53 protein-coding genes (2 of these 53 cut by a window edge) are annotated in these 55,894 nt (G+C 64.2%); 16 read left to right on the plus strand and 37 right to left on the minus strand.

Annotated elements, in window-relative coordinates:
• Together C2134_RS02345 and lptM are read right to left on the minus strand one after the other, a co-directional pair.
• On the minus strand, positions 1–293 hold the start of the coding sequence (locus C2134_RS02345; RefSeq protein WP_103317244.1) for a pyridoxal phosphate-dependent aminotransferase. Its footprint begins 802 nt before the window's first position; 293 of the gene's 1,095 nt are visible here — the first part of the coding sequence; its start codon is at positions 291–293; its stop codon lies off the left edge, out of view.
• Positions 294–386: 93 nt separating this feature from the next.
• Positions 387–557 (minus strand): LPS translocon maturation chaperone LptM, encoded by a 171-nt coding sequence (gene lptM, locus C2134_RS22140; RefSeq protein WP_369406773.1) that lies wholly within the window; start codon positions 555–557, stop codon positions 387–389.
• Between the two features lie 90 nt (positions 558–647).
• On the opposite strand from lptM, the gene cyaY reads away from it, so the two are divergent.
• Together cyaY and C2134_RS02355 are read left to right on the plus strand one after the other, a co-directional pair.
• On the plus strand, positions 648–965 hold the full coding sequence (gene cyaY / locus C2134_RS02350; protein ID WP_103317246.1) for an iron donor protein CyaY: 318 nt from the start codon (positions 648–650) through the stop codon (positions 963–965).
• 184 nt (positions 966–1,149) lie between these two features.
• Entirely contained in the window at positions 1,150–2,385 is a 1,236-nt protein-coding gene (locus tag C2134_RS02355) for an ammonium transporter (protein WP_199179856.1), read from the plus strand.
• A gap of 61 nt (positions 2,386–2,446) precedes the next feature.
• Here the strand turns inward: C2134_RS02355 and C2134_RS02360 are convergent, their stop codons facing one another.
• On the minus strand, positions 2,447–3,253 hold the full coding sequence (locus tag C2134_RS02360; RefSeq protein ID WP_103317248.1) for a sulfite exporter TauE/SafE family protein: 807 nt from the start codon (positions 3,251–3,253) through the stop codon (positions 2,447–2,449).
• A gap of 132 nt (positions 3,254–3,385) precedes the next feature.
• Here C2134_RS02360 and C2134_RS02365 point away from each other — a divergent pair, with 132 nt between their 5' ends.
• Complete coding sequence (locus C2134_RS02365; protein ID WP_103317250.1) at positions 3,386–4,246, plus strand: MBL fold metallo-hydrolase; 861 nt, start codon at positions 3,386–3,388, stop codon at positions 4,244–4,246.
• Here C2134_RS02365 and C2134_RS02370 read toward each other — a convergent pair.
• Entirely contained in the window at positions 4,216–4,878 is a 663-nt protein-coding gene (locus tag C2134_RS02370) for a tetratricopeptide repeat protein (RefSeq protein WP_103317252.1), read from the minus strand. The two genes, C2134_RS02365 and C2134_RS02370, sit on opposite strands and share 31 nt — an antisense overlap.
• A gap of 123 nt (positions 4,879–5,001) precedes the next feature.
• On the opposite strand from C2134_RS02370, the gene cysE reads away from it, so the two are divergent.
• The 3 genes from cysE (at position 5,002) to C2134_RS02385 (ending at position 8,870) form a co-directional block, all read left to right on the plus strand.
• Entirely contained in the window at positions 5,002–5,784 is a 783-nt protein-coding gene (gene cysE, locus C2134_RS02375; protein WP_043627664.1) for a serine O-acetyltransferase, read from the plus strand.
• Positions 5,785–6,061: 277 nt separating this feature from the next.
• Positions 6,062–6,904 carry an isopenicillin N synthase family dioxygenase gene (locus tag C2134_RS02380; RefSeq protein ID WP_103317254.1) on the plus strand — a complete coding sequence of 281 codons (843 nt, stop codon included), beginning with the start codon at positions 6,062–6,064 and terminating at the stop codon, positions 6,902–6,904.
• 469 nt (positions 6,905–7,373) lie between these two features.
• Positions 7,374–8,870: a sensor domain-containing diguanylate cyclase gene (locus C2134_RS02385; RefSeq protein ID WP_158248675.1), complete on the plus strand. Its 1,497-nt coding sequence runs from the start codon at positions 7,374–7,376 to the stop codon at positions 8,868–8,870.
• A 192-nt stretch (positions 8,871–9,062) separates the two neighbouring features.
• Here the strand turns inward: C2134_RS02385 and C2134_RS02390 are convergent, their stop codons facing one another.
• The 7 genes from C2134_RS02390 to hemC all read right to left on the minus strand — a co-directional run bounded on the left by C2134_RS02390 (position 9,063) and on the right by hemC (position 16,349).
• A complete protein-coding gene (locus C2134_RS02390; RefSeq protein ID WP_103317258.1) occupies positions 9,063–9,491 on the minus strand; it encodes a MarR family winged helix-turn-helix transcriptional regulator in 429 nt (142 codons plus the stop codon).
• A complete protein-coding gene (locus C2134_RS02395) occupies positions 9,484–11,073 on the minus strand; it encodes an MDR family MFS transporter (RefSeq protein WP_233196333.1) in 1,590 nt (529 codons plus the stop codon). Before C2134_RS02395 ends, C2134_RS02390 begins: the two co-directional genes overlap by 8 nt.
• Positions 11,074–11,162: 89 nt before the next feature.
• The gene (gcvA, locus tag C2134_RS02400; RefSeq protein ID WP_043627332.1) at positions 11,163–12,083 is read right to left on the minus strand and encodes a transcriptional regulator GcvA; all 921 of its coding nucleotides are present in this window, start codon (positions 12,081–12,083) and stop codon (positions 11,163–11,165) included.
• Positions 12,084–12,433: 350 nt separating this feature from the next.
• Positions 12,434–13,642 (minus strand): heme biosynthesis protein HemY, encoded by a 1,209-nt coding sequence (locus C2134_RS02405; RefSeq protein WP_103317260.1) that lies wholly within the window; start codon positions 13,640–13,642, stop codon positions 12,434–12,436.
• A 3-nt stretch (positions 13,643–13,645) separates the two neighbouring features.
• Positions 13,646–14,683, minus strand: a complete 1,038-nt coding sequence (locus C2134_RS02410) for a uroporphyrinogen-III C-methyltransferase (RefSeq protein WP_103317262.1) — start codon at positions 14,681–14,683, stop codon at positions 13,646–13,648.
• Positions 14,680–15,411 carry a uroporphyrinogen-III synthase gene (locus C2134_RS02415; protein ID WP_103317264.1) on the minus strand — a complete coding sequence of 244 codons (732 nt, stop codon included), beginning with the start codon at positions 15,409–15,411 and terminating at the stop codon, positions 14,680–14,682. Before C2134_RS02415 ends, C2134_RS02410 begins: the two co-directional genes overlap by 4 nt.
• Positions 15,412–15,419: 8 nt before the next feature.
• A complete protein-coding gene (gene hemC / locus C2134_RS02420; RefSeq protein WP_103317266.1) occupies positions 15,420–16,349 on the minus strand; it encodes a hydroxymethylbilane synthase in 930 nt (309 codons plus the stop codon).
• Positions 16,350–16,587: 238 nt separating this feature from the next.
• On the opposite strand from hemC, the gene ppc reads away from it, so the two are divergent.
• Positions 16,588–19,284 (plus strand): phosphoenolpyruvate carboxylase, encoded by a 2,697-nt coding sequence (ppc, locus tag C2134_RS02425; protein WP_103317268.1) that lies wholly within the window; start codon positions 16,588–16,590, stop codon positions 19,282–19,284.
• Between the two features lie 81 nt (positions 19,285–19,365).
• On the opposite strand, the gene C2134_RS02430 is transcribed toward ppc, so the two are convergent.
• The 12 genes from C2134_RS02430 to C2134_RS02480 all read right to left on the minus strand — a co-directional run bounded on the left by C2134_RS02430 (position 19,366) and on the right by C2134_RS02480 (position 30,838).
• On the minus strand, positions 19,366–20,610 hold the full coding sequence (locus tag C2134_RS02430; RefSeq protein ID WP_103317270.1) for a M28 family metallopeptidase: 1,245 nt from the start codon (positions 20,608–20,610) through the stop codon (positions 19,366–19,368).
• 94 nt (positions 20,611–20,704) lie between these two features.
• Positions 20,705–22,183, minus strand: a complete 1,479-nt coding sequence (locus C2134_RS02435; protein ID WP_103317272.1) for a M4 family metallopeptidase — start codon at positions 22,181–22,183, stop codon at positions 20,705–20,707.
• A gap of 636 nt (positions 22,184–22,819) precedes the next feature.
• Positions 22,820–23,461, minus strand: coding sequence for a pyridoxamine 5'-phosphate oxidase (gene pdxH / locus C2134_RS02440; RefSeq protein ID WP_103317273.1), 642 nt, complete (start codon positions 23,459–23,461; stop codon positions 22,820–22,822).
• A gap of 232 nt (positions 23,462–23,693) precedes the next feature.
• Positions 23,694–26,420: a DEAD/DEAH box helicase gene (locus tag C2134_RS02445; protein ID WP_103317275.1), complete on the minus strand. Its 2,727-nt coding sequence runs from the start codon at positions 26,418–26,420 to the stop codon at positions 23,694–23,696.
• A 60-nt stretch (positions 26,421–26,480) separates the two neighbouring features.
• Positions 26,481–27,758, minus strand: coding sequence for a glutamate-1-semialdehyde 2,1-aminomutase (gene hemL / locus C2134_RS02450; RefSeq protein WP_103317277.1), 1,278 nt, complete (start codon positions 27,756–27,758; stop codon positions 26,481–26,483).
• A 192-nt stretch (positions 27,759–27,950) separates the two neighbouring features.
• On the minus strand, positions 27,951–28,412 hold the full coding sequence (locus C2134_RS02455) for a CYTH domain-containing protein (protein ID WP_103317279.1): 462 nt from the start codon (positions 28,410–28,412) through the stop codon (positions 27,951–27,953).
• 18 nt (positions 28,413–28,430) lie between these two features.
• Positions 28,431–28,889, minus strand: coding sequence for a hypothetical protein (locus C2134_RS02460; protein ID WP_103317281.1), 459 nt, complete (start codon positions 28,887–28,889; stop codon positions 28,431–28,433).
• Between the two features lie 14 nt (positions 28,890–28,903).
• A complete protein-coding gene (locus C2134_RS02465; protein ID WP_103317283.1) occupies positions 28,904–29,320 on the minus strand; it encodes a CopD family protein in 417 nt (138 codons plus the stop codon).
• 7 nt (positions 29,321–29,327) lie between these two features.
• Positions 29,328–29,477: a VOC family protein gene (locus tag C2134_RS21440; protein WP_158248676.1), complete on the minus strand. Its 150-nt coding sequence runs from the start codon at positions 29,475–29,477 to the stop codon at positions 29,328–29,330.
• A complete protein-coding gene (locus C2134_RS02470; protein WP_233196334.1) occupies positions 29,474–29,875 on the minus strand; it encodes an MmcQ/YjbR family DNA-binding protein in 402 nt (133 codons plus the stop codon). Before C2134_RS02470 ends, C2134_RS21440 begins: the two co-directional genes overlap by 4 nt.
• Positions 29,839–30,663: a M48 family metallopeptidase gene (locus C2134_RS02475; protein ID WP_233196335.1), complete on the minus strand. Its 825-nt coding sequence runs from the start codon at positions 30,661–30,663 to the stop codon at positions 29,839–29,841. Before C2134_RS02475 ends, C2134_RS02470 begins: the two co-directional genes overlap by 37 nt.
• A gap of 10 nt (positions 30,664–30,673) precedes the next feature.
• Positions 30,674–30,838: a rubredoxin gene (locus C2134_RS02480; protein ID WP_103317287.1), complete on the minus strand. Its 165-nt coding sequence runs from the start codon at positions 30,836–30,838 to the stop codon at positions 30,674–30,676.
• A 74-nt stretch (positions 30,839–30,912) separates the two neighbouring features.
• On the opposite strand from C2134_RS02480, the gene thiD reads away from it, so the two are divergent.
• Both thiD and thiE read left to right on the plus strand, forming a co-directional pair.
• Positions 30,913–31,758 carry a bifunctional hydroxymethylpyrimidine kinase/phosphomethylpyrimidine kinase gene (gene thiD / locus C2134_RS02485; protein WP_103317289.1) on the plus strand — a complete coding sequence of 282 codons (846 nt, stop codon included), beginning with the start codon at positions 30,913–30,915 and terminating at the stop codon, positions 31,756–31,758.
• On the plus strand, positions 31,742–32,365 hold the full coding sequence (gene thiE / locus C2134_RS02490; protein WP_103317291.1) for a thiamine phosphate synthase: 624 nt from the start codon (positions 31,742–31,744) through the stop codon (positions 32,363–32,365). The genes thiD and thiE overlap by 17 nt, the downstream gene beginning before the upstream one ends.
• Here the strand turns inward: thiE and C2134_RS02495 are convergent.
• The 6 genes from C2134_RS02495 to zwf form a co-directional block, all read right to left on the minus strand.
• A complete protein-coding gene (locus C2134_RS02495) occupies positions 32,352–32,726 on the minus strand; it encodes a hypothetical protein (protein ID WP_103317293.1) in 375 nt (124 codons plus the stop codon). The genes thiE and C2134_RS02495 overlap by 14 nt on opposite strands.
• A 158-nt stretch (positions 32,727–32,884) precedes the next feature.
• Positions 32,885–34,528: a glucose-6-phosphate isomerase gene (gene pgi / locus C2134_RS02500; protein ID WP_103317295.1), complete on the minus strand. Its 1,644-nt coding sequence runs from the start codon at positions 34,526–34,528 to the stop codon at positions 32,885–32,887.
• Positions 34,529–34,539: 11 nt separating this feature from the next.
• Positions 34,540–35,388 (minus strand): transcriptional regulator HexR, encoded by an 849-nt coding sequence (gene hexR / locus C2134_RS02505; protein WP_043627289.1) that lies wholly within the window; start codon positions 35,386–35,388, stop codon positions 34,540–34,542.
• Complete coding sequence (locus C2134_RS02510; protein ID WP_103317297.1) at positions 35,381–36,427, minus strand: glucokinase; 1,047 nt, start codon at positions 36,425–36,427, stop codon at positions 35,381–35,383. Before C2134_RS02510 ends, hexR begins: the two co-directional genes overlap by 8 nt.
• Entirely contained in the window at positions 36,408–37,085 is a 678-nt protein-coding gene (gene pgl / locus C2134_RS02515) for a 6-phosphogluconolactonase (protein ID WP_103317299.1), read from the minus strand. Before pgl ends, C2134_RS02510 begins: the two co-directional genes overlap by 20 nt.
• Before the next feature lie 124 nt (positions 37,086–37,209).
• The gene (gene zwf / locus C2134_RS02520; protein ID WP_103317301.1) at positions 37,210–38,688 is read right to left on the minus strand and encodes a glucose-6-phosphate dehydrogenase; all 1,479 of its coding nucleotides are present in this window, start codon (positions 38,686–38,688) and stop codon (positions 37,210–37,212) included.
• A 255-nt stretch (positions 38,689–38,943) separates the two neighbouring features.
• Here zwf and edd point away from each other — a divergent pair, with 255 nt between their 5' ends.
• On the plus strand, positions 38,944–40,776 hold the full coding sequence (gene edd, locus C2134_RS02525) for a phosphogluconate dehydratase (RefSeq protein WP_103317302.1): 1,833 nt from the start codon (positions 38,944–38,946) through the stop codon (positions 40,774–40,776).
• 63 nt (positions 40,777–40,839) lie between these two features.
• On the plus strand, positions 40,840–41,466 hold the full coding sequence (locus C2134_RS02530; protein ID WP_103317304.1) for a bifunctional 4-hydroxy-2-oxoglutarate aldolase/2-dehydro-3-deoxy-phosphogluconate aldolase: 627 nt from the start codon (positions 40,840–40,842) through the stop codon (positions 41,464–41,466).
• A gap of 304 nt (positions 41,467–41,770) precedes the next feature.
• Here C2134_RS02530 and C2134_RS21085 read toward each other — a convergent pair whose 3' ends face one another.
• Positions 41,771–42,115, minus strand: a complete 345-nt coding sequence (locus tag C2134_RS21085) for a hypothetical protein (protein ID WP_146042063.1) — start codon at positions 42,113–42,115, stop codon at positions 41,771–41,773.
• 108 nt (positions 42,116–42,223) lie between these two features.
• Here C2134_RS21085 and C2134_RS02535 point away from each other — a divergent pair, with 108 nt between their 5' ends.
• Both C2134_RS02535 and C2134_RS02540 read left to right on the plus strand, forming a co-directional pair.
• A complete protein-coding gene (locus tag C2134_RS02535; RefSeq protein WP_146042064.1) occupies positions 42,224–43,645 on the plus strand; it encodes an RCC1 domain-containing protein in 1,422 nt (473 codons plus the stop codon).
• A gap of 38 nt (positions 43,646–43,683) precedes the next feature.
• Positions 43,684–45,120 carry a S8 family peptidase gene (locus tag C2134_RS02540; RefSeq protein ID WP_103317308.1) on the plus strand — a complete coding sequence of 479 codons (1,437 nt, stop codon included), beginning with the start codon at positions 43,684–43,686 and terminating at the stop codon, positions 45,118–45,120.
• Between the two features lie 60 nt (positions 45,121–45,180).
• On the opposite strand, the gene C2134_RS02545 is transcribed toward C2134_RS02540, so the two are convergent.
• Both C2134_RS02545 and C2134_RS02550 read right to left on the minus strand, forming a co-directional pair.
• Positions 45,181–45,624: an RES family NAD+ phosphorylase gene (locus C2134_RS02545; RefSeq protein WP_071108763.1), complete on the minus strand. Its 444-nt coding sequence runs from the start codon at positions 45,622–45,624 to the stop codon at positions 45,181–45,183.
• Positions 45,621–46,085, minus strand: a complete 465-nt coding sequence (locus tag C2134_RS02550; protein ID WP_158248677.1) for an Xre family toxin-antitoxin system antitoxin — start codon at positions 46,083–46,085, stop codon at positions 45,621–45,623. The genes C2134_RS02545 and C2134_RS02550 overlap by 4 nt, the downstream gene beginning before the upstream one ends.
• Positions 46,086–46,247: 162 nt before the next feature.
• Here C2134_RS02550 and C2134_RS02555 point away from each other — a divergent pair, with 162 nt between their 5' ends.
• The 3 genes from C2134_RS02555 to C2134_RS02565 all read left to right on the plus strand — a co-directional run bounded on the left by C2134_RS02555 (position 46,248) and on the right by C2134_RS02565 (position 48,156).
• On the plus strand, positions 46,248–46,748 hold the full coding sequence (locus C2134_RS02555) for a DUF2867 domain-containing protein (RefSeq protein WP_158248678.1): 501 nt from the start codon (positions 46,248–46,250) through the stop codon (positions 46,746–46,748).
• A gap of 427 nt (positions 46,749–47,175) precedes the next feature.
• A complete protein-coding gene (locus tag C2134_RS02560) occupies positions 47,176–47,634 on the plus strand; it encodes a ricin-type beta-trefoil lectin domain protein (RefSeq protein ID WP_103317314.1) in 459 nt (152 codons plus the stop codon).
• Positions 47,635–47,700: 66 nt separating this feature from the next.
• Positions 47,701–48,156 (plus strand): hypothetical protein, encoded by a 456-nt coding sequence (locus C2134_RS02565; protein WP_146042065.1) that lies wholly within the window; start codon positions 47,701–47,703, stop codon positions 48,154–48,156.
• 146 nt (positions 48,157–48,302) lie between these two features.
• On the opposite strand, the gene C2134_RS02570 is transcribed toward C2134_RS02565, so the two are convergent.
• The 5 genes from C2134_RS02570 to C2134_RS02590 all read right to left on the minus strand — a co-directional run.
• The gene (locus C2134_RS02570; protein WP_146042066.1) at positions 48,303–49,088 is read right to left on the minus strand and encodes a hypothetical protein; all 786 of its coding nucleotides are present in this window, start codon (positions 49,086–49,088) and stop codon (positions 48,303–48,305) included.
• Between the two features lie 548 nt (positions 49,089–49,636).
• On the minus strand, positions 49,637–52,489 hold the full coding sequence (locus C2134_RS02575; RefSeq protein WP_146042067.1) for a carbohydrate-binding protein: 2,853 nt from the start codon (positions 52,487–52,489) through the stop codon (positions 49,637–49,639).
• A 361-nt stretch (positions 52,490–52,850) separates the two neighbouring features.
• On the minus strand, positions 52,851–54,194 hold the full coding sequence (gene yjjJ / locus C2134_RS02580) for a type II toxin-antitoxin system HipA family toxin YjjJ (RefSeq protein WP_103317322.1): 1,344 nt from the start codon (positions 54,192–54,194) through the stop codon (positions 52,851–52,853).
• A 187-nt stretch (positions 54,195–54,381) separates the two neighbouring features.
• A complete protein-coding gene (locus C2134_RS02585; protein WP_158248679.1) occupies positions 54,382–55,590 on the minus strand; it encodes a M24 family metallopeptidase in 1,209 nt (402 codons plus the stop codon).
• A 193-nt stretch (positions 55,591–55,783) separates the two neighbouring features.
• Positions 55,784–55,894 carry the 3' end of a DUF1484 family protein gene (locus C2134_RS02590; RefSeq protein ID WP_103317326.1) on the minus strand. Its footprint extends 282 nt past the window's final position, so 111 of the gene's 393 nt are visible here — the last part of the coding sequence; the start codon falls outside the window, past its right edge; the stop codon is at positions 55,784–55,786.

Consider the following 55,894-nt stretch of genomic DNA (forward strand, 5'->3'; position numbering starts at 1 on the left):
AGCAGGATCAGGCTGTCCGCGCCGCTGTCGAATAGCACCTGGCTGGGTTCGACGCCGTGCAACTGCGCCGCGCGCTCGCGCAAGGCCAGCGCGTACGGGTCTGGATAGAGTCTGGCCAGTTCGGCCAGCGCCTCCCCCCATTGCGCCAACAGCGGGGAGTCGGGGCGTGCCAGGCTTTCGTTGGCGCCCAGCCGATTGACCACCTTGTGGCCCAGCGCCGCTTCCAGCTTGGCGATGCCGGGAAACGGATTGACGATGGTGTGGTGTTCCAGATGGCGCGCGTAATGTGGCATGACAATTCCCGGCATTCCAGTTGATTGGGCCATTCTAGGCCAAGAGTCTGTTCAGACAAGCCACCATCTGGAAATATCCTTATGCCAAAGGAATTATTGGGCGGCGGAGGCCGCGGGTTTGGCGGCGACGGGCGTTGACGCGGCCGGTTTGGGCGGAGCCGGCTCATGGCGAGCGGCCGGCGCCTTGGGCAGGACCAGCGGGCCCTTGTAGCCGCAAGCGACCAGGAATAGGGACAAACTTGCGCAAGCGAGCAGGGTACGCATACTGGCAATGATCCGTTATGGCAAAATCAGCATACTAGCAAAACCCCGCCGCGCCGTGTTGTCCCCGGGCGGCGCCATCAGGAAGCCATCATGACCGAAAGCGAATTTCTGCAATTGAGCGACGCCATTTTCGACCGCATCGAACAGGCGCTGGACGATCACGAGCTGGATGTCGATACCTTGCGCCAGGGCAATGTGCTGGAGATCGAGTTCGACAGCGGCGAAAAAGTCATCGTCAATCGCCACGCTTCCAATCAGGAGATGTGGATCGCCGCCAAGAGCGGCGGCTACCATTTCGCGCGCCAGGGCGAAGCCTGGATCGCCGGCCGCGACGGCTCGGAATTCTTTTCCACGCTGGCCGAGGCGATCCGCGCCGGCAGCGGCGAGGGCTTCAGTTTCGACGACTGACTCCGCGCGATGGAGGAGGCCAAGCAGCGGCAGGATGGATAAGCGGAAATCATGAATTTACAAATTGTTTACATTTGTTAATGTCCAGATAAGAACTTGATCTGACGCAGGTAAATCCGCCATCCCCAGTATCAATATTCGAGCAAAACGATTTTCTAATATTTGTTTGAATGAGGACTGGACCATGCTCTCCCCAACCGCGACTATCAATGTCGGCAACACCGGCTTCATGCTGCTGTGCGCCAGCCTGGTCATGCTGATGACCCCTGGCCTGGCTTTCTTCTACGGCGGCCTAGTGGGCCGCAAGAATGTGCTGACCATCATGGCCCAGAGCTTCATGTCTCTGGGCTGGACCACCGTGCTGTGGTTCGCCTTCGGCTATTCGATGTGCTTCGGCCCCAGCTGGCACGGCATCATCGGCGACCCCACCTACTACGCCTTCATGCGCGGCATTACTCTGCACAGCATGTACGCCGGCAACGACGCCGGCATTCCGTTGATCGTGCATGTGGCCTACCAGATGATGTTCGCCATCATCACGCCAGCGCTGATCACCGGCGCCTTCGCCAACCGGGTGACGGTGAAAGCCTATTTCCTGTTTCTGACCGGCTGGCTGGTGCTGGTCTACTTCCCCTTCGTCCACATGGTGTGGAGCCCGGACGGCCTACTGGCCAAGTGGGGTGTGCTGGACTTCGCCGGCGGCATCGTGGTGCACAACACCGCCGGTTTCGCCGCGCTGGCGTCCATCCTGTATGTCGGCCGCCGTTCCCTGGTGGAGAACAAGCCGCATAATGTGCCGCTGATCGCGCTGGGCACTGGCCTGTTGTGGTTTGGTTGGTATGGCTTCAACGCCGGTTCCGAGCTGAAAGTGGACGCGGTGACCGCCTCCGCCTTCCTCAATACCGACGTGGCGGCATCGTTCGCCGGCACCGCCTGGTTCCTGCTGGAATGGTCGCATGCCAAGCAACCCAAGTTCGTCGGCCTGTTGACCGGCGCCGTGGCCGGCCTGGCCACCATCACTCCGGCCGCCGGCTATGTGTCGCTGGGCAGCGCCGCTGTGATCGGCCTGATCGCCGCCGTGGTGTGCTACTACGCCGTGCAGTTGAAGAATCGCCTGAACTGGGACGACGCGCTGGATGTGTGGGGCGTGCACGGCGTGGGCGGCCTGCTCGGCACCATTCTGCTGGGCGTATTCGCCACCAAGGGCTGGAATGCCGCCGGCGCCGACGGCTTGTTGTACGGCGACGCCAGCTTCCTGTTCAAACAGGTGGTGGCGGCCGTGGCCTCCGGCGCCTGGGCGTTTGGCTTCACCTACGGCATGCTGTGGCTGATCGACCGCGTCACGCCGGTCAAGGTGGGCGCCGCTGTCGAGCAGGCCGGTCTGGACGTCAGCCTGCACGGCGAGGAAGCCTATATCTGAGCCGTAGATCGGCTGTCTGCTTGGCTCAAGCCGCGGCGCGTCCGCGGCTTTTTGCTGGGCGTCAGAGCAGGATGGCGACAGCGCGCCACAGCATGGCGACGCCTATGGCCGCCACCAGCAGCGCGAAGCCGCGCAGCAGTTGCTGCGGCGACAGCCGCGTGCTGAGCCGCCGGCCTAGCAGCATGCCGGCCATCGCCGCCAGCACGAAGCCGGCGCTGAGCAGCAAGGGCGGCCGCGCGCCGTGCCAGAGCGCGGAGACCACGCCGCCGCTGCCGACCAGCGCGATCACCAGCAGCGAGGTGGCGATGATGGCGTGCATGCCCAGATCGCTCAGCCGGCGCAGCGCCGGCACGATGACGAAGCCGCCGCCGACGCCCAGCAGGCCGGTCAGCAAGCCGGTGAAGGCGCCGACGCCGGCCAGCGCCGCGGCGCTGAGCACGTTCCAGCGCAGGCGGCCGGTGTCCGGGTTCAGCCGGCACAGCGTTTGCCTTGGCTGCTGGGACAGGATGGCCTCGGGGTGGGCGGCGCGCCAGGTGCGGGCGGCTACGGTCAGCATGGCCAGCGCGAATAGCCCGGTCAACCACGCACTCGGCAATTGCTGCGCCAGCCGGGTGCCCAGCGCGGTGAACGGCAAGCTGCTGATTGCCATCAGCCAAGCGGCGCGGTAACGCACCAAGCGGCGGCGCCAGCCCTCATAGGCGCCAAGCGCGGCGCCCGCGACCACGGCCAGCAGCGCCACCGGCGCCGCTTGCGGCAGGCTCCAGCCCTGGGTGGCCATCAGCGCCGGAATGGCCAGAATGCCGCCGCCGGCGCCGGTCAGTCCCAATATCGCGCCCAGCAGCATGCCCAGCGTCAGCATCAGCAGCATGCAAGGGCTCCGGGAACAGGCGCAATGCGGCGGGCGGGAAATGGGGGCATGAGGGGCAGGTCTTTATCGGCTATACTTCAATACATTATATGATTTAATATAATGAAGTAAAGCCCATACGCGGAGGAAAACATGCCGGTTCAGATCGAGAGCTTTTTCGATGCCGTTACCCATACCATCAGCCACATCGTCTACGACCGGCCTGGCGGCCACGCGGCCATCATCGATCCCGTGCTGGATTTCGATCCCAGCTCCGGCCGCAGCGCGCGCCATGGCGCGGACCGGCTGCTGGCTTTTCTGATGGAGCAGCGGCTGACGCTGCAGTGGATACTGGAAACCCATGCCCACGCAGACCACTTGTCCGCCGCCGGGTATTTGAAGGACAAGGCCGGCGGCCAAATCGGCATCGGCCGGCGCATAGACGAGGTGCAGTCCACATTCAGCCGGGTGTTCAATCTGGAGCCGGCGTTCCGCTGCGATGGCTCGCAGTTCGACCATCTGTTCGGCGACGGAGAAACCTTCCGCATCGGCGAGCTGGACGCCCGCGTGCTGGCGCTGCCCGGCCATACGCCGGCCGATGTCGGCTATCAGGTGGAAGACGCGGTGTTTGTCGGCGACACCTTGTTCATGCCGGACGTGGGCACCGCGCGCTGCGATTTTCCTGGCGGCGATGCCGCCACGCTGTACCGCTCCATCCGCAAGCTGCTGGCGCTGCCGGACGAAACCCGGCTGCTGCTGTGCCACGACTATCCGCCGCCGGGCCGCGAGCCGGCGTGGCGCGTGACGGTGGCCGAGCAACGCCGCGCCAATCTGCATGCGCGCGACGGGGTGGACGAGGCGGCCTTTGTGAAGATGCGCCAGGCGCGCGATGAGACGCTGGACATGCCGCGGCTGTTGCTGCCATCGATCCAGGTCAATATCCGCGCCGGCCGGCTGCCGCCGGCGGAAGACAACGGCGTGCGTTACCTGAAGCTGCCGCTGGACGCGTTCTGAGCGCGGCGCGCCATTTCGCTCTTGGCCAGATCCAGCGCCTTGGCGCGGGCGCCGGCGTCGCCCTGCGCTCCGGCGCGGGCATACCAGCGTATCGCCGCCGGAATGTTTTGCTTCACGCCGCGGCCGTGTTCATACATGCTGGCGGTCAGATATTGCGCGCCGACGTCGCCCTGCTTGGCCGCCTCCTCGTACCAGTAAGCGGCCAGCCTGTCGTCCTGCGGCGCGCCTCGGCCCAGGAAATACTGGGTGCCCAGGTCCAGCTGGGCCGCCAGATAGCCCTGCCGCGCGGCCAGCGTGAACCAGCGCGTCGCCTCGGTCAGCGACTTGGGCACGGCGTCGCCGCGCTCGGCCAGCAGGCCCAGCGCATGCTGTGCCTGCGCCAGGTTGAGATCGGCTGCCTTTTTCAGCCAGAAGACCGCCGCCGGCTTGTCCACCGGCCCGGCCTCGCCGCGCCAGTCCATCATCGCCAGGTCGAAGGCGGCTACCCGGTCGCCGTGCTCGGCCGCCTGCCAAAAAGCGACGCGGGCGGCGGCCAGCCGGCCGCCCTGATACTCATGCCAGCCAGGCACTTCCGGCGCGGCGGCCAGCGCGCCCAGGCTGAACAGCAACGGCCAGATCGCAAGACGTTTCATCGCGGTTCTCCTGCTTTGAGTTTAGTCGCGGCGGCCGGTGAATTCTGACGGCGCGGCGTTTTTGTCTGTTGGCGCGGACTGTGGCACGCTACACTATTTGACTAGATGTCACTGGAGTACCCGATGAGTGCCTCCCCGCTTGATCCGCTGTGGTCGGCCATCCGCGACGAAACGCTGACTGCGGTGGACAGCGAGCCGTTGCTGGCCAGTTTTCTGCACATGACCGTATTGCGCCACGCCACGCTGGAAGACGTGCTGGCCTTCCATCTTTCCAGCAAGCTCGCCAGTCCGGTGATGGACCCGCGCGCGCTGCTTGAACTGTTCCGCGAAGCCTTCCAGGCCGATCCGGCCATCAGTGCGGCGATGCGCGCCGACATCCGCGCCTGTTACGAGCGCGACCCGGCTTGCGACCGCTATTCCACGCCGCTGTTGTATTTCAAGGGCTTCCACGCCATTCAGAGCCAGCGTATCACGCATTGGCTATGGCAGCAGGGCCGCACCACGCTGGCGCTGTTTTTGCAGAACCGCATTTCCGAAGTGACCGGCGCCGACATCCATCCGGCGGCGCGCATCGGCGAAGGCGTGATGCTGGACCATGGCACCGGCCTGGTGGTCGGCGAAACCGCCGTCATTGGCAACAATGTGTCCATCCTGCACGGCGTGACGCTGGGCGGGTCCGGCAAGGAGCGCGGCGACCGCCATCCTAAGATAGGCGACGGCGTGATGCTGGGCGCCGGCTCGGCGGTGCTGGGCAATATCCGCGTCGGCGAGTGCGCCAAGGTGGGGGCCGGCAGCGTGGTGCTGGAGGACGTGCCGCCGCACGCCACGGTGGCCGGCGTGCCGGCGCGGGTGGTGGCGCAAGCCTGTCCCGGCACCCCGGCGCTGGACATGGATCAGCGGGTGTAGGCCTTTCCCCGGCGACGGCCCGGCCTGTAATGAAAGTACAGCTGGCTTTGCCGCCGTCGCCGCCGCGCTGCCCATTCCGTTGACCGCCCTGCCCCGATCCGTCCGCGTGGAATCGGCCCTGGCGGGCTTGTCCGGCAAGGTCGCCGGTTCTTGGTAGTTTTCCAACAGTCTCGATGCCAACGGCTTGGCGGCCTGTAGCTTAGCCGCTACAATGCGCGCGGCCGGCGACCGCCCCGATATTGCATGGCGGCGCCGGGTTCATCAGGAAAACCACCCCATGAACGTCAGAGTTGTCGATTACCGCGCCCCGGACGCCGCGGAGCAGTTCACCCGTTCCCTGCACGAAACCGGCTTCGGCGTGTTGACCAACCATCCCATCCCGCAAGACCTGGTGGAGAAGATCTACGCCGAATGGCTGGGCTTCTTCAACAGCGAAGAAAAGTTCGACTACGCCTTCTCGGTGGAGAAGCAGGACGGCTGGTTCTCGCCGGAGGTGTCGGAAACCGCCAAGGGCGCCACGCTCAAGGACATCAAGGAATATTTCCACATCTATCCGTGGGGCCGCGTGCCGCCGGCTCTCAAGGCCGACGCTGACCGTTACTACGGCATCGCCAACCAGCTGGCGCAGGAGCTGCTGTCCTGGGTGCAGCAATACACCCCGTCCGACATCGCCGCCAACTACCGCGAGCCGCTGTCGCACATGATTGAAGGCAGCCAGCAGACGCTGCTGCGCGTGCTGCGTTACCCGCCGCTGACCGGCAACGAGCCGGCCGGCTCGCTGCGCGCCGCCGCCCACGGCGACATCAATCTGCTGACCATCCTGCCGGCCGCCAACGAGCCGGGCCTGCAGGTGCAGGACAAGCACGGCGACTGGATCGACGTGCCCTGCGACTTCGGCACCCTGGTGGTGAACATCGGCGACATGCTGCAGGAGGCGTCCGCCGGCTACTACCCGTCCACCCAGCACCGCGTGGTCAACCCCAGCGGCGAGGGCGCGAAGAAAAGCCGCGTTTCGCTGCCGCTGTTCCTGCACCCGCGGCCGGAGGTGGTGCTGTCCGACCGCCACACCGCCGGCAGCTATCTGGACGAGCGCCTGCGCGAACTGGGCGTCAAGATGTAAGAACGTGTTCACGATCTTTGGCTTTTGGGCCTGGCTTGCGAGAAGCAAATATGTTTTCGATGTGCAGGGTGGCCTTTAGGGGTGGAGGGAATATTTGGCCAAGCAAATATCCCCTCCCTGCACGCCGGGCAGCCCCGGCTATGAAAACGGTAATCCGCGTAGCGGATTCAAAGCCCAAAAAATCGTGAACATGTCTTAAGCGGCAGACCCTGGCCTATCCAAAAACCGAAGCGTCGCTTCGGTTTTTTTTCGTCTATCGCTTGACCGCATGCTGCGAGGCGCGGATTCGCCAACTACGATGACATTAGACGCGGCATTTCTGGCTGTCGCGGCGGCGACACGCCTATGGGCAGAGATTGAACAATATCAATCAGCCGCCATCAGCGGGACCGTCTTGCGGTCGGTTCGTAAAGGGAGATTCATGCGCGGCATTGCTTCAAGCTCCCCGGCGTTGCCGGATTGGCTGGCCATGGCTTTGGTCGCAGCGGGATATTGGCTGGCATCCTGGTTGGGAGACCAGCTGTTGCTGCTGGAGCAGGGCATGGACAGCGTGGTCTGGCCGCAGCCAGGCTTGGCGTTGGCTGCGATGATCCTGCTGGGCTGGCGGGTGTGGCCAGGCGTGCTGCTCGGCGCGCTGGCCAGCGAGGCTTGGCGCTGGCGGACGACGCTGGACGGCATGAATTGGCTGCCGCCGGCGCTGGGCGTGGCTGTGGGGGTATTGGCGCAGACCTTGTTGGGCGCCTGGCTGATGCGGCGCTATTTCGGCCGGCGCAATCCGCTGGACAGCTTCAGCCAATGCATCGCCTTCAATGTGATCATCGTGGTGATGACGCTGCTGGGCAGCCTGATCGGCACCGCCGCCCTTTATTTTTCCCATCTGCTGCCGCAGAAGGAGCTGGTGTCGCGGCTGTGCCTGTGGTGGCTGTGCAATGGATGCGGCACTTTGCTGTTCGGCAGCCTGTGCCTGAACGTCTATCACCAGGGTCGGTCGCGGCAAAGCCGCGATGTGTGGTACGAAATGCTGGCCTATTTCGGCATGGTGACCTTGCTGACCGCCGGCTTGTTCGTCTGGTGGCACCCCACGGTGGACACCACCTATCCGCTGGACATGCTGGTGCTGCCCTTGGTGGCCTGGGCGGCGTTTCGCTTCACCACCCGCGAAGTGCTGATGGCCTTGCTGCTGATCATGTGGCTGGCGTTGTGGGGCACCCGCCATGGCGGCGGACCGTATCTGGGCTATTCCGCCTACAGCACGCTGGTGATTCTGCAAACCTATATCGGCATTCTGACGCTGGTGTCGCTGGGGGTGAGCGCCTTGATGTCGGAGCAGCGCAAGATCAAGGCGGAACTGAGCCAGCAGCAGGAGCGGCTGGAGCAGCAGGTGCGCATCCGCACGCTGGCGCTGGAGCAATCGCATGCCGAAGTGCTGGCCTTGTCGCGGGTGGACCCGGTCACCGGCATCGCCAACCGACGCTGCTTCGAGGAAAGCCTGGACGGCGAATGGCGGCGGGCGCGGCGGCTGGGCACGTCCCTGGGCATGCTGATGATCGATATCGATTTCTTCAAGCTGTACAACGACCATTACGGCCATGTCAGCGGCGACTACTGCCTGCGCGAGGTGGCGCAGGCGATACGCAGCAGCGTGCGGCGGCCGCAGGACCTGGTGGCGCGTTATGGCGGCGAGGAGATCATCTGCCTGCTGCCGGACACCGCGGAGGATGGCGTGATCTACGTCGGCGAGGCGGTGCTGGAGGCGGTGCGCGAACTGCAGCTGCCGCATGCCGAATCGACGGTGGCGCCGTATGTCACCATCAGCATAGGCGGCGCCTGCGTGCTGCCGCGCGATGTGGCGGACAGCCGGCAGTTGATCGAGGCGGCCGACCGCGAGCTGTACCGCGCCAAGCAGCAGGGCCGCAATCGCATCATCGTGGCCGGGGAGGATCAGCGGGCCGCCGATGATGCCTAGGGGCTGTTGACGTTTTGTGAGTGGATCGCGTTTGAGCTACGCCAAACCCGCAGGGCCGAGCGCCTTTCGCGCCGACTCTTCGTTGTTCCGCGCTGGCAGAGAATGACTATGCGGCGCGCGAAACGCCTCGATTCGTCGCAAAATGCATCCCGGCGCGACCGCCCACCAAACGTCAACAGCCCCTAGGGGCGGCTAGCGCCCGCTCATGCGGCGGAAGCGTTCCTCCAGCTGCCGCAGCACCTGCAAGGCGATATCCAGCTGCGCGGGATCGATGTCCGCCAGCGCCTGGCGGAAGAACTCCTGGCGGTGCGGCGCCGCCGCCGTCAGCAAGGCCAGGCCGCCTTGGTCCAGCGAGACCAGGGTCTGGCGATTGTCGGCCGGGTCGGTGTCGCGCCGCACCAGGCCTTCCGCCTCCAGCAGTTTCAATTGCCGGGTCAGCGCGCCCGGGTCCATTTGCAAGTGGCCGGCCAGCTGCTTTTGGCTGACGGTGCGCAGCTCCTCCAGCGCCTTCAGGATGCGCCAGCGCGGCAGCGCCTCGCCCACCAGGCTTTCGAAGGCGCCGTACATCGCGCGGCTGCTGCGGCTTAATTGCTGCAGCAGATTCGGTTGGCTGTCAGTCATGTGAAGGGGCCTGCGGCGGCATGGCGTGGCTCAGCTCGACCGGCGGCACCTTGCGCGCCAGCCACAGGCCCAGCAACAGAATCACCGCCACCAGCCACTGGCTGAAATGGATGGCATCCACCAGCAGCAGTCTCGTGGCGGCCAACAGCGCGTCCGGCTGCGCCGCGGCGGCCGTCTGGCGGAACTGCGCCAGGATGTCTGGGTTGAGCAGGGTTTGCGGATCGGCCAGCCAGTGCAGCCATTGCGGTTGCTGGCGGGTCGTCAGCATCGCGCCGACCCGTTGTTGGAACTGATGACTGACCACCACGCCCATCAAGGCGGTGCCCAGCATGCCGCCTATCATCCGCGTCGATTGCAGCATGGCGGTGGAGACCCCCAGCTGCTGCCGCGGCGCCAGCTGTTGCACGAAAATGGTCAGGTTGGGCATCAGCAGGCCCAGGCCCAGACCGCCCATCATCATGTTGGCGATGATCAAGCCATGCGCGGTGGCGGGGCCGACCCGGCTCAGCAGCGCGGCGGTCAACGCGAACATCACCAGGCCCAGGGTCAGCAGCCGGGTCGGATGGCGCAAGCGCTGCACGATGCGGCCGTTCAGCATGCTGCCTATGGTGATGAACACCACCAGCGGCGTCACCAGCAGGCCGGCCTGATTCGGCGACAGGCCAAAGCCGGCCTGGAACATCAGCGGCGCGTAGTACATCACGGCGAACATGCCGAAGCCCATCAGCAGCGACAGGCCGAACAGCGGCGCCAGCCCTCGGTGCGACAGCATGCTGGGCGGCAGCAGCGGGTTGGGGCTGCGCTTTTCCCACCAGATCAGGGTCAGCAGCGCGGTCAGGCTGAGCACGGCCAGTCCGCCCAGCAGCAGCGGCGGCTTGTGCTGCGGCAGCCACTCCACCGCCAGCTGCAGCGAGCCGAGGAACAGCGCGATCAGCGCCGCGCCTTGCCAATCCAGCCGCGACGGCGGCCGCGCCGAATGGCGGATCACCGGCAGGAAGCGCCAGACGAACCACAGGCTGACCACCCCGACCGGCAGGTTGACGAAGAATACCCAGCGCCAGCCGAAGTATTCGGTCAGGAAACCGCCCAGCGAGGGGCCGATGGCGTTGGCCAGGCCGAAGGCGGCGGACAGCATCACCTGCCAGCGCAGCCGTTCGGCGGTATGCGGGAACAGGTCCGGCACGCAGGCGAAAGTGGTGGCCACCAGCATGCCGCCGCCCACGCCCTGCAGCGCGCGCGCCAGCACCAGTTGCGGCATGGTCTGCGCCAGGCCGCACAGCATGGAGGCGCCGGTGAACAGCACGATGGCGGTCAGCACAAACGGCTTGCGGCCGTGGTCGTCGCCGAGTTTGCCGAAAATCGGCACGGTGATGACGGAGGTCAGCAGGTAGGACGTGCCGACCCAGGCATACAGAGAAAAGCCGCGCAGATCGGCCACCACCGTCGGCATGGCGGTGCCGACCACGGTCTGGTCCAGCGCCACCATGATCAGCACGCAGCACAGGCCCAGCATGGCCAGCAGGCGTTGGCGGAAATCCAGCGCGGAGGGGAGCGTGTGGGAAAAATCGGGAGAATTCATCATTGATACGGCAATAGTTGCTATATCAACTATTTTGGCGACAGCCGGCGGGGCTGTCCAAACTCAGGTGGTTAACAGATATTGCGGCGGCTTCAGTAGCCCTGGCGCGTCAGCCAGCTGGCCTCCTCGCTGAGGGCGACGGTGCCGACCAGCCAGTCGCGGAAGGCGCGCACCTTGGGCAGCTCGGCCAGTTCGTGCGGATAAACCAGATAGTAGGCCCACTCGGTTTCCAGCACGGTATCGAACGGAATCACCAGCCTGCCGCTGTCCAGATCCTGCGTCACCATCGAAGCCTGTGCCAGCGTCACGCCCATGCCGGCCACGGCGGCGTGCAGCGCGTATTCCAGCGCGTCGAAAGTGACTCCGCTCTCCGGATTGACGCCGTTCACGCCGGCCAGCTTCAGCCAGCGTTTCCAGGTGTTCTGGTCGCGCCACGGATGCAGCAGGGTGTGGTGTTTCAGATCGTCCGGCGTGTGCAGCGGGTGCTTGCCGGCCAAGAGGCCAGGCGCGCATACCGGGATCAGCTTCTCGCGGCAGATGCATTCCAGCCGGAGATCCGGCGCGGCTTCCGGGCTGGACAGGCCGACCACGGCCAGATCGTATTCGGCGCGGTTGAACGGCTTGTTGTGGATCAGCTGCGTCAGCAGGTGCAGGGTGTACTCCGGATGCCGGGCCTGGAAATCGGCCAGATTGGGCAGCACCCAGCGCATCGCCGGCGTCGGCGGCATGCGTACCCTAAGGTCGCTCTGGCGCAGGCGCAGCGCTTCGCTGGCTTCGTTGAGCAGTTGGAAAGCTTCGCGCGCCGGCTTCAACAGCGCCTCGCCTTCGGCGGTCAGGGCCAGCCCGCGGGCCTGGCGGGTGAACAGTGTGGCGCCGTAGTACTCTTCCAGCGTCTGGACATGGCGGCTGATCGCGCCCTGGGTCAGGCTCAGCGCGGCGGCCGCGCGGGTGAACGACAGATGTTCGGCGGCGACGACAAATACGCGCAGGGCATTCAGCGGAGGCAGCTTCATGCTGTTACATGCCTTTTCTTCATAGTTTTCATGAGATTAACTGCTTTGTGCGAAACGGCGGCACCGCGTATTCTGCGCAGTTGTCGCCGCAGGTCGCGGCGACTGGCACGGCAACCTGAATGCATAGCTGGACGAGCAGCCATGCATATTGCTTGATTCTGGCACAGCTTTGCCTGCCAGGCATCATCATTGTCGGACAATGATGCGCCCTGCACTCTCGTATGATTGGTCTGCCAGTCCACGTTGGCATGCACGGGCTCCTTGCGGAGCCCGATTTTTTTTGTCCGCCGCGCCAATAAAAACGCCGCCGGCCGGTAACGGCGGGCGGCGCGGGGAGGGCCGGCGGGCGATCAGCAGCCCTGGCTCAGCGCCAGCTCCAGGCTCTTCTGGTAATGCAGCTGCGATTGCTCTTCCTTGCCGGTGGCCTCGAACAGCTTGGCCAGCTCGGCGTGCGCGCATAGCGTCGGCTGGATGGAGACGCTGGCTTCCAGATAGTTCTGCGCCTTGCCCCACAACTGCTGCGCCTGCGCCAGACGGCCCAGCGCCAGCAACAGCCAGTGGTCGCGCGGACGCTGTTTCAGCCAGTTGTCGGCGTCCTTCAGCAGCGCCAGCCGCTTCTCCACGCTCAGATGGACGGCCAATTGGCCCAGTTCGCGCGCCAGTTCCGGCAGCTCCATGTCGTCGCTGGCCAGCGCCTCGGACAGCAGCGTCGCCGCGTAGTCGTACTGTTGCAGGCGGATCAGATGGGCGACGATCTGCTGTTGCAGCTGCGGATTGCCGCGCTCGGCCTCCGGGATGCGGCGCAGCCAGTCGCGGACTTCGCGCTCGGACAACAGGCCGGCCAGCTGCTGCTGGTAGGCTGCCAGCCGATAGCGGCGCGCCTGTTCCGGCTCCAGCGCGTCAGCCTTCAGCAGCTTCTCGGTCAGCGTGAGGATGGCCTCCGGTTGTTTTTGCAGCAGGCGCACCTTCAGCTCCAGCTTCAGCGCGTTGGTCAGATTCGGCGACAGCGCGCGCGCGCGTTCGATGGCGGTCAGCGCGCCCAAGGCGTCTTTTTCTTCCAGCCGCAGCTCGGCGTCCAGCATGTGGCGCGCCAGCTGCAGCCGCTCCGGCAATTGGTCGAGCTGGTTGAGGTAGCCGTCGCGCTTGTCGGCGGCGCCGGCGTAGCCGGCGGCGCGGGCCGCGATCAACAGCGCCAGCGCGCGGTTTTCCGGGGCGTATTCGTCATCCAGCGACTTGGCGGCTTCCCGCTCGGCCTTCTGGAAGCGGCCCTCGAAGAAGGCGATGCCGGCTTCGCGCAGCGCGTGGCGGGCGGCTTTCAGCTTCTTCTGGCGCTGGAAGCGCTGCACCTGGCGCGGCAGGTCGGTGGCCAGCGCCAGCAGCCGCAGCACCAGATGGGTGGCGACGATCAGCCCCACCACCAGCACGATCATCAGATTGAACGACACTTCCATCCGGTACGGCGGCAGAAACAGGATGGCGTAGCCGGTATTCAGGGTGGAGGCCAGCCCCACCAGCACGGCCAACGCAAACAGGCCGGTAATCCATAGAGCGAATCTCACCGCTTACTCCCCGCTGTTGCCTTGGGCATCGCGCACCGCCTTCAGGCTGGCGCTCATGTCCGGCAAGCTGATGTCCAAGGGCGCGCCTTCCAGTTCGGACAGCGTGGCCAGCCACTGGGTGGCTGCCGCGGCGTCGCGGTCGAAGTAGCGCTGCACGTAGCTGCGCGCGGCGGCGATGTCGGCGGCGTAGGTCTTGCCGTCGCGCTGCAGCAGCGCCAGCCGCGCGTCCAGCAGCCGCATCTTCAGGTTTTCGCGCAGGAAGAAGGCCTGCTCCGGCGACAGCAGCAGCGCCTCCGGCTTGTCCATGCGGCGGATGTGCACCAGCTCGCCCAGGCTGCTGCTGATTTCGGCGCTCAGCCGTTCCCACCACGGGGCGCCTGCCGGCAGCTGCGCGGGCTTGCCCGGTTGCGCGCCGCCGAGGCGATGGGCGTCCACGGCCAGCGGCAGCGAATCGACGCTCAGCATCAGCCGGTCCAGCTTGACGGTGAGGCCGACGGTGTCGAGGTAGGGCAGCGCTTTCAGTTTTTCCAGGTCCGAGGCCACGGCCTTCTTCACGCCGATCAGCTGCGGGCGGTCGAACTTGGACAGCCGCGCGTCGACCATTTCCAGCGCCGAGACCGCCGAGCTGACATTGCCGGCGAGCTGCAGCTGCTGGCTGGCGATGGCCAGCGTGTGCTCGATTTCGGACAGCAGCCAGTCGGTGCGGTTCTTGGTCAGCTCCTGGTACATGCCGTTCAGCGTGGCGTACTGGCCTGCCGCCTCGTTGACGCGGGCCTCCACCATCGCCAGCTTGCCATCGGTGGCGCGGGCCGCCAGCAGCGCCTGTTCGGCGATGGCGCGCTGCTCTTTGCCGGCGCCGCTGCCTTCGGCCAGCCGGCGCGCCAGCTCCTGGCGCATCGAGTCCAGTTGCTGCTGAGTGGTGTAGAACTGCCAGCCGGAGACGCCCAGCGCGACGATCGCCACCAGGATGGCGAGATTGGGGCGCTTGCGGGCTGCGGGCGGCTGGGCCGGGATGGCTTCGTGGATCTGGGATTCGCTCATGGGTGACGACGGAACCATTCTTTTAGGCCGGCGACCATTGCGGCGTCGTCGGCCCGGGTTGTCACGACGCGTGCCGCGCCGAAGGCGGCCAGGCGCTCGGCAATGCGCGGATGCGGCACGCAGTACAGCAGGCATTGTAGCGCCCCGGTCCGGCTCGGACCAGCCAGTCGGAACAATTGCTCTACCATTTCGCTGGAAGTGATGATGACGGCATCGGGCGGCGCGGCGTCGAAAGCCGCCCAGTCCGGCGCGCCGTCGACGCGGCGGTAGATTTCGGCGAAGGCCGCCGCCGCGCCCCGCTGCGCCAGCGCATCAGCCAGCAGCGCGCGGCCGCCCTGCCCGCGCACGATCAGCCAGCGCTGGCCGGACACGTCGGCCAGTTCCGGCAAAGCCAGCAGCGCTTCGCTGTCGCTGCTTGCCGTCGGATGCAGCACGGGCTGGCCGGACAGCGCGGCCAGCCGCTTGGCGCTGGCCGCGCCGACGCAGGCCAGCCGCTTGGCGGCGAGGTCCATGCCCGCCAGCGCCGGCCAGCCGATATCGATGGCGCTGGGGCTGACCCAAAACAGCGCATCGGCGCGCGCCGCTTGGCCGGGCAGCGCTGCCAGCGCCTGCGGCAGCGCTTCGATTGCCATCAGCGGCAAGTGCTCGGCCTGCCAGCCTTCGGCGCGCAGCGCGGTCAGCAGGCCGGCGCATTGCGCCAAGGGGCGGGCGGCCAGGATGCGCTTCATTTGAAGCCTCAGCGCGACTCCGCCAGCACCGCGTCGATCAGCGGGCGGGCGCCGGCGTCGATCAGCTTCTTCGCCACCGCGCGGCCCAGCGCCTCGGCATAGTCGGCCGGCGCGCTGGCGCTGGCGGTCAGCACTACCGAGCCATCCGGATGCGCCACCAGGCCGCCCAGGGTCAGCGTGCCGTCGGCCAGCGTGGCGAAGGCGCCCAGCGGCACCTGGCAGCTGCCGCCCAGATCCTTGGCCAGCGCGCGTTCGGCGGCGGTACAGGCGCGGCTTTCGGCGTGGTTCAGCGGCGCCAAGAGTGCCAGCAGGTCGGCGCGGTCCTCGCGGATTTCGATGCCCAGCGCGCCCTGGCCGGCGGCCGGCAGGCTTTCCGACGGGGCGAGCTCGCTCTGGATGCGTTCGGCCAGACCCAGGCGCTTGAGGCCGGCGGCGGCCAGGATGATGGCGTCGAACTCGCCGTCGTCCAGTTTCTTCAGCCGGGTCTGCACGTTGCCGCGCAGCGGTTTCACCGTCAGTTGCGGGAAGCGGGCGCGCAATTGAGCCTCGCGGCGCAGGCTGGAGGTGCCGACCACGCTGCCGGCCGGCAACTCGGACAGGTTGTGGAAGCGGTTGGAGACGAAGGCGTCGCGCGGATCTTCGCGCTCGCACACCGCCGCCAGCGCGAAGCCGGCCGGCAGCGTCATCGGCACATCCTTCAGCGAATGCACCGCCAGATCGGCGCGGCCGTCCAGCAGCGCCTGCTCCAGTTCCTTGACGAACAGGCCCTTGCCGCCGATCTTGGACAGCGTCTTGTCCAGAATCTGGTCGCCCTGGGTGGTCATGCCGAGGATCTCCACTGTCAGATGCGGGTACAGCGCTTGCAGCCGGGCCTGGATGTGCTCGGCCTGCCACATGGCCAGCCGGCTTTCGCGGCTGGCGATGACGATCTTGTCCATGAAACCGGGTTCCATTGCTTGCGATGATGATGGGCCGAATTCTACCACGCGGCCGTCATGGGCTTGTTCCCGCTGTTGTTGCGACGCAGCAGGATCAAGGCCATTTTGCGCAAATTGGCGTAGTCTGACCACTACGGCGCGGAAGCTGCTTATGATGAATGTTTTATTTTGACTGGCGAGGCATGGCCATGGCCGCCGTGGCCATGCCTGACGAGTCAAACACAGGGACGACAATAATATGCACGATCAAGACAAGGATTTGCCGCTGCGGGCCGACCTGGCCTGCCTGGACCGGCTGCTGGCGGAGGTGGTGAACGAACAGGAGGGCGCGCTGGTGTCCGGCGCGGTGCAGGCCATCGCGCTGCGCCGCGGCGACGAGCGCAGCCAGCCGCTGCCGCAGTTGGCGCCGCAGGCGGCGGCCTCGCTATTGCGCGCCTGCGGCCTGTATGCCCAGCTGTTCAATATCGCCGAAGACCTGCACCACAATCGCCGCCGCCGCGCCCACCAGCTGGCCGGCTCGGCGCCGCAGCAGGGCAGCCTGGGCCGCGCCTTGGCCAAGCTGCGCCAGGATGGCGTCAGCTTCCATTCGCTGCATCAACTGCTGAGCCACGCCCAGGTCGGCGCCATCCTGACCGCGCATCCGACTGAGGTGCAGCGGCAGAGCGTGCTGGACGGCCATCGCGCGGTGCGCCGTTTCCTGTCGAAACTGAACGCGCCGGACCTGACGCCGGATGAGCGCGAGGAGCTGGAAGCCAAACTGAAGCGGGCGATCCTGGCGTTGTGGCAGACCTCCGAGATCCGCCATTTCAAGATGACGGTGCGCGACGAGATCACCAACGGCGTCGCCTACCACCCGCTGGCTTTCTTCGAAGCCCTGCCGGCCTTGTACCAGCGCCTGGAGCGCGAGATCGGCCAGCTGTGGGAGGAGCCCGCCCGTCTGCCGTCCTTTGTTCGCGTCGGCAGCTGGATAGGCGGCGACCGCGACGGCAACCCGAATGTCGATGCCAGCCTGTTGCGCCACGCGGTGACGCGGCAGTCGCAGCAGGCGTTCGAGCATTACTTGCAGGAGCTGAAAAGCCTGTACCGCGAGCTGTCTTTGTCGTCGCGGCTGGTGGAGGCCAGCGCCGAGGTGATGGCGCTGGCGGCGGATTCGCCGGACAGCGCGGTCAGCCGCGCCGAGGAGCCGTACCGCCGCGCGCTGGCGACGATACAGGGCCGGCTGCTCGGCACCGCCCGGCAGCGCGGCGTGGAGCTGGCCTGCCGCTGGGATGAGCGCGCGCCGTACCGCGACCATCACGATCTGGCGCGCGATCTGGCCGCGCTGTCGGCCTCGCTGCGCGCTCATGGCAGCGCGCTGCTGGCCGAGGGGCGGCTATCGCGGCTGATCCGCAGCGTGGACGTGTTCGGCTTCTTCCTGATGCCGCTGGATCTGCGCCAGCACGCGGCGGTGCACGAGGCGGTGGTGGCCGAGCTGTTCAGCGGCGCCGGCCTGGAGGAATACCAAGCGCTGGACGAGGCGGCGCGGGTGCGGGTGCTGAGCCGCGAGCTGGCTACGCCGCGCCTGCTGTTCTCGCCGTATCTGCGCTACGGCGAGCAGGCCGAGAAGGAACTGGCTATCTTCCGCGAAGCGGCGGCGATCCAGCGCGAGTTCGGCGTGGAGGCCATCGGCCAGTGCATCATTTCCAATTGCGCCAGCGTCAGCGACATCCTGGCCTTGGCCTTGCTGTGCAAGGAGGCCGGGCTGATCCGTCTGGACGGCGGTGTGCCGCGCGCCAGCGTCAACTTGGTGCCGCTGTTCGAGACCATCGCCGACCTGGAAAACAGCCAGACCGTGATGCGCGCGCTGTTCGCGCTGCCCTGGTACAAGCAATTGCTGGATAGCCGCGAGCGGGTGCAGGAAGTGATGCTGGGCTATTCCGACAGCAATAAGGACGGCGGTTACCTGACCAGCCAGTGGCAGCTGTGGCTGGCCGAAACCCGGCTGGTGCAGGTGTTCTCCGAGGCCGGCGTGCGGCTGCAGCTGTTCCACGGCCGCGGCGGCTCGGTGGGGCGCGGCGGCGGCCCGTCCTATGAGGCCATCGTTGCCCAGCCGGCCGGCAGCGTGGCCGGCCGCATCCGCATCACCGAGCAGGGCGAGGTGATCACCGCCAAGTATTCCGATCCGGCCATCGCCGGCCGCAATCTGGAAGCGCTGGTGGCGGCGACGCTGGAAGCCAGCCTAGGCCATTTGCCGGGCGGCGAGGTCGACGCGGCCTTGTTCGACGAGCTGTCGAGCAGCGCCTTCTCCGCCTACCGGGCGCTGGTGGAGTCGCCGGGCTTCATGCAGTATTTCCTGGAAGCGACGCCGGTGACGGCGATCGCGCGGTTGAATATCGGCAGCCGTCCGGCCTCGCGCAAGGGCCTGTCATCCATTGCCGACCTGCGCGCCATCCCCTGGGTGTTTTCGTGGTCGCAGTCGCGGCTGATGCTGCCGGGCTGGTTCGGCGTCGGTTCGGCGGTGGCGGCCTATGTGCAGAAGCACGGCGACGCGGGGCTGGCCAAGCTGCAGCATCTGTATCGCCACTCGCCGTTCTTCCAGGTGGTGCTGTCCAATATGGAACAGGTGCTGGCCAAGGCCGACCTGGGCATCGCCCGCCGCTTCTCCGAGCTGGTGGCCGACCGTGAATTGGCGGCGCGGTTGTTCGGCCTGATTGAGGCGGAGTGGCAAAAAACGCATGACGCCTTCTTCGCCATCACCGGCCAATCGCAGCTGCTGGAAAGCAACCCTACGCTGCGCCGCAGCCTGGAGACGCGTCTGCCCTTCCTCGATGCGCTGGGCCTGCTGCAGGCCGATTTGCTGGCCAGGCTGCGCGCCGAGCCGGACGACGAGGACACGCTGTACGCCATCCACCTGACCATCAACGGCACTTCCGCCGGCCTGCGCAATACGGGTTGAGCGCAAATAGGAACGCGGCCCGGCATGACCGGGCCGCGTGGGAAGCCGCCGCAGCGGGCAGGCCGCGGCGGCCGGGCAGACTCAGCGTTGGGCGGCCGGGCCGTCGCTGCCTAGCTCCACGGCGTAGGCCAGGGCCAGTTGCGAGAACTTCAGCGCATGGCGCGCCTGGCTGTCGGAATTGGCCAGGGTGTCGTTGCGGGTGTGGATGTAGGGGTTGGAGTTGTCGAAGCTGGACTCGAACGGGAACGAGGCGGCATAGCCCTGCGCGGTCCATGAGGCGTGGTCGGAGCAAGCGTAGCCGCATTGGCTGTAGCCGACTGTCAGATCGGGCAGATAGGCCTTGGCCAGATTGGCCAGGAAAGTATTCTGCGCCGCGTTGGTGTAGTCGGTGAACAGGAAGATGTCCTGCTCGTCGCCTTGGTAGTTGGTCATGTCCAGCTGCAGCGCGCCCACCACCTTGGTTTGCTGCTGCTTGAAGCGCTTGGCGATATCAGCCGAGCCGCGCAACCCCACTTCCTCCGCCGCGTAAGCCATGAACTTGATGGTGCGGCGCGGCTGGTAATTGCCGGCCAGCAGCACGCGCGCCACTTCGGTCAGGCTGGCCACGCCGGAGGCGTCGTCGTCAGCGCCCGGCGCGCGGCTGCTCTCGCCGGTACCGTTGCCCACGGTGGAGTCCAGATGGCCGCCCAGCACCACCGTTTCCGCCGCATTGTCCGTGCCCTTGATGGTCAGGATCACCGATTTTTGCGGCCAGCCGGCATGGCTGATTTGCTCCACCGTGACATCGCCGCGGTTGCCGGCCAGCTGTTTCCACTGGCTGGCGATCCAGTTGGACGCATTGACGCCGTGGCTGGTGGTGTAGAAGCGGTTCTGATAGCTGGACAAGGACTGGATGGTGGCCAGCACATTGCTGTCCTGCAACTGCGGCAGCAGCTTGTTCACCGTGGCCTGGTTGTCGATGGCGTAGCTGGGCGCTTTCAGCGCGGCCAGCGGCGCGGCCGGGCCGTTCAGCGCGGCGCGGGCTTCTTTCAGGCTGCCGTGCACGATGTAGCCGCCGCAATGGCGCAGCTTGTCATGGATGGCATCGGACAGCTTGGGCAGCAGCGCTTCGTCCACCTGGACCAGATGCACGGTTTCGCCGGCCGTTCCCTTGGCGAGGCGGCCGTCTGCCGCCAGCGTGCGGCTTTCTTGGCTTTGGGCCCGACCATCCAGCTGGCGCAGCAGCTGATAACCCTGATCGCCTACTGAAATCCAGACCGGTTGGGCCTGGGCGGCGCCGGCCAGGCCCAATAGGACCAGCAGCGCGGTTTGACGCAGTTTCAACATGTGTGGGACTCCCGAGCGGAGGCCGGCGCCGTAGGGAGCCGGCATGGCTGTCGGATGCGGCCCCGCGTAGCGGGACCGCGACCGGGACGGCGTCTTAGGATTGGCAAGCCACGCCGACGGCGCTGAAGGCCTTGGTGACGTCCGCGCTGTTGTAGCCGCGCGCGTCCGCCGCCTTGACCACGCCGCAAGCGGCGCTGTTGTAGGTGGCGTTGGCCGTCCAGTACAGGCGGTTGGCGTCGGTGAACACCTCAAAGGCCTTGCGGGTGTTCCAGCCGGCGCTGGTGGCGATCAGGTAGAACGCCTTGTTGTACACGCCGCTGGAATAGTGCACGTCCAGGCCGTCGTAGTAGTCCTTGGCGTTGCCGATGGAGGCACCGTCCTTGGTCGGATCGGCGAAGTAGCGCAGCGCGCCGGACTTCTTGAAGATTTCCGCGCCGACCAGGAAGTCGTTCTTGCCCTTCATGTAGTACTCGGCCGCCTCGCCGGCCATGTCGGAGAAGGCCTCATTGATGCCGCCGGATTGGCCGTCATAGACCAGGCCGGAGTTCTGCTCGGTAAAGCCGTGGCTGACTTCGTGCGCGGAAACGTCCAGCGAAACCAGCGGGTAGAAGGTGCTGGCGCCGTCGCCGAAGTGCATGGCCTGGCCGTCCCAGAAGGCGTTCTCATAATTGCGGCCGTAGTGCACCTTCATGTACAGCTTCTGGTTGATCGGGCGCAGATTGAACCAGTCCTTGTACAGATTGAACACCACATTGCCGAAGTAATGGGCGTCGTTCAGCGGCGAGTATGCGCCGTTGATGGCCTTGTAGGTGTTGGTCGGGCAAGCAAACTTGTACGGCGTGGTGCTGCTGCCGGTGCCGCCGTTCAAGTTGACGGTGATCACGTTGCCGCTGTCCATCTTGCAATCGCTGGTGACGATCAGCGGGCCATAGTCCTTGCCGTAGGTGTATTTGCCGGTTTTGGCGTTGCCGCCGGGGCCGTTCGCTTCGGCGTGGCTCAGGCCTTCCCACTGTTTCAGCACCTGGCCGCTGTTGGCGTCGATGATGAAGCTGGGGCGGCTGGGCTCCTTGCCGTTATCGACGACGAAGGACACCAGATAGACCAGCTGGGCGACATTGCGCTCGTTCAGGCGCACCACCAGCTCGGCTTTCTCGTTGTAGGTGGGGTTGCCATTGGCCTTCAGCGCCTTGGCCTGGGCCAAGATCTGGCCGCTGCTCAACGTCGGCTTGGCGGAGGCCAGATCGGTCTGGATGCCGGCGATGTAGTGGCCGGTCAGCTTGCCGGGGACGGCCTTCAGCGCGGCGGCCGACTTTTCCTCGACCACGGCTTCTCCCCATACCGGCACGCCTTGATAATACTGTTGGTAGCGGGTCACTACCTTGCCGGTGGAAAACTGGGTGCTGCGCAGCGGTTTCAGATCGGCCTGGCCGACCCCTGCGAAGGCGGGCGCGCTATTGGCTTGCTGTTTGCCCAATTTTTCCAGGTCGATACGCTCAGCAGCCATCGCCGCCGAGCCGAAGACAGCCAGGGCGGACAGGACCAAACCACGCAGCATCAGTTGCTGTTTTCTCATCACGGAACTCCAAATGTAGACAAGGCGGGACGGGTGCGTCTCGCAACATGCCCCCGGCGGATGGCCGGAGGCCACGAGCCGCTGGATGTGGCCGGACGGGTTGTCGTTCTCCGCGAGGAGAAAAGGAAACGATGCAGCTTGGGCAATGTAGGTGTCGCCGGCTGTCTTTGCTGCCGTGCGCATGGCCCCGCTGATCGTTCGCCACCCGGTTGTGCTGGTCCGGGCCGCATCTTGGCGGCAGCCTTTGGGGGCGGGCAATCGGCCATCGCCCTGCCAGGCGGATGGCGCGATCGGGATAAAGCCTAGTATCCTGACCCGTTCAATCCCAAATGCATAAGTTAGGTATTGGATTTTTCGATTGAAGATTCAGCTGATCTTTAGAGCAGTTGCATCGGTGTTGATGGAGCTTGCTTGAGCGGGATCGTTTGCCTGGCTTGGCTGGATGTGCTTGGACAATGTCGGGAAGCAAAATAGAAATTAAGCAATTACCGTGAATTTGCTTCGATGGATGTATGTGATTGGTAAAAATATGACAGTGGAGGATGGTCTGATGGCGGATTCTGGCAAGTAGGATCAGGGCTGGCGGGGAGCCGATGATGAGGCTGCCGGACCGGCCAGACCGGTCCGGCAACCCGTTCAGGGGGCCAGGCGGGACAGTCTCCAGGCGCCGTCTTGCTGCAGCGTGTACAGCACGCGGTCATGCAGCCGGCTGGGGCGGCCCTGCCAGAATTCCACGCGGTCCGGCACCACGGCGTATCCGCCCCAATGCGGGGGGCGCGGCACGTTGATTGGATGGCGGGCGCCGTACATGGCGGCGCGCGTCACCAGCACCGCCTTGGAGGAAATCTCGCTGCTCTGCTCGCTGGCCCAGGCGCCCAGACGGCTGGTGTAGGGCCGGCTGGCGAAATAGGCGTCCGATACTTCCGGCGCCACGCGCGCGGCCTTGCCCTCGATGCGCACCTGCCGTTCCAGTTCCGGCCAGAAGAAAGTCAGCGCCACATAAGGATGGGCGTCAAGCGCCTGGCCTTTGCGGCTTTGGTAATTGGTATAGAACAACAGCTGGCCATCCTCCACGCCCTTAAGCAGCACGATGCGCGCATTGGGGCGGCCATCGAGCCCGACGGCCGCCAGGTTCATCGCCGTGGGTTCGTGTACCTGGGCCGAGATGGCTTCGTTGAGCCAGATTTCAAACTGGGCAACCGGATCGGCCAGGCAGTCTTCGGGCGACAATTCCTTCTTCGAATATTCCAAACGGATGTCGGCAAGGTTCAGCGTCATGAATTCCTCCTTAGCTGGCTATCTTAGTGCATCGCGCCACCGGCTGGAATGGACGCGGTGGCGATCCGCATGATGGCATTTCTCGAATACCGGGGTTTCTGCCAGCCTTTCGTCGCGAAAGGCGCTGCGGATCAGCGCGGTGCCAGTGTTCAACTACGGCGGCTACGTCCAGCGTGGAGGCCTGTTGTTGTGGGCATCGCTGCCATGACCCAGGCGTTGACGGGCGGTTGGATCAAACAGAATCGCCGCGCAGCAGCGCGAGCAGCGCCTCGCCGTCCAGCCTGGCGCTGGCGTCGCCGCCGGCCAGCAGGCTGTCGGCCAGCGCGCGCTTTTCCTGGTGCAGTTGGACGATCTTTTCTTCTATGGTGCCGGCCGCCACCAGCCGGTACACCGTCACCGGCCGCTGCTGGCCCATGCGGTAGGCGCGGTCCGAGGCCTGGTCTTCCACGGCCGGGTTCCACCACGGGTCGAGGTGAATCACATAGTCGGCGGCGGTGAGGTTCAGGCCGGTGCCGCCGGCTTTCAGGCTGATCAGAAACAGATCGCCGTCCCCGGCCTGGAAGGCGTCCATGCTGGCCTTGCGCTGCTTGGTGGGGGTCGAGCCATCCAGATAGTGGAAGCGGACGCCTTGCTGTTTCAGGTACGAGGCCACCAGCGCCAGGTGATCGACGAACTGGCTGAACACCAAGGCCTTGTGGCTATTGTCCAGCAGCTCCTCGCAGATTTCGGCGAAGGCCGCCAGTTTGCTGGCCGGCAGCGCGCTGTCAGGCTGTACCAGCTTGGGATGGCAGCAGAAGCGTCGCAGCCGGGTCAGCTCGGCCAGCGCCTGCATGGTCTGGCCGCCGGCGGCCGGGTCGGCTTCGGCCACGCGGGCCAAGGCCTCCTGCCGCATTGCCTCGTAGACGTGGCGCTCCTGCTCGGACAACTCGATCAGGCGCGTGGTCTCGGTCTTGGGCGGCAGCTCGGTCAGCACCTCGCGCTTGGTGCGGCGCAATAGGTACGGCTGGATCAGCGCCTTCAGCTGCGCGCGCGCGGTGTCGTCGCCTTCGGCGATCGGCTGGGCGTAGCGCTGTTCGAACTGGGCCAAGTTGCCCAGCAGCCCAGGCGCGATGAAGCGGAACAGGCTCCACAGCTCGCCCAGGTGGTTTTCCACCGGCGTGCCGCTGGCGGCCAGGCGGAAATCGGCGCGCAGGCTTTGCGCCACCTGGGCGCGCTGGCTCTGCGGGTTCTTGATCGCCTGCGCCTCGTCCAGCACCACCGACGCCCAATGCACCTCGCCGAACGCGTCCGCCTCGCGCTGCAGCAGGCCATAGCTGACGATCACCAGATCGCCGGGGCCGATATCGTCCAGCCGGCGCTGCTGGTGGTAGGCGCGCAGACGCAGGCTGGGCGCGAAGCGGGCGGCTTCGGCCAGCCAGTTCAGCGCCACCGAAGTCGGCGCCACCGCCAGCTGCGGGCCCAGATGGGCGCGAGTCAGCATCAGCGACAGCGTCTGCACCGTTTTGCCCAGGCCCATGTCGTCGGCCAGGCAGGCGCCGACGCCCCAGTGCGCCAGTCGCGCCATCCAGGCAAAGCCTTGCAGCTGATAAGGCCGCAAGGTGGCGTGGAGAGTGGGCGGCACTTGCGGCTCGAATATTGTCGCTTCGCGCCAGCGCGCCGCCTGCTGTTGCCAGCCAGCGTCGCCGTCGAACGTCCCGGCCTCCTCGCCCAGCGCCTGCAAGCGCGGGCCGGCCAAGGGGCTGATCGCCAGTCCGTCCGGCCCGGCGTGGTCCACCATGCGGGCCAGTTCGTCCAGCCTATCGCGCAGGCTGCCGGACAGCGCCAGCCAGTCGCCATCGGACAGTTGCAGGTATTTGCCTTTTTGATTGGCCAGCGCCGCCAGCAGGTGGCGCAACGCCAGCACGCGGCCGTCGTCCAGCGCCAGTTCGCCCTCGGCCTGCAGCCAGCCGCCGCGCCGCTTCACTTTCAATTTCAGCTGCGGCATGCCGTCGGCGGCGGCCAGACGGATTTTATCGCCCTGCGGCCACAGACAGGCGACGCGGTCTTCGCCGGCCGCCTGCAATTGCGACAACAAGGACAATGCCGAATGTTGGTCGGCGAACAGCCAGCCGTCGCCATCGCGCTGGCCGCGGACGATGGCTGGGCAGGCCTCGCGCAGCGCGCGCAGGCGGCGCGCTTCTTCGGGCAGGTCGCGGACGAACTGGCGGTACGCCCCATCGACGTCGAGCACCAGGCCCGCCGCGCTGCGGCCCGGCGCGCTCCAGGCGGCGGCTGGATGCGGCTTGACCTTCAGTTGCAGCCGCAGGCCCTCTGGCTGGCGGGTCAGCAAGGCATACAGCGTCGGATCGGCCGCCTCGCTCGGCAAGGCCGGATCGAAAGCCGGGCTGGCGTCCACCAGCGGCAGGCCGGGCGCGACATCGCGTATCGCCTCCAGCACCCGCTGGCGCGCCTGCCACGGCACGGCCAGGCCATGGCCTACCAGATCGGCCAGCGCTTTCAGTTCATCGGTCAGTGGGTAGACCAGCAGCCGCTCCGGCTGCGGCCGTTGCCACAGCACGCCGCCGCAGCTGGCCAGTCCGTCCGGCAGCAGCTTCAACCGCAGCTCCGCGCCCACCCGCTCCATCTGCAAGGCCGGCTGGCCCGCCTCGACATGAATGCGCCGCGCCGGCGCTGCGGCGTCGAACAGCAAGGGATGGCCGATCAAGGCCGGCAGCAGCGGTGTGGCGTCGATCAGCGCGGCATCGCCGTCGTATTGCCGCAGCAGCGCCAGCAATTGACGCAGCAGCGGCACATCATGCTCGGCCACCGATGCGTGCTCGTCGCGTAGCAAGGATGGGAGCGAGCAGGCGCGGCCGCGGCTCCAGCCGTCCGGGCCGGCGTTTTGCAGCAGCGGCTGCAGCTGGATGCCGGAGTCGGCCAGGCGCAGCCGCCAGATCAGGCGAGACGAAGAGGCGTTCATGGTTGGGATGGGCAGCAAAAACGGCAGCCGGGGCTGCCGTTCCGTCGCTTGCCGTATTGCTTAGACGCGGGCAAAGGCGCGGCCTGCGGCGCGGATCGTGTGTTCAATCATCTCGTCGTTGTGGGCGATGGAGACGAAGCCGGCTTCGTAGGCGGACGGCGCGAAATAGATGCCCTCGTCCAGCATGGCGTGGAAGAAGCGCTTGAAGCGCTCGATGTCGCAACGGGTGGCTTCGGCATAGGACTTGGGCGCCTGGCCGCTGAAGTAGAAGCCGAACATGCCGCCCACGCTGTCGGTGGACAGCGTGACGCCGGCGTTCTTGGCCTCATCGGCCAGGCCTTGCGCCAGGCGCGCGGTGCGGCGGGACAGCGTCTCGTAGAAGCCGGGTTGCTGGATCAATTTCAGCGTGGCCATGCCGGCGGCGACGGACAGCGGGTTGCCGGACAAGGTGCCGGCCTGGTAGACGGTGCCCAGCGGGGCGATCTTGCCCATGATGTCGGCGCGGCCGCCGAAGGCTGCCAGCGGCATGCCGCCGCCGACCACCTTGCCCAGCGTGGTCAGGTCCGGGGTGATGCCGTGCAGGCCCTGCGCGCATTCCTTGGCCACGCGGAAGCCGGTCATCACTTCGTCGTAGATCAGCACCGCGCCGTGCCGCTCGGTCAGGCTGCGCAGCGTTTTGACGAACTCGGCCGACGGTTGGATCAGATTCATATTGCCGGCGATCGGCTCCAGGATGACGCAGGCGATCTTGTCGCCGATCTCGGCGAAAGTGCGCGCCAGCTGTTCCACGTCGTTGTACTGCAGCACCAGCGTGTGTTGGGTGAAGTCCGCCGGCACGCCGCCGGACGACGGGTTGCCGAAGGTCAGCAGGCCGGAGCCGGCCTTGACCAGCAGGCTGTCGGAGTGGCCGTGGTAGCAGCCCTCGAACTTGACGATCAGATCGCGGCCGGTGAAGCCGCGCGCCAGGCGGATGGCGGTCATAGTCGCCTCGGTGCCGGACGACACCAGTCGCACCTGCTCCACCGACGGCAGCAGCTTGCAGATTTCCTCGGCGATCACCACTTCGCCTTCGGTCGGCGCGCCGAAGGACAGGCCGCCGACGGCCGCGTCCTGCACCGCCTTCACCACCTCGGGGTGGGCATGGCCGACGATGGCCGGGCCCCAGGAACCGACGTAATCCAGATACTGTTTGCCGTCGGCGTCCCAGAAATAGGCGCCCTCGGCGCGGGCGACGAAGCGCGGCGTGCCGCCGACTTGGCCAAAGGCGCGCACCGGCGAGTTGACGCCGCCGGGGATCACTTTCTTGCCACGTTCGAACAGTTCCAGATTGCGGGACATGAGTTTTTCCTTGTCAGGCGGCGACAGCCGCTAAGTGAGAGGGCGCGGCGGCGCGATGTGGGCCGTCGGAACCCGGCCATTTTACCCGAGGCGGCGTGGGATGGGGCGACTTGTGGATAAAAACGGAAAAAGAGAATGGCTGTGGATAAGTGGAGTCCCCCTCTCTCGCCTGCCGGGAGAGAGGGGCTGGACTTACCAGCGGCTGAACGGGTGCTTGGACAGGTAGGCGTTGGTGAAGCGGCCATCGTGCGTCACCTCCTCGCCCAGCCAGGCCGGTTTGTCGAACGCGGTGTCCTCGCTCGGCAGCTCGATCTCGGCCAGCACCAGGCCGGCGTTGTCGCCGAAGAACTCGTCCACTTCCCACACAAAGCCGCCGTGCTCGATGCGGTGGCGCAGCTTGTCCACCACCATCGGGCACATCGCGCCCATGATGGTCTGCGCGTCGGCCAGCGGGATGGCGTACTCGAATTCATGGCGGGTGACCTCGCTGATATTGCCTTTCAGCGTCAGCCAGGCCTGCTGGCCCACCACGCGCACGCGCACGGTGCGTTCCTTCTCCACCGACAGATAACCCTGGCGGTACTGCACGCCAGGGGCCAGGCCGCGCCAGCTGTCGCCGTTGACGCGGAAGCGGCGTTCGATTTCCAGTGCCATGGCACCTTCCTTTTCAATTTACGGTTGGGGAGCCGGCGGCGGGCAGGCCGCCAGCGGCTCCAGATAGAAGGTGAGGCTGCTGCGCTGCGGCTCCACGCCGGCCTCCCGGCCATATGGATGCGCTTGCATCCACAGGCTGCCCAGCAGCATGCGGCCATCTTCCAGCGCCAGGTGGCTGTCCAGTTTCTGCAGGCCGGCATCATCGCGCCATTCCAGCGCCACGTTCAGAATCGGGCGGGTCAGGCCGCGATCGGCCTGCAGGCTGCCGGATACCGACAGGGTCGCCTCTTCCTCGTGCATGGCCCCGGCGAAGCGGCCGTTGGGCGTCAGGCACAAGGTCAATGGCTTCAGCGCTTCGCTGTCGCGTTCCACGATCAGTTTCAGCGCCGGCGGACGCGGCGGGGCGGCGGGCAGCTTAGGCGCTGCGAGGGCGGCGGCGGAGGCCAGCAGCAGGCCGGCGGCGAACAGGATTTTCATGGCGATTTCCCGGCTCAAAATGGCTTGACCACAACCAGGATCACCACCGCCAACAAGACCAGCACCGGCAGTTCGTTGAATACGCGGAACCAGACATGGCTCTTGCGGTTGCCGTGGTTGGCAAAATCGCGGTACAGCTTGCCGCAGTAGCCGTGATAGGCCACCAGCAGCGCCACCAGCGTCAGCTTGGCGTGCAGCCAGCCGCCGGCAATGCCGAAACCCAGCCACAGCGCCAGGCCGGTAGCCAAGGCCAGCGCGGCCAGCGGCGTCATGAAGCGCAGCAGTTTTCTCGCCATCAGCAGCAGGCGGTCGTATTCGGCCCCTGGCGATGCCATCGCCAGGTTGACGAACAACCGCGGCAGATAGAACAGGCCGGCAAACCAGGACACCACGAAGAAGATGTGGAAGGCTTTGAGGTACAGATAGCTCACGTTGGCTTTATCCAGTAGATGATGAGGGGCCGCGCAGACCGATCAGCTTGTCCCATGGGTCTTGCAGCGGGCACAGGCAGAGGCCGTTTTCGATGGCCATCGGGCCGCGGTACAGCGCTGACAAATGCCGGATGCATTGCTCGATCGAGGCATTCATGCCTGCGCCTCGTACTGACAGCGCAGCGCCTTCGGTAGTTTCCGCAATACCAGCTCGCGCGAGCCGGCGATGCCTTGGCGGATATCGTCCGGGCTCAGCGCGTCCGTCGACCACACCTGCACCCAGCGCGCCCGCGCCAGATACGGCGCCGGCCGCACGCCGGGCAGGCCGTTGGCCATCAGGAAGTCTTCGTCGGCCACCTTGTAGCTGAGCGCGTCGCGGCCGCACACCAGAAACATCTTGCCGCCTATGCTGACCACCCGTTCGCTGCCCCATTTGACGTCGAAGCTGGCGCCGGGGAGCGAGCAAGCGTATTCCAGCAGCGCGTCGAGCAGGGCGGGAGACAGGCCGGCCATCGCGCTCAGGCTTTGCGGCCGGCGGCCTGGTACAGCGGCCACACCTGCGGGATGTGGGCCTGCAGGTCGCGGATGCGGGTGGGGCCGGACGGGTGGGTGGACAGGAATTCCGGGCCGCTGCCGTTGCCGGCCGCCTGCATTTTCTGCCACACATTGACGGCGGCGTTGGGATCGTAGCCGGCGCGCGCCATCAGCTCCAGGCCCATGACGTCGGCTTCGGACTCCATGGTGCGGCTGTGCGGCTTGTTCAGCGTCACGTCGGTGACCATGGACGCCAGTTTCAGCTGATCGGCGCTGAAGCCGGCCAGCACGCCCACCAGCGACAGGCCCACTTGCTGCATATAGGCCTGGCTCATGTTCTCGCGCGTGTGCTCGCGCAGGGCGTGCGAGATCTCGTGGCCCAGCACCGCCGCCAGTTCGGCGTCGGTGAGCTTCAGCCGCTTGACGATGCCGGTGTAGACCATGATTTTGCCGCCGGCCATGGCGTAGGCGTTCATGTCGTCGGTGGTCAGCACGTTCACTTCCCAGCGCCAGTTGCGGGCGTCCGGGCGGAAGGCCGGCGTCTGGGCGATCAGCCGCTGCGAGATCAGGCGCACGCGCTTGGTCAGCGCGGCGTCGGTATTGAGCCGGCCGGCCGCGCGCGCCTGCTGCAGCTGCTGCGCGTAGGCCTGGGCCGACATCTGTTCCACGTCGCGGCTGGGCAACAGCATGCTCTGGCTGCGGTTGACGCCGACGGCGCCGCCCGAGGTGGTGACCACCTGGGCGCATGAGGCCAGAGCGGCGGCCAGCAGCGCGCCGCCCAGCCAGCGTTTCCAACGATTGCGCATCATGTTTGCCCGGTCAGATTTCCACCATCTGGAAGTCATCCTTGCGGGCATCGCAATCCGGACAGGTCCAGTTGGGCGGCAGGTCCTCCCAGCGGGTGCCCGGCGGAATGCCGTCTTCCGGGCGGCCGGCGGCCTCGTCGTAGATGAAACCGCAGATCAGACACATCCAAGTACGCATCGCTTCGCCCCCTTGATCGGATAAAATGGGTATTCTAAATCTTGCCAACGCAATAAGACAGAAGAGGTTCGCCCTTGACCACTCCCGCCACTCCTCCCATGGTGCTGACCCTGGCCGGTTCCGACCCGTCCGGCGGCGCCGGCATCCAGGCCGACATCCTGACGCTGGCCAGCCTGGGCTGCCATCCCCTGTCGGTGATCACCGCCATTACGGTGCAGGATACCGTCGGCGTCAATGATTTGATGGTGCTGGATTCGGACTGGGTCAACGATCAGGCCCGCTTCCTGATGGAAGACATGCCGGTGGCGGCGTTCAAGATCGGCATGCTGGGCAGCGTGGAAAACGTCGCCGTGGTGGCGCAGCTGATCGCCGACTACCCGGACATCCCGGTGGTGCTGGACCCGGTGCTGGCCAGCGGCGGCGGCCACGACCTGGCCGACGAGGACGTGATCTCGGCGATGCGCGACATGCTGATCCCGCAGGTGTCCATCCTGACGCCCAACAGCCTGGAAGCGCGCCGGCTGGCCAGCAACGATCCGGACGAGGACGAGGAGCTGACGCTGGATCAGTGCGCCGAGCGCATCATGGCGCTGGGCGTGCCCTATCTGCTGATCACGGGCACCCATGAAAATTCCAAGGAAGTGATCAACAGCCTGTACGGCCAGGACGGCGTGGTGCGTTCCGACCATTGGGAACGGCTGCCCGGCAGCTATCACGGCTCCGGCTGCACGCTGGCTTCGGCCATCGCCGGCATGCTGGCCACCGGCTTGTTGCTGCCGGAGGCGGTGCGCGAGGCCCAGGAATACACCTACCAGACGCTACTGAACGGCTTCCGTCCCGGCATGGGCCAGTTCCTGCCGGACCGCATGTTCTGGGCGCGCGGCGACGACGAGGAAGAGGCCGATGCCGCCAAGGGTTGAGGGGCTGTACGCCGTCACGCCGGACGGCCTGGACGACGCGCGTCTGTTTGAACTGGCGGCGGCGGCCCTGGCTGGCGACGCGCGCGCGCTGCAATACCGCGACAAGAGCGGCGACGCCGCGCGGCGGCTGCGTCAGGCGGCGGCTTTGCGCCGCCTGTGCGGCGAGCATGGCGCGCTGTTCATCGTCAACGACGATGTGGCGCTGGCGCTGCAAGTCGGCGCGGATGGCGTGCATCTGGGGCGGGACGATGGGGACATCGCCGCCGCGCGGGCCGCGCTGGGGCCGGACGCCGTGATCGGCGCTTCATGCTACAACCGGATCGAACTGGCGCGCGCGGCGCTGGCGGCCGGGGCCAGCTATGTGGCGTTTGGCGCGGTGTTTCCATCGCAAACCAAGCCTGAGGCCGTCGTCGCGCCGCTGGCGCTGTTTGCCGAGGCGGCGGCGCTGGGCGCGCAGACGGTGGCGATAGGCGGCATCACGCCGGCCAATGCGGCGCAGGTGGCGGCGGCCGGCGCGGGCGCCATCGCGGTGATAGGCGGCCTGTTCGACGCGCCGGACACCGGCGCGGCGGCGCGGGCGCTGGCTGGCTGCTTTACAGAACGGTGATGTCCGCCAGGCGGTAGGCCACCGCCCGGCTCTCCTGGCAGAACACGCGCGCCTGCACGGTAACCGCATGGCCTTTGAGCCGGGCCATGTCTTCCTGGCTCAGCGCCAGGCTGGAGACGCGCCGCGCGCCGCAGGCGCCGGCATCGTCAAGACGGATAGGTTGGCGCAGCTTGAGGTGGTAGGTCTCGGAAAACGTGCCTTCGGCCTTGCTACCGGCGGCGATGGGGCCGATGACGGTCCCGCTGAGGGTGATGGGGGCGGCGTGGTCGCCATCGACGCGAAGCAGCCGCCCGGCGCTATGGCCGGGCAGGCTGGCAGCCAGCATGAAGCCGGCCAGCACGGTACTGCAGAACTGACTCATCCCGATAGATCTTCTTGTGTCCGTTATTCTTGTTCAGACTTGGCACCATTTCACCAGCGTTCACTTTGTCGGACAATCGGGGTTATCCCCAATCCGTTTTCCCCAGAAAAAATCCCCCGCCATTTGGCGGGGGATTTTGTTTGATCGCAAGTTAGGCTTCAGGCATTGGCCTTGCGGTACAGCTCGATCAGGCGGCGGGTGGAGCAGTCGTGCTCGGCGTGCGACAGCTTGCCGGTCAGCTCGGCGTGGATGGTCTTGGCCAACTGCTTGCCCAGTTCCACGCCCCATTGGTCGAAGCTGTTGATGTGCCAGATCACGCCTTGGACGAAGATCTTGTGCTCGTACAGCGCGATCAGCGAGCCGAGGTTGCGCGGGTCGAGGCGGCTCATCAGCAGGGTGTTGGTCGGGCGGTTGCCGCCGAATACCTTGTGCGGCACCAGCGCTTCCAGCTCCTCGCCCTTCAGCCCCTGTTCGGTCAGCTCGGCGCGCACTTCCTCGGCGGTCTTGCCACGCATGAAGGCTTCGGCCTGGGCGAAGACATTGGCCAGCAGGATCTCGTGGTGGCCCGGCAGGCTGGAGCGGTTTTCCAGCGAGGCGATCAGGTCGATCGGCGAGATGTGGGTGCCCTGGTGCAAGAGCTGGAAGAAGGCGTGCTGGCCGTTGATGCCGGTTTCGCCCCAGATGATGGGGGCGGTTTCATAATTGACCGGCTGGCCGGACAGCGTCACCTGCTTGCCGTTGGACTCCATGTCCAGCTGCTGGATGAAGGCCGGCAGGCGGTGCAGGTACTGGTCGTACGGCGCGATCACATGGCTGCCGCCGCCGTAGTAGTTGATGTACCAGATGCCTATCATGGCCAGCAGCACCGGCATGTTCTGCTCGAACGGCGCGTTCATGAAGTGCTGGTCCATGATGTGGGCGCCGTTCAAGAGCTCTGTGAAGTTCTCCTCGCCCAGGTACAGCATGATGGGCAGGCCGATGGCCGACCACAGGCTGTAGCGGCCGCCCACCCAGTTCCAGAATTCGAACATATTGGCCGGATCGATGCCGAAGTCCGCCACCGCCTTCTGGTTGGTGGACACGGCGACGAAGTGCTTGGCTACCGATCCTTCGTCGCGCGAGTGCGACAGGAACCACTCGCGGGCGGTCAGGGCGTTGGTCAGCGTTTCCTGGGTGGTGAAGGTTTTGGACTCCACCACGAACAGCGTGGTCTCCGGGTGGACCTTCTTCAGCGTTTCCTTCAGCTGGGCGCCGTCCACATTGGAAACGAAGTGCATGTTCAGGCGCGGATGGCCAAACGGCTTCAGCGCGCTACAGACCATCAGCGGGCCGAGGTCGGAGCCGCCGATGCCGATGTTGACGATGTCGGTGATGGGCTGATTGGTGAAGCCCAGCCAGTCGCCGGAGCGCACGGCGTGGGCGAAGCGGCCCATCCGTTCCAGCACCGAATTGACCTGCGGCATCACGTCCTCGCCATCGACGATGATGGGCGAGTTGGTGCGGTTGCGCAGCGCGATGTGCAGCGCGGAGCGGTGCTCGGTGCGGTTGAGCTTCTCGCCCTTGAACATCGATTTGATGCGCGCCGGCAGGCCGGCTTCGCGCGCCAGCTCCATCAGGCCCATCAGCGTGGCGTCGGTGATGCGGTTCTTGGAATAGTCGAGGAACAGTCCGCCCACTTCCAGCGAGTAGCGCTCCGCTCGCTCCGGATCGGAGGCGAACAGGTCGCGCATGTGCAGGTGCTTGGCTTCGGCAAAGTGGTCCCACAGGGCTTGCCAGGCTGGGAGTTCGGTCAGTTCACTCATGATATCTCGTCCTATTCCGCTTGTTTATTGTCCAGCCTGCGGTTCTTCAGGCTGTGCTTGGTTTTTTCCAGCTGGCGGATCAGTCCCGGTCCGCGGCGCAGGGCCACGCTGACCGCCAGGATGTCTATCTGCACCAGATGCACGATGCGCGAAATCATCGGGCTGTAGGTTTCATTGTCTTCCAGCGTGTCGGCGATCAGCGACACGGTGGCGCGGCGCGCCAGCGGCGAGCCGCTGGTGGTCAGCGCGATGACTTTGGCGCCGGCGGACAGCGCCACGTCCACCGCTTCCAAGAGCTCCATGGTGCGGCCGGAGCTGGAAATCGCCACCAATACGTCGTCCGGGCCCAGCACCGACGCCGCCATCATCTGGATGTGGGTGTCGGAATACGCGACGGTGGGGATGCCGAAACGGAAGAACTTGTGCTGGGCGTCGGCGGCGATGATGCCGGAGTTGCCCAGGCCGTAGAATTCGATGCGATGGGCGTCGGTCAGCAGCCGCACGGCGGCTTCTATGGCCTGCGGGTTGACGTCGTTGCGGCACTTCAGCAGCGCCGACACGGTGTTGTCGAACACCTTGGCCACGATTTCGGACGTCGGGTCTTCCGGGCGCACGCTGGAGTGGACGTAGGGCACCCCGGTCACCAGGCTGCCGGCCAGCTTCAGCTTGAAATCGGGCAGGCCGGAACAGCCGACGGTGCGGCAGAAACGGATCACGGTGGGCTGGCTGACGCCTGCGCTCTTGGCGATGTCGGCCACGGCGGCCTGGATCACCGTGTAGGGCTGTTCCAGCACCAGCTCGGCCACTTTGCGCTCGGCCGAGGACAGCATCTCCAGTTGGCCACGGATGCGATCAAGCATGCATGTCTCCTGCTGAGCCGCCGCGAGGAGAGGTGGAAACGTCCACCGGGGAAGGGTCGCTGCGCGGCGCCAGATGGTCCGCCAGGTAGGCGGCCACGCCCTGCAGGGCGGGATAGGCGCTGGTGATCAGGTAAACCGGGATGTCGGCCAAATAGCTGGACATCCGTCCCTTGTCCTCGAAGCGGCGGCGAAATGGGGATTGTTCAAAAAAACCGCTTAGACGCGGCACAATACCACCACCTATGTATACCCCGCCACGGGCACCGAGCGTCAGGGCCAGATTTCCGGCGGCGGAGCCCAGCGCGCCGCAAAAGATTTCCAGGGTTTCGCGGCAGCGCGCGTCGCGCCCGGCCAGCCCTTGCGCGCTGATCCAGGACGGCTCGCGCGGGGCGTCGTCCTCGCCGTCGCGCTCGCACAGCGCCTGATGGATCAGGCTGATGCCGGGGCCGGACAGCAGGCGTTCGGTCGAGACATGGCCGAAGCGCGCGGCGGCGTAGCGCCAGACCACGGACTCGCGCTCATCCAGCGGCGCGAACGAGACATGGCCGCCTTCGCCGGCCAGCGCGCGCCAGCCGCCGGGGTGCGGCACCAGCGCCGACACGCCGAGGCCGGTGCCGGGGCCGATCAGCGCCAGCGGCGAGTCCGGCCGCGGCGCGCCGCCGCCGATTTGCGTCAGCTCCTTGGCGGGCAGCTTGGGCAAGGCCAGCGCCAGCGCGGTGAAGTCGTTCAGCAACAGCAAGGTGGACAAGCCCAGCGCGCGGCGCGCGGCTTCAATCGAAAACGACCAATGGCAATTGGTCATGGTCACCCGGTCGCCGTTCAGCGGATTGGCGATGCCGATGGCGGCATGGGCGACGCGGCGGGCGCCGGTTTGGGCCAGATAGTCGCGCAGCGCGTCTTCCAGCGTCGGGTAGCGCGCGGTGGGCAGCGTCAGGATGTCCTCGATGACGCCGGGGCCGGTTTCCAGCGCGAAACGTGCGTTGCTGCCGCCGACGTCGCCGAGCAGGCGCGGCCAGGTTTCAGGCAGACCAGTAGACATCGAGCGGCACCTTGTCTTGTGCCAGGAAGTAGCTGATCGGCAGCGTGTCGCTGACGGCGCGGCTGGCGGCTTCCAGTATTTCGCGCTTCTTGGCGCCCTGGATGGACAGGATCAGGCTGCCCGATTGCAGCAGCGCGGCGTAGCTCATCGATATGCGGCGGTGCGGCGCCGTCTGCGGCGTCACGGCGAGGATGGGGTGCGCGTTTGCCGGGTCCAGGCCGGCGGTCAGCTCCGGCGCGCCGGGGAATAGCGAGGCGGTGTGGCCGTCTTCGCCCATGCCCAGGATGGCGACGTCCGGCGCGACAAAGTCGCGGCAGGCGGCGGCCACTTCGGCGTCGATGTCCTTGGCTTCGCGCACCAGCGGCAGGAAGCGGGCCGGCGCGGCGCGGTTCTGCAGCAGATGGGCGCGGACCAGGCCGGCGTTGCTGTCCGGGTGGTCCGGCGCGACGAAGCGCTCATCCACCAGCGTGATGGTGATGCGTTTCCAGTCTATGGCCATTTCCGCCATCAACTGGAAGAACGGGATGGGCGATTTGCCGCCGGACACCGCCAGCACGGCGTTGCCGCGGCTTTCGATGGCGGCCGATAAACGCGAGGCCACGCTGTTGGCCAGGGCGTCGGTCTGTTGCTTGGCTTCCGGAAATTCCAACCAGTTCATGGGCGTACCTCGTTGATTTCTGTATAGGGCGGAAGCCCGGCGTGGCCGGGCGTTCCGCCGCAACGTGCCTGTCGCATGGAAAGCAAAAAGGCGGAACGCCCCCGCAGGGGGCTTCCGCCCTACCTTAACACTCCTCGTGCCAACTGATGCCGTCGCGCGACAGCAGCGCGCTGGACGCGGCCGGCCCCCAGCTGCCGGCGGTGTACTGCTTGGGCGGGTTGTTGGTGCTGGCGGCCCAGGTGTCCATGATCGGTTCCACCCAGCGCCAGGCTTCGATCAGCTCGTCGCGGCGCATGAACAGCGCCAGCTTGCCGCGGATCACGTCCAGCAGCAGGCGTTCGTAGGCGTCGGCGCGGCGCACCTTGAAGGCCTTGTAGAAGTCCAGGTCCAGGTAGGCCGGCTGCAGGCGCATGGTGTCGCCCGGTTCCTTGGCCAGGAAGTACAGGCGGATGCTTTCGTCCGGCTGCAGGCGGATCACCATGCGGTTGGCGTGGTGGCAGCCGCCCAGCGGGCCGGAAAACACTTGGTGCGGCACGTCGCGGAAGTTGATGACGATTTCCGCCAGACGTTCCTGCATGCGCTTGCCGGTGCGCAGGAAGAAGGGCACGCCGGCCCAGCGCCAGTTGTCGATCTCGGCCTTGATGGCGACGAAGGTCTCGGTCTGGCTGTGTTCCGGAATGCCGGCTTCTTCCAGATAACCCACCACCGGCTGGCCGCCCACGGCGCCGGCCTTGTACTGGCCGCGTACGGTCTTGGTGGCGACTTCCTGCTCCGTGAACGGGCGCAGCGCCTTCAGCACTTTCAGCTTCTCGTCGCGGACGGCGTCGGCTTCCAGGTTGGCCGGCGGCTCCATGGCCACGATGCACAACAGCTGCAGCAGGTGGTTCTGCACCATGTCGCGCAGCGCGCCGGTGCCGTCGTAGAAGTCGCCGCGGCTGCCCACGCCCAGTTCTTCGGAAATGGTGATCTGCACGTCGTGGATCCACTCGCGGCGCCACAGCGGCTCGAACAGCGCGTTGGCGAAGCGGATGGCCATCAGGTTTTGCACCGACTCCTTGCCCAGGTAGTGGTCGATCCGGTACAGCTGGTCTTCCTGGAAGAAGCGGGCCACGTCGTCGTTGATCTCGTTGGACGAGTCCAGGTCGGTGCCCAGCGGTTTTTCCAGCACCACGCGCACGTTGTCGCGGTTCAGGCCCACGGCGGCCAGGTTTTCGCAGATGCCGGCGAACAGGTTCGGCGCGGTGGCCAGGTAGCACACCACCACCTTGCCGGCGTCGTTGCCGATCTTCTCGGCCAGCGCCGGGAAGTCGGCCGCCTGCGAGGCGTCCACTTTCAGGTAGTCGATGCGGGCACAGAAGCTCTGCCAGGCCGCGGCGTCGAAGTGAGCCTTGATATGGATGCGGGATTGTTTCTCGACGGAAGCCAGGTAATCGTCGCGGCTCAAATCCTTGCGGCCCAGCGCCAGGATGCGGCCCTGCTCATTGAGCAGGCCGGCGGCGTGCGCCTGATAGAGGGAAGGCAGCAGCTTGCGCATGACCAGATCGCCGGCGCCGCCGAACAGCACCATGTCGAAGGCAGGGGTAGGGGTAGAACGAGTCTCCATCCTGATCTTCCATCTCGAAGTTTAATTAGATGTAGTTATATTACCATCCAGCCACTTGATGTCTACGGCAAAGCCGCGGACAGAGCCGCTTTTGCAACACCTTTTGCCTTGGCTCAAAATTTGGGGCGATTTGCTGGAAATCGTTCTTGGAAAAGAGGATAGTCGCCACTAGACGCCGCGGGCGCTACGTAGTTCGCCTTGCGTTTTGCGTGTAGTAAAACTACTATTTGCATCAATTCAACACGGAACGTCACCATGGCTTTGCATCCCACCCTGTCCGCCGTTACCGACCGCATCATTGCGCGCAGCCAGCCGCGCCGCAGCGCCTACTTGGCTCGCGTGCGCGCCGCTGCCCAGCAAGGCCGGGTGGAGCGGGCCCATCTGTCGTGCACCAACCTGGCCCACGCCTTCGCGGCGATGCCGGACACCGTCAAAATCCACCTGAAGGAAGAGCACCGCCCCAATCTGGCGATTGTGTCTTCCTACAATGACATGCTGTCGGCCCACCAGCCGCTGGCCGCCTTTCCGGCTTGGCTGAAGGAAGCCGCGCTGGCGGCCGGCGCCACCGCCCAGTTCGCCGGCGGCGTGCCGGCGATGTGCGACGGCGTCACCCAGGGCCAGCCCGGCATGGAGCTGTCGCTGTTCAGCCGCGACGTGATCGCCATGAGCACCGCCGTGGCGCTGTCGCACCAGATGTTCGACGCCGCCCTGTACCTGGGCGTGTGCGACAAGATTGTACCGGGCCTGATGATAGGCGCGCTGAGTTTCGGCCATCTGCCGGCGCTGTTTGTCCCGGCCGGTCCGATGACCACCGGCATCGCCAACGACGAAAAGGCCAAGGTGCGCCAGCTGTACGCCGAAGGCAAGGTGGGCCGCGACGCGCTGCTGGAATCGGAGTGCCAGTCTTACCACGGCCCCGGCACCTGTACCTTCTACGGCACCGCCAACTCCAACCAGATGCTGATGGAAATCATGGGCCTGCATCTGCCGGGCGCCGCCTTCGTCAACCCGAATACCCCGCTGCGCGAGGCGCTGACCCGCGCGGCCGCCGCCCAGGGCGCCAAGATCGCGGCCCAGGGCGAACAGTTCACCCCGGTGGGCGAGATGATCGATGAAAAATCCATCGTCAACGCCATCGTCGGCCTGTTGGCCACCGGCGGCTCCACCAACCACACCATGCACATCGTGGCCATCGCCCGCGCGGCCGGCATCGACGTCAACTGGGACGATTTCGACGAACTGTCGGCCATCATCCCGCTGCTGGTGCGCGCTTACCCCAACGGCAAGGCCGACGTGAACCACTTCCACGCCGCCGGCGGCATGGGTTTCGTGATCCGCGAACTGCTGTCCGCCGGCCTGCTGCACGAAGACGTGGGCACGGTGATGGGCCGCGGCCTGTCGCGTTACACGCAGGAACCATGGCTGGACAACGGCGAGCTGAAATGGCGCGACGCGCCGGCCGTCAGCGGCGACGACAGCGTGCTGCGCACGGCTGCCAATCCGTTCTCGGCCGATGGCGGCCTGAAGCTGATGGCCGGCAATATCGGGCGCGGCGTGATCAAGGTGTCGGCGGTGAAGGCCGAGCACCGCGTAGTGGAAGCCCCGGCCGTGGTATTCCACGACCAGAACGACATGCTGGCGGCCTTCAAGCGCGGCGAGCTGGAAAAAGACTTCGTCGCGGTGATCCGCTTCCAGGGCCCGCGCGCCAACGGCATGCCGGAACTGCACAAGCTGACCCCGGCGCTGACCATCCTGCAGGAGCGCGGCTTCAAAGTGGCGCTGGTGACTGACGGCCGCATGTCCGGCGCGTCCGGCAAAGTGCCGGCCGCCATCCATGTGTCGCCGGAAGCGCTGTCCGGCGGCGCCATCGGCAAGATCAAGGATGGCGACCTGATCCGCGTCAACGCCGAAACCGGCGAACTGGCGGCCCTGGTGGACTCCGCCGAATGGGCGGCGCGCGAGCAGGCCCAGGCCGATCTGTCGCACAATGAATACGGCATCGGCCGCGAGCTGTTTGCGGTGTTCCGCCACGTGGCCGACCATGCCGAGGCCGGCGCGATGAGCTTCCGCCATCCGGACTGGAACTGACCCGGTTAACCGATTTTGCAGCGCGCCGCGCGACCACGCGGTGCCCGCTAACAGGAGATTGAAATGGATGCTTTGACTGTATTGCGCCAAGGCCCGGTGGTGCCGGTGATCATCGTCAACGACGCCGCCGTGGCGGTGGACCTGGCCCACGCCCTGGTGGCCGGCGGCATCAAGGTGCTGGAAGTGACGCTACGCACCAAGGCCGCGCTGGCTGCCATGCGCCGCATGCGCGATGAAGTGCCGGAAGCCATCGTCGGCGCGGGCACCCTGCGCAACCGCGCCCAGCTGGAAGCGGCGGTGGACGCCGGCGCGCAATTCGGCATCAGCCCGGGCTTCACCGGCGAGCTGGCCTCGGCCGCGCGCGCGTCCAACCTGACGTTGATCCCCGGCATCGCCACGCCGTCCGAAGCCATGTGGGCGCAGGACGAAGGCTTCAACACGCTGAAGCTGTTCCCGGCCGAAGCCGTGGGCGGCGTCAAGCTGCTGAAGTCGCTGGCCAGCCCCTTCCCGGACCTGCGTTTCTGCCCGACCGGCGGCATCGACATCAAGAAGGCGCCGGAATACCTGGCCCTGCCCAATGTGCTGGCCGTAGGCGGCAGCTGGCTGACGCCGGACGACGCCATCGCCGCCCGCGATTGGGACCGCATCACCCAGCTGGCGCGCGAGGCAACCCAGCTGGCGCGCAGCTGACCAGCCTACCTGCCCAACACACTCCAACCGCCCTGCAGCCGCTGCTGCAGGGCGGTTTTCATTGTGCATGAGAATATATAAATAACGTTTTCAGCTAATTATTTTGTTCCAAATCTTTTTTGGGGAATTCACTCTAATCTTCCATGCCAGACTTGCGCAAAGAATTGTGAATTGCCGACTTGGCCATGGCGGGGATATGGCATTGCTGCAGGGAGGGCTTGGCAGGTGAGATTGTCTATTGGCTGCATTGTTTTTGGAAAATTGAACTAACTTTCGATTTTATGCATTCTTTTATGTGACTTATTTAATGATTTTTGATATATCTTGCTGTTTTTATTTTATGTTTCGCAGACAAGAATAGACAAAATTGTTGCGAAAATGCACGAAATAATGCCTGCGTGTTACAAACATTTTCCATTTTTATTTCATGCTGATACATTTTGTTTAATGCCTTGAGCATTAAACAAAAATAGTGGTCTGCAATCGAGAAAAGGGAAATGTGATGACACGGACGCAAGTTCCATGGCGTCTCAGCGCATTGGCGCTGGGCGTTGGCCTGATCGGCGCGCTGGCAGGATGCGGCGGCGGCGGCGGGGATAGTGGCACCAGCAATAGCAACACCAGCAATTTGGCGGGTAGCGGCAACCAACTGACACTGGATGTGTTTGGCGCGCGCGGGGGCACGCTGGCTGCTGCCAGCGGCAATTGCCCTGGTGGCGCAACGGTGAATTGGACCACTCCGGGCCAAGCGGCACCGGTGAGCGGTAATTATATTGATGATCCCAATCCGTCGCAGCCGCTCACTGTCAGCGTCAGTTGCGGCGGAGTGTCCGCCACTCAGACCTTGGCTCCGCAAAACGTGTTTGCCTCGTCTTCGGTTTTTGCCGTGACCAATCCCGATGGCACGCTGGCGGTATGGGGCAGCAGCCGTTTGGGCGGCGACACGTCGGTATTGAAGGTCCAGCCGCAAAATGTAGTTAAGGTGGTCGGTAGCGAGCGCGCCTGGGCTGCGTTGCAGTCCGATGGCACCGTGGTGACCTGGGGCCGCCCGGCTTCCGGCGGTAGCTATGCCGGCAAGGGCGGCGCGGGCAGCGCTGACTACACCGGCGCGGTGGCGCCCTTGAACAAGGTGAGCAATGTCTGGGCTGTCAAGCGCGGCTTTGTCGCGCTCAATGGCGACGGCAGCGGCACGGCCTGGGGCAATCTGGAACAGACTTTCGATGGCGAGGGTGGTTTTTCATCGATCGCCTCCTTCTTTACCCCTGCAACGTTGGCGCAATTCAGCAATATCGCCGACGTCAGCTATACCGAAGGCGCGGTGGCGGTGTTGAAGAAGGATGGAACGGTATTCGCCTTTGGCGATCCCGCCTCTGGCGGCGACACCACACCGGTAGCAGCCAAGCTGACCAATGTTGCCAAAATCTATGCCACAGATTACAGCTTCACTGCCTTGAAGAAGGACGGTAGCGTGGTGACTTGGGGTCAGAACTTCGATAACGCCACGACCGGTCTGTATGACGGCACCGAGCCGATGCCGCAGGCCAATCTTGCACTGCTCAGCAACAGCAATGTGATTGCCGCGCTGAGCCAGAACGGTGTGGTTTCCACCATTGGCACCACGATGTTCGACCGTGGGAGCGATTTGAGCGGTTTTAGTGGCGGCCTGGCCAATGTGGCCAAGGTGTTTGCCAGCAAGACAGCGTTTGCCGCGTTGAAGAAGGACGGAACCGTGGCTAGCTGGGGAGATTCCCAGCGTAATAATGTGGCCAATGTGCAAGCACAGCTTACCAATGTGCTGACTATCGCTGGCACAGAAACGGCCTTCGCCGCGCTGAAGGCTGATGGCACAGTGGTGACTTGGGGTGATGAAACCCGTGGCGGCGACAGCTCCGCAGTGCAGAGCCAGCTGAATAATGTGATTGCCCTGTTCTCCAATGACTATGCCTTTGCCGCGTTGAAGAAGGATGGCACTGTGGTCACCTGGGGTTCGCCCACGCATGGCGGCGACAGTTCGGCGGCGCAGGCCAAGCTGCGGAATATCCGCGCCATTTACAGCACGGGCTTGGGTGGTTTCCTGGCGGTGGCCAAGGATGGCAAGTTCGTTACCTGGGGCAGCCCGTTTGCAGGTGGTGGCCAAGCGCCAGCCAATCTGACCGCCATTCCATTCCTGAAGAGCTGAACGGCCCGCATAGCAAGTTGAAGGAGCTTTCCGTGAAAATGCATCATTTGATTTCCGGCCTGCTGCTGGCAGGCCTTGGCATAACGGCCGCCCAAGCTGCGCCCAACGGCCCGGCTGTCGCTGGCATCATCGTCAAGTACAAGCAAAATTCGCAGGCGCAGCTAGCCAGGCAAGCGGCCAGTCTGCCGCGTGGCCAGGCCCTGGCCGCCCGTCCCGCGGACTTTGCACAGCGCACTCAGCAAGTACAGCAGATCACCGGCTTGCCTTTGCGATTCGACCACCAGATGGGAACCGGCGCCTATGTGTTCAATAGCAGCCAGAAGCTGAGCGCCGGGCAGGCGCAGGAGCTGGCCAAGCGTATCAAGCAGCAGGATCCAACGGTGGAGTACGCTGAGCCTAACTTCATCAAGCGCGCTAACTTTGTCCCTTCCAGCCCGTTGTACGGCAGCCAGCAATGGGACATGCAAGATAGCGCCAGCCAGCCGGGCTCCTTGAACCTGCCCGCGGCCTGGGACATTACCCAAGGCAAAGGCGTTACCGTGGCTGTTTTGGATACCGGTTACCGCCCGCACAAGGATCTGACGGCCAATCTGCTGCAGCCTGGCTACAACTTTGTGTCCGACCCCGCTTCTGCCCGGCTTGCGGTGGGTCCGGATGGCAGGACGGCGCGCCAGGCCAATGCCTTGGATCAGGGCGATTGGGCGGCGGCAGGCGATTGTGGCCCAGGCACCGATGCATCCCCCAGCAGCTGGCACGGCACCCATGTGGCGGGCACCATCGCCGCGGCAGCAGGTAACGGCCAAGGTCTGACCGGTGTGGCGCCGCAGGCCAAGCTCCTGCCACTGCGTGTGCTGGGCCGCTGCGGCGGCACTGATGCCGACATCGCCGACGCCATGTTGTGGGCGGTGGGCGGCGCCATACCAGGTTTGCCTGCCAATACTACGCCGGCGCGGGTGATCAGCATGTCGCTGGGCGGCGCTCAGCCGTGCACCCAGACCTACCGCGATGTGTTGCAGCAGGTTTCCGCGCATAACGGCATTGTGGTCGTGGCGGCAGGCAACGCCACCCGCAATACGCGAGACTTTGCTCCGGCCAGTTGCCCTGGCGTGATTACCGTTGCAGCCAATGGCAAGAGCGGCGGCATTGCGTCCTATTCCAACTATGGCGCATTGACGGCCGTAACGGCGCCGGGCGGTGATCAAGGGGTCGATCCCGGCATCTATTCCACGCTGAATGATGGCAAGACCGCCCCCGGCAACGATATTTACGCGGCCTATCAAGGCACGTCCATGGCTACGCCGCATGTGGCCGGGCTGGTTGCGCTGATGCTGTCGGTCAATCCGAATCTTGACTGGAAGGCCGCCCGCAAGTTGCTGGTGCAAACGGCACGCCTACCTGCGGCTAGCTGCGAAGGCTGCTCCGCCGGCCTGGTGGATGCCGCTGCGGCGGTGAAAGCGGCTCAGGCTTATCGCTGATCGTCGCGTCTTGAAGAAGCAAACCGGCCCTGGCGGCCGGTTTTTTTATTTTGGTCTGGCTCAAGGCTGGCGCAGCCGCGTGTCCAGCGGCGCGTCTATCACCTGGAGGATACGGCAGCGCGCCGCATCCGGATGCTGCGGATTCAGCAGCAGGTTTTGGCCGTCCATCGCCAGGGCGCTGGGCACCCGCAGCAACGCGCTGGGCGACTGCGCCAGCCAGTCGTCGCCCATCCTGCGGGTTTCCTCCTGCCGGGCGCGCCAGTCCGGCGGCAGTGCAGCCGGGTCCAGGTCCAGCAGGCTGTCGTCTGGCAGCTCTACCTTCAGCAGCTGAAAACTGGCAGGCAGCCGGCGCAATTCGCTGTGCACCAGCATTTCCAGCATGGCGCTGGCGGCATGGTCCGCCAGATAGACGATGGGCCGGCCGGCGTGGTGCCAGCGGCCGTCGGCGCGCAGCCCGCCCAGTCCGTTCAGGTCCGCGTAATGGCTGATGCGCCAGCCAATCACGCGACGTAGCCTTCGTCGATCTGGATCAACAGGTTTTCCACCAGCCGCGCGCCCTGCTCGGTTTGCGCCATCTCCAGCGGGCTGGCGTTGTCGAAGCGCCGCAGCGGCTGGCGCAGCCAGCCGGTAGCTTCCTCCCCCAATACTTGTTGCGCCAGCGCCAGCAGACTGGCGATGCGCACGCCGCGCTCGGATTCGTCGCGGCTGAGTTTTTCGTGTTTCTTGATGCGATGGGACAGCGTGCGCGCCGGAATCACAAACTCAAGCTCCTTGCGTGTCAGGCCTTGGCCGGTCAGTTGCTCGATCAGCCCGGTATCGGCGCCGTTGGCCACGTAGCGCGCCACTTCCAGGTCGGATTGCAGCGGCTGGCCGATGATGCGGGACAGGCGGGCAAACCGTAACGCCGGGCCGCTCGGCTGTTCCGGCAGCGCAGGGGGCGAAGGTTTGAACAAGGGTTGGGACATGTCGGCCTCCATGGGCAATTGCCTGTTTAGTATCGGCATTTTGCCAAAATGACGCAAGTGGGAAGGCCGGGTGGGGAAGGACGCGGGATGTCATCACCTCCAAACCACGATAGACGGATCAATGACAAACTAGCGTCATTCCATTGTTCTGGACGACCCATCATGACGCGCAATGAGTTTGAAGATATCCCTTTGTTGAAGGCCGAGGCCGGGCGCTATCCCTGGCAGGATATCCGCAGCCTGCCGCTGCGGCGCGATCTGCCGCCGCCAGATGCCAGCAAACTGCTGCTCGCCTTCTCCACTGCCATGCCGCTATGGGCGCAATGGCTGATGCGCCTGCGCGACCTGCTAGTGTCGCCGCTGGGATTGAAAACCGCAGAGGTGGCGATGCGGCGCGCCGAAGGGCCTTTCCATATCGGCCAACAGCTAGGGGTATTCGGCATCCTGTACTTGGGGGAGCATGCCGTAGTGTTGGGTCAGGATGATCGTCATCTGGATTTCCGTCTGGTGCTGCAATGGCAGCCTGGATGGCTGCGCATGGCCACCTTGGTGCGGCCGCACAATCTATTGGGCCGCGGTTATCTCGCCTGGGTGACGCCCTGGCACTACCTGATTGCCGGCGCATCCGGCAGGCGGATGGCGGCGGCATTGCAGTCTCAGTGATGTCTGGCGGCATGATTAGACCTAGTGCCGATTATCGAGTGCGAGGTTGGAAGGGATCAATTCCTAAACCATGGACAGACGGAATGCTCACCAAAATTAACAGTGAGATTGAGATTCAGAAATATGCAAGATGTACTTCTTGGAAATATATCCATTTAAATTTGCACCGTATTTTCTGTCCTAATGATTTTATCGGGTTGGGACTAATAATCTAATCGGCTAGATGGAAGTGATTGTTTGAATAGTCTATATCTAAAGAAAAATAGGTGTTTGTACTTGGATGGGCTATTTACATGATTTAAAAGGATTTTTATTTTTCAATCATTTTTAGATATAAATTTAGAGTGAATAAGCTTGATTGAGAGAAAACCTCTGCTATAGCTACAAGGCCAGTAAATTGCTGGCTCAAAATTGAGGGTATCTAAAAATGGCTTTCTCTTCTTTTCCCTATTTCCTTACCTACAGCCAAAATACCGCCATGGGCATCACTGCCAATGACTCGATGAGCGGCTCCCAATTGTCGCTGCGCCAAATCCAAGGCAACTTCCTGTCCCTGTTCAACATCGATTTTGAAAATGGCGTGTTTGGTCTGGCCACCAGCGGCAACCAACTGGTGCTGGATATCAGCGAATTGGCCAGCGGCAAGCCGCTGGTGCTGAAGCCGTACAACTCGGCCTCTATGACCCAGCGTTGGGATTTCTACACCCGCCCGGGTTTCATCCTGAATCGTCAAAACCCCAACCTGGTGATCGATAACAAGGACCGCGGCGGCAATGGCAGCCTGATCTGGCTGTATGAATTCAACGCCTCGCCGGCTCAGCAATGGGCATTCAAGCCGTTGACTTCGGCCCAGCGCTCGGAACTGCTGTTCGCCGAACAAGCTTAATTCCACGCATTGGTACTGGGAGTGGAGCTGCTGGCTCCCTCCCTGTCTTGCGTCAGGGAGGTATGGATGTCCTTCACCAGTGTCCCCTTCTTTATTACTTATGCCGACAACCCAGAATTAGCGCTATGCGCTGAAGATTCCATGAAAGGCGCGCCATTGGTGCTGCGGCCGCTGCAGGGAAATATGTTGGCCCTATTCAATGTGGATTTTGTCAGCGGACTGTTTGGACTCGCCACCAGCGGCAATCAGCTGGTCATCGGCGCAGAGCAAATCGAATTAGGCTCGCCATTGAAAATGCAGCTGTTGGATGATGCGGACAAGGATAAACAACGCTGGGATATCTTTTCCGCTCCAGGCGATATCATCAGTTATGCCGACCCCACACTGGCGATTGGCCTGTGCGTCGGAACCGATAAATTGCGTCCGCTGGAATTGACCGAGCTGGATTTCGACCGCTACCCGCAGTGGATACTGCGCCCCTTCACCGTGGTGCGGCCCAAGGCCGCTGCAAACTACGCCTGAGGCAAGCAGTTGCAGAGGGCGTGGTGGCCATGTGTGCGCCGTGGTTTGCCAGGTGCCAAGAGCATTGGCATGCAGGATAAGAAAAGACAGGCCCGCTATCTAGCGGGCCTGTCTTTTGCGCATCGGTTATGGGCGCGCGGCGGGCCTTAATGCGCCCTCGCGGCCCTACCACTTTGGCGCGGTTGCCACAATCGCGCCCAGCGGTCTGTCAGCAGGGATCGGATGGCATGCAATACGCAAGCCGTATTGACCGGCACCAGCGTCAGCAAGCCATGGCCGGCCACGTAGCCGGGGTTGCGGCTTAAATAGAATTGCGCCGCCTGGTGTGGAATTTCCGCCCATTTTTTCCGGTCTGCCTCGTCGTCGCGGGTGCGCCAACCCACATGCACCACGCCAGGTTGCGAGTTAGCCACCGGCTGCAGCCGAAAGGCTTGGGTGAGGTGGGCCGCGATGCGTTGGTAGCGGCTGTCGTCCGGGTAGCGCGCGCTGGGCCAGACCTGGCGCGCGTACTTGCTCAGCAGCATGAAGCTGGGTGGGTGGACCAGCGCGCCCAGGTAGTAGATTTTGCGCAGCGGTTGGCGCAAACGGTAGCCCAGCAGCTGGCTTATCACAAATGGCGCATTGCGGTTGCCACGACGGTATTCCCGCTTTAGCCCGGCCTCCATGCGAATGATAGTGACGGCCTGGCCTTCCATCTGTTCTTCAAAGAAATGTATGGCGCAATAGCCGACGATATTTTCTTGCTGGTCACGGTGCAGCAAGATGCGTGTGTGAGGCGCGCTGGATTTGACCACATAATTGGCAAAATCCGGTTTGCTGACGCCATCGAAGATTTCTGCATGAATAGGATATAAATCCTCAATCAAATTGTCTTGATTCTCCTGCTTGAGTGCGGCTGGGTCAATAATAATAGACCTTCCGAGTTTAGACATGTTAGCCCCGCTTTATCCTGGATAAGATATTTGTAATATCTCCATCCTCCTTTTATTGCCAGGATCTGGCTTTATTTTGCCGCCAATATAATGTGGGGTGGGGGTGGCTGAAACAGGGCGATAGAACAGTATGCAATCAGGAAATAAATTGATCCATTGTCGTACTACTTGCGACGAATGTCTTTATCTGGATTTGTGATGACCTGATTTTGAATAGTCTAGGATGGGATAAGTGAACGCATGAAATAAAGAATCAATATTTCGCTAATTTATATTTAATGTTTTACGGCTTGGATTTAATGGATATTGGAAGAGTTGTAATAAGCGCAATGTATTAGTGCGGCGTGTATGGAGGGTGAGATTGTCTATGTGGAGAGGATGGGCTAATACGGCTGGCCAAGACAAAGGTATGGGATGCGACAGCTGAGCCGTGTTCTGGCTATCCCAAATAAAGAAGCCCACTCAGCCATCTGGCCGAATGGGCTGTTTCGCATGGGCATTGTAAGTCAGCGCTAAGCGCAGTCAGTCACTGAGCCTGGCTATACCAATTAAGGCGCTAGGCGAATATGGAAGTGATGGTTATGGTTTACCGTTGGCACGATCTTGGACGACTTGTTTGCCCAGGGCCCCAAGATGTTGTTGGGCGCCTTGGCTCCTGGCAACGGGATGTGGGTTCCATCTGGAAAGCGCCCCTCAAGTAACGGTCGAGCAAACCACGCTTTGTCTCCTACATAAATTTTACGTAATTGCGAGCCAAGTCGCGCTTCCAGAGCATTGAGTTGGTTCCGATTCGAGTTGACCCAGTTTACCAAGCGGTTCAAGTTGGGCTGCGAAGTCGAGCCAGCCTTGACTTCCGCTCTGGCCGCTTCCACTACGCGCGCGATTTCCGCGCCATCGTTGTCGCCGCGCATTGGGCTATCCCAGCGGCCGTTTTCGTCCCAGTAGCGCAAGTCCGCATCGTAGCCGCCTTTATGTGTACTGTGGGCACCCATAGCTTTGCCGGAAGCATCCTGCCAACCGTGCTCGCCTGATATATCACCCAACAAAGGAAGCATGGGAGGCGTGCGCAGCAGGTTTAGCATGTCGTTGCGCAGCCAGCCATCGCCACCTGTTGCATCATCGCGAGGGCCATAGCGGCGGCTTTCCGGCATGCTGAACACATTGCGTATTTCAAACAGCGGCTGGAACGAGTCTTTACGGGTGAGCGGGAATATCATTGCCTGCGGCAGCGTGCTGTTCTCAACACCGTCTTTTTCCGTATATAGCGTGGCTTCCAGCTGGGCCAGGCCGTAAACAGGTTGCAGCGGCAAGGGTTGGGTAGCTGCGTAGCTGACTTTCAGCAGGCCTGGACGAGTTTGAGAGAACGAGGCATTTTTTGTCAAAGGCACGCGCTTGCCGTCATACAGCAAATCAAGTCCAACTTTGTGAATGGGCGTATCCGCCGGGCTATAAACGATTTCCATGTTCCAAGGGCGCTTGATGCCGAATTGCTGGCCTAGTTGGGTAGGCAGGCTCACGTTGTATAGCTGGTTGCCGCCACGCGAGTCGTCGCGCCACAGTCCATTTTTGTATTCGACTTTGTCTATGGAAAAGAGCTCGCCCTGAATTTGGACATGGACATTAGTCGACACCATGCTATCCCCTATGTTGACTGCCGAGGCGCCGATACGGCACAAGGCCGGAGTGGCGCGCTTAGGGTCTAGAGATAGGTTATGACTGAATTGCCGTTCGGCTGCATTGGTGTGGCTATCGTTTACCTGTCCTGCCTGATTGTATTGCTGGCCTGCGCATGTCCACCAGTAGCGCCAGGAGTCATTGAACCTGTTCCCAGGTATCGAGCTGTAGTTTGGGTATTCATTGGTGTAGACCGAGGCCTGGATGTTGATTTTGTTGATGCCGACAGGTATGGAAACTTCTTTTTCCTGCTGTATCGTGACGTTTTCCCAAGCACTGGCCACATTGACTGAGCCCAAGCCTGGGCTTTGGATGGGGCGTGGCGGCCTGGCGACCTTTTGGGTTCTTGCGATTGACGGGCGCCTGAACGGACGATTGCCAAGCCCCAGCGGCTGGATTTTAATTTTTGCCGCACTGTTGGGCTGCGTCAGCTCCAGCGGTACAAATATGGTTTGACCGGCTTGTTTCACCAAAAAGAGCGCATTGGCTGAGTGGCGTTCATGGGGATCGATCAGCTCTACCAGGTAGTTGTCGATCGGAACAGTCCCAAAATCAAATGCCCCATCAGCAGACAGGCGGCTGGCCCAGCTCAGCCTATTGCCAAAGCCGCGTAGCACTACAATGGCGTCTTGCAGTTCCGCCGCCACCTGCGCGTTATTTTGCTTTAACTGGCCGTGGATGCGGTTGCTGGCGTAGTAAAAGTAAAACGAGTGGTTGAAGCTGCTCCCTTGGCTATCCGTGCCGGACAGGTAAAGCTCGTGCTGCCGTCCGGGGAGAAGCAGCGGTAGCAGCTTGGTGGTGTGCAGTGTGATTTGGCCGTTGCTTTGCAGCGAGATTTGATCGTTTAGGTCAAATGCTTCATTGCCATTGTCCAGAGTGGCGTGCAATGAGGATAGATGGCGGTTGCTGGGAGACTGCAAGGCAATGGTTTGCGGCTTTGTTTGATCCGAGAGTAGGACGCCCAGAGTAGTGGCGGATGGCAGAATGGTTAGATCGGAAACATCTCCCATTTTGCCTGTTTCATCCGGCTCCAGCATTGCTCCATGGTGAGGACCAGTTAACGTCAGTTGGTCGAAACTTGCTAGGTATTGTTGTTGCCGCCCTTGTACTCGCAGCGTGATTTTTTCCTGCCTGCCCGTGTCTGGTCCGCTGATTACATTGATCTTGCTGCCGCCTTGCGGGATGGCGGAAAGCACGGTGGGGCCGGATATCTGTTCAATCCTCAGGGCCGTATCGCCCGCTGGCAGATGAAAACTGTATAGGCTGGCTGGGCTGGCCATTTCCTCCAGCGTGAGCACCATCGCCTGGCAGGTTCCCCCTACTTTCCATAAGGACGGCGCTTGGGCAGGATTCCAGTTGGCGCCGCTTCGGGCCAAATGATTGGTGCGGGCGGTGTAACGTAGGTTCTGATATGTCGCCACCTCTCCAGCCAGATAGATCTGGCCCTCGCGCCAGTTTGCGCCGCAGGGGTGCGGCATGGCATTTGCGCATTGTCCGCCAAGGCGCCAGAGGGAAGGAGCGTCTACCGGATTCCAGTTTGAGCCGGGGGGCGCAGAATGATCGCGTAAGGCGGTAAAGGGGCGTGACAGATACAGTACCTGCTCCCCTTGGCGGTAGGCAGCACCCGTCTTCCAACTTGGGCAATCTAGCGTGCTGGCTGCATGAACATTGCCAAACACGATCCACGCTGCGACGGCCAACGTAAATCGCTTGCCTAGAGTTTTCATAATGAGCTCCTGAGCGAATAGGATTTATGTTTTTGGCATTAACTGCGAGGTGATGGTAGAAGAGGTGCGAGCTGGCTGGCGTCTGGCCCAAAGAAGGGAATGGCAAAAAGGGCAGATGGCTGATGCCGACCGATATGACGCTACAGGTCTGCCAGTCTTGTTGGGCATATGGGCAATGCGCCACTCCAGCACTCCATGAATGGCTTGATGCCAGCGCTAGCGCTGAGGCAGCTGTGAAGCCGGTGGGACCATATGTGGTTTGCGTATTCACTCCGGCTGAGTGATTTGGGTATCCGTAACTAGCGGCTGTTGACCTCTGCCGCGTGGGTCGCGTTTGCGCTTCGCACTTTATCTCAGCACGCTACCCCAGCCGCTTGATCTGCCTCTCTGCCTCATCCAGCCACGCCTGCTGTCGCCTTGCTATCTGGGCAAAGGGTGGTGTGACGCGCTCATCTTTTTCTACCAAGTCCCAGAACTCACGCGCCAGCGGAACCATCGCGCTCCAAACATCCGCGTGCGGCAAGGCGGTTAGCCGGAATGGCGGTAGCTCGTTTTGAAACGCACCGCCAGGCTGGGGCGATAGCGCCATGGGCAGCATGTCGTAGATGGGCGCCAGCGAAAGCGGCAGCGGCCCCTCATGGAAACAGGCGATGTTGCCCAGGTGCATGTCGGTGTTGCCGATCAGCCGGCCAAATGCAAAGAGGGCGCAAGCCTGCTGATGGGCCTCTGCCGTGATGATGTGCTGTTTGCTGCGCGGGGAGACGGCCCTGGTTAGCGCCAGCGTCACCTCCGGCCATGTCCCGTTGCCCATGCCCACAAACTCCGCATCCAGGGTTGCAAGCGAAACCAGACCATGTCTGCCGCCCTGCGGGGTGCGGTCAAAGCGGGTGACCTGCAGGAAACGCTGGCCCCCGGCATCCAGCACGGCGCTTTCGGCCGCAGCCAGGCCAGACCGATTCAGCAGGGTCAACGCGATGTGCTCGGCGGCCAGCAGGTTGCGCCATCGCTCGCTGACTGCGTTGTCCTGCGCAGCAGAAAATTTGACGATGACGCTTTGTCCGTCCACCACGGCCGTGAACTTTGGCTGTTCGCCGGCTGCGCTGGAGCCGGGCGCTTCGCCGGCGGTGGCCTGCATGGCCAGGAGGGGGTAGCGGGCGGCTCGCTCAGTGGCGGGGACATCCTCTGGCCTGCAGGCAAGCCATTCGGCGCGGCTGTTGTCGCCCACCAGCAGATTGCCGGGCATATCGTGCTCGCCGGAAGCCAGCGCAATCAGCACGGCGTCGTCGTCCCATGTGAGCAGATCGGCCGATAGGCCAAGGCTGCCGGCGTTCCTTCTTGCCCAGGCGCGTCCCAGGAAACCCTGCGGCCTCATGTCGTTTAGCCACCAGGGCAGGCCAGCGTACACGCTGGGATCGCCGTCCTCCCTATCCACCACAAAGCCGCCGTGCACCGGATAGAGGATGCCAACGGGCTGCACGGTTCCCTCCGGTGTGACCCGATAAATGGGGAACTGGGATTGGTCCGCCACCGGCCGAATGCCGTAGTAGCGCGCCTGCCGTGTGCGGCCGACACGCACGATGGTAAGACCCAGCCGCGCCTTCATGGCTCTGGATAGCGTAGGCTGGCTGATGCCAAGGCGCGTTTGCAGCTCACTGGCGGACGCGGGGCCTGATCTCAGTAGGGATTCAATACTCAATGCTGCCATGCCAATGAATGGAAAATGAATGTAATCTGAATCCAATAATAGCCATTAAGATATTGATAAATCAATGATCTAGCGCTTTCGTAGCGCGATGGATGAATGCAAAGCATGATCCCGAGTAGACAAAACTGATGGATGAGCCCCGCCCACCCCCCATCCGCTGGGTGGGCGGTTCTACGCTTGAATCGGCTTAGGCCGATACCGCCTTGCGCACAAAGTAGCCCTGGGCGCGGGAGAGGGGGCGCGGGGCTTGGAGGGTGAGGGCTTTGAGGCTGGTGGGGGCGTCCAGCGTGAGGCAGCGGGCGCCGTTGGCGGTGATGACGTAGGTGTCGGAGTGGCGGTAGCCGCCTTCTTTATCGAGATACAGGCCGGGTTCTATCGATACCACCATGCCGGCGCGCAGCACGTCGTCGCTGCCTTCCGCCAGCCACGGGCCTTCGTGGTTGGACAGGCCCAGGCCGTGGCCGGTGCGGTGCAGGCGGATGTGCCAGTCGGCAAAGCCTTGTTCGGACAAAAAGCGGTTGACCGCCTGATCAATCACCGCGCAGGGCGCGCTTGGGCGCAGCAGGGATTCCGCCAGGCTGCGGGCGCGGCACATCAGCTTGAAGCGATCCTGCGCTTCTGCCGTGGGCGGGCGGGTGAAGAAGGTGCGTTCGCACTCCGCGGTGTAGCCGTCCAGCCGCACCACGCAAATCACCACATGCGGGCCGCCTTCCAGCCTTTGGCCAAGGCGGGGGATGGCGTGGGGCTGGGCGCTAAGCGGCGCGGGCCACGGCGCCAGCAGCACCTTGGTGCATAGCGGGTCAAAGTGCTGTTCATGCTGGATGATGGCGCGCAGCAGGCGCGGGCCCAGGGCATAGCCTTCCGCCACGGACATGCCATCATACGCGCGGGCCAGCAGCCGGTTGACCCCTTCCGCCGCGTAAGCCGCGGCGCGTTCCAGCCGGGCAATCTCCCAGTCCGACTTTACCAGCCGCACCCGGTCCAGCGCGGCGCAGGCGCGGCCGCCCAGCTCTTGCAGCACCGTGGCCAGCTGCCACGGCGCGTTGGCGTCAAAAGCAAAGTCCGGCGGCAACAGCGGCAGCAGCCGGGCCTGCCAGTCTTCGCCCTTGGGGGCCGGGTATTCCCGGTAGCTGTGGATGTCCGGCCACTCCACGCCCCAGGCCGATTGCAGATGGGCAAACTCCAGCTGCGGCACCAGCAGATGGCGGCGGCCGCTTTCTACCTCCAGCAGCAGGAAAAAAGGCCGCTCCAGCGGCTCAAAGCTTAGCCCGGACAGGTAATACAGGCTGTCCGTGCTAAGGGCCAGATAATGGCGGATGCCCGCCTCGCGCAGCTGCTGGCGCAGCGCGTGGTCGCGCCGGGCCATTTCCTCAAAATGCGTGGAATCGTAAATCATCTTGCTGCCTCCTCTGTAATACGCCACTTGTCCAGCTTGTGCAGGCCGCATGGCGGTTTGAGAGTGCATGACTTGAGCATAGGGTGCGGTAACGGAGGCTGTGGCCAGCCATGGCATAGCGGGCGCCATTCAGGCCTGAAAACCGACCTGAACTGGCCCAATGGCCTGGCTGGCTTGCCTTTTGCGCCCGCTTTTACTGCGTCTTTTCCAGCTGATAACGCGCCTGCAGCAGCTGCTGGTAGAGCGGCATCAGCAGGCTGTACAGCTGGTGGGCCGGCAGGGCGTTTTTGTTGGCCAGGCGCAG

Source organism: Chromobacterium sinusclupearum, assembly GCF_002902845.1.
Taxonomy (GTDB): Bacteria; Pseudomonadota; Gammaproteobacteria; order Burkholderiales; family Chromobacteriaceae; genus Chromobacterium; species Chromobacterium sinusclupearum.

Bases quoted from the DNA above. Each gene is read 5' to 3' on its own strand.
- lptM (WP_369406773.1), bottom strand. From the start codon at position 557: ATGCGTACCCTGCTCGCTTGCGCAAGTTTGTCCCTATTCCTGGTCGCT.
- cyaY (WP_103317246.1), top strand. From the start codon at position 648: ATGACCGAAAGCGAATTTCTGCAATTGAGCGACGCCATTTTCGACCGC.
- C2134_RS02355 (WP_199179856.1), top strand. From the start codon at position 1,150: ATGCTCTCCCCAACCGCGACTATCAATGTCGGCAACACCGGCTTCATG.
- C2134_RS02360 (WP_103317248.1), bottom strand. From the start codon at position 3,253: ATGCTGCTGATGCTGACGCTGGGCATGCTGCTGGGCGCGATATTGGGA.
- C2134_RS02365 (WP_103317250.1), top strand. From the start codon at position 3,386: ATGCCGGTTCAGATCGAGAGCTTTTTCGATGCCGTTACCCATACCATC.
- C2134_RS02370 (WP_103317252.1), bottom strand. From the start codon at position 4,878: ATGAAACGTCTTGCGATCTGGCCGTTGCTGTTCAGCCTGGGCGCGCTG.
- cysE (WP_043627664.1), top strand. From the start codon at position 5,002: ATGAGTGCCTCCCCGCTTGATCCGCTGTGGTCGGCCATCCGCGACGAA.
- C2134_RS02380 (WP_103317254.1), top strand. From the start codon at position 6,062: ATGAACGTCAGAGTTGTCGATTACCGCGCCCCGGACGCCGCGGAGCAG.
- C2134_RS02385 (WP_158248675.1), top strand. From the start codon at position 7,374: ATGGCTTTGGTCGCAGCGGGATATTGGCTGGCATCCTGGTTGGGAGAC.
- C2134_RS02390 (WP_103317258.1), bottom strand. From the start codon at position 9,491: ATGACTGACAGCCAACCGAATCTGCTGCAGCAATTAAGCCGCAGCAGC.
- C2134_RS02395 (WP_233196333.1), bottom strand. From the start codon at position 11,073: ATGATGAATTCTCCCGATTTTTCCCACACGCTCCCCTCCGCGCTGGAT.
- gcvA (WP_043627332.1), bottom strand. From the start codon at position 12,083: ATGAAGCTGCCTCCGCTGAATGCCCTGCGCGTATTTGTCGTCGCCGCC.
- C2134_RS02410 (WP_103317262.1), bottom strand. From the start codon at position 14,683: ATGAGCGAATCCCAGATCCACGAAGCCATCCCGGCCCAGCCGCCCGCA.
- C2134_RS02415 (WP_103317264.1), bottom strand. From the start codon at position 15,411: ATGAAGCGCATCCTGGCCGCCCGCCCCTTGGCGCAATGCGCCGGCCTG.
- hemC (WP_103317266.1), bottom strand. From the start codon at position 16,349: ATGGACAAGATCGTCATCGCCAGCCGCGAAAGCCGGCTGGCCATGTGG.
- ppc (WP_103317268.1), top strand. From the start codon at position 16,588: ATGCACGATCAAGACAAGGATTTGCCGCTGCGGGCCGACCTGGCCTGC.
- C2134_RS02430 (WP_103317270.1), bottom strand. From the start codon at position 20,610: ATGTTGAAACTGCGTCAAACCGCGCTGCTGGTCCTATTGGGCCTGGCC.
- C2134_RS02435 (WP_103317272.1), bottom strand. From the start codon at position 22,183: ATGAGAAAACAGCAACTGATGCTGCGTGGTTTGGTCCTGTCCGCCCTG.
- pdxH (WP_103317273.1), bottom strand. From the start codon at position 23,461: ATGACGCTGAACCTTGCCGACATCCGTTTGGAATATTCGAAGAAGGAA.
- C2134_RS02445 (WP_103317275.1), bottom strand. From the start codon at position 26,420: ATGAACGCCTCTTCGTCTCGCCTGATCTGGCGGCTGCGCCTGGCCGAC.
- hemL (WP_103317277.1), bottom strand. From the start codon at position 27,758: ATGTCCCGCAATCTGGAACTGTTCGAACGTGGCAAGAAAGTGATCCCC.
- C2134_RS02455 (WP_103317279.1), bottom strand. From the start codon at position 28,412: ATGGCACTGGAAATCGAACGCCGCTTCCGCGTCAACGGCGACAGCTGG.
- C2134_RS02460 (WP_103317281.1), bottom strand. From the start codon at position 28,889: ATGAAAATCCTGTTCGCCGCCGGCCTGCTGCTGGCCTCCGCCGCCGCC.
- C2134_RS21440 (WP_158248676.1), bottom strand. From the start codon at position 29,477: ATGAATGCCTCGATCGAGCAATGCATCCGGCATTTGTCAGCGCTGTAC.
- C2134_RS02475 (WP_233196335.1), bottom strand. From the start codon at position 30,663: ATGATGCGCAATCGTTGGAAACGCTGGCTGGGCGGCGCGCTGCTGGCC.
- C2134_RS02480 (WP_103317287.1), bottom strand. From the start codon at position 30,838: ATGCGTACTTGGATGTGTCTGATCTGCGGTTTCATCTACGACGAGGCC.
- thiE (WP_103317291.1), top strand. From the start codon at position 31,742: ATGCCGCCAAGGGTTGAGGGGCTGTACGCCGTCACGCCGGACGGCCTG.
- C2134_RS02495 (WP_103317293.1), bottom strand. From the start codon at position 32,726: ATGAGTCAGTTCTGCAGTACCGTGCTGGCCGGCTTCATGCTGGCTGCC.
- pgi (WP_103317295.1), bottom strand. From the start codon at position 34,528: ATGAGTGAACTGACCGAACTCCCAGCCTGGCAAGCCCTGTGGGACCAC.
- hexR (WP_043627289.1), bottom strand. From the start codon at position 35,388: ATGCTTGATCGCATCCGTGGCCAACTGGAGATGCTGTCCTCGGCCGAG.
- C2134_RS02510 (WP_103317297.1), bottom strand. From the start codon at position 36,427: ATGTCTACTGGTCTGCCTGAAACCTGGCCGCGCCTGCTCGGCGACGTC.
- pgl (WP_103317299.1), bottom strand. From the start codon at position 37,085: ATGAACTGGTTGGAATTTCCGGAAGCCAAGCAACAGACCGACGCCCTG.
- zwf (WP_103317301.1), bottom strand. From the start codon at position 38,688: ATGGAGACTCGTTCTACCCCTACCCCTGCCTTCGACATGGTGCTGTTC.
- edd (WP_103317302.1), top strand. From the start codon at position 38,944: ATGGCTTTGCATCCCACCCTGTCCGCCGTTACCGACCGCATCATTGCG.
- C2134_RS02530 (WP_103317304.1), top strand. From the start codon at position 40,840: ATGGATGCTTTGACTGTATTGCGCCAAGGCCCGGTGGTGCCGGTGATC.
- C2134_RS02540 (WP_103317308.1), top strand. From the start codon at position 43,684: ATGCATCATTTGATTTCCGGCCTGCTGCTGGCAGGCCTTGGCATAACG.
- C2134_RS02550 (WP_158248677.1), bottom strand. From the start codon at position 46,085: ATGTCCCAACCCTTGTTCAAACCTTCGCCCCCTGCGCTGCCGGAACAG.
- C2134_RS02555 (WP_158248678.1), top strand. From the start codon at position 46,248: ATGACGCGCAATGAGTTTGAAGATATCCCTTTGTTGAAGGCCGAGGCC.
- C2134_RS02560 (WP_103317314.1), top strand. From the start codon at position 47,176: ATGGCTTTCTCTTCTTTTCCCTATTTCCTTACCTACAGCCAAAATACC.
- C2134_RS02565 (WP_146042065.1), top strand. From the start codon at position 47,701: ATGTCCTTCACCAGTGTCCCCTTCTTTATTACTTATGCCGACAACCCA.
- C2134_RS02570 (WP_146042066.1), bottom strand. From the start codon at position 49,088: ATGTCTAAACTCGGAAGGTCTATTATTATTGACCCAGCCGCACTCAAG.
- C2134_RS02575 (WP_146042067.1), bottom strand. From the start codon at position 52,489: ATGAAAACTCTAGGCAAGCGATTTACGTTGGCCGTCGCAGCGTGGATC.
- yjjJ (WP_103317322.1), bottom strand. From the start codon at position 54,194: ATGGCAGCATTGAGTATTGAATCCCTACTGAGATCAGGCCCCGCGTCC.
- C2134_RS02585 (WP_158248679.1), bottom strand. From the start codon at position 55,590: ATGATTTACGATTCCACGCATTTTGAGGAAATGGCCCGGCGCGACCAC.